Genomic DNA, 55,335 nt, shown 5'->3' with positions numbered 1-55,335 from the left:
TGAGTGTATTCGGGATGAGATTCGATGATACGGAGGGCTTTAAGCTGAAGTGCATCCAGTTGCAGCGGGGTCAGGCGATGTTTCCAAACGTGTGCGAAAAATCGGCGGACATCGTGGGTGTTGACATCGTACATGATAAGAATGGGAAATCTGTTGAACCGTCTGAGGGGATATTTTAGAGATTGAGCGAAACTTGAATTTTGGCAAATAATGGATTTATAGCGAGGCAGAACCTGATGACAAGTTCTGCCTCGCTATATTTCTATTACTGCTAAGAAACCCTTATTGATCCACAAATGCGCGCTCAATCAGGTAGTCGCCGCGTACGCCGGTTTTCGGGGAGACGGTCAGGCCGAAATCGTCCAAAACTTTGCAGGTGTCTTTCAACATAGCAGGGCTGCCGCAGAGCATGGCGCGGTCGTCTTGCGGGTTGATTTTGGGCAGGCCGATATCTTCAAACAATTTGCCGCTTACCATCAGGTCGGTCAGGCGGCCGTGGTGTTCGTAGTCTTCACGGGAAACGATGGGGTAGTAAATCAGTTTTTCTTTAACCAAGTCGCCGAGGTATTCGTGTTCGGGCAATTCTTTGGTGAAGCGGTCGTAGTACGCCAAATCTTTTTTGTAACGCACGCCGTGTACGAGGATGATTTTTTCAAATTGCTCGTAAATTTCGGGGTCTTTGGTGATGCTCAAGAAAGGGGCGATGCCGGTACCGGTGCTCAACAGGTAAAGGTGTTTGCCAGGATTCAGGTCGCCGGCAACCAAAGTTCCGGTCGGTTTTTTGCTGATCAACACGTCGTCGCCGACTTTGAGGTGTTGCAGGCGGCTGGTCAGAGGACCGTCTTGGACTTTAATGCTGAAAAATTCGAGGTGTTCTTCCCAGTTGGCGGAGGCGACGCTGTATGCGCGCATCAGCGGTTTGCCGTCCACCATCAATCCGACCATGACGAATTGACCGTTTTCGAAGCGCAACGATTCGTCGCGGGTGCAGGTAAAGGTGAAATACGCATCCGTCCAGTGGTGTACGGACAATACTTTTTGGGTATTGAATGCTGCCATTTGAGTTTCCTGTCGGTAAATCCGTCTGATCGCGCGGGTCGGGCGGATGATGGTTTAAAAGGGTTTTCAGACGACCTGTCTCGCCTGTGAATAGATAATGCCGAATTAGAGCAAACGCGCAATTTTAAACGAAAATATTTATCATCACAATGCTTGCTATCTAGTAGAGGTCGTCTGAAAACTTTTCAGACGACCTCTCGGACAACGGCTTACTGGTCTAAGGTTTCGCGGATAATTTCTTTGACGGCGGCTGCATTGTTCGGCACGACTCGGACGCGCTGCGGCAATTTTTCCAAACCTTCCAACGCGGCGGGGCGCGGAATGGCGACATCGCCGACGGCTTCGTGTATGGTCGCATCGAATTTCGCTGCCAACGCGGTTTCCAAACACACAACCGTCTCCCCCTCTTCGCGCACTTCGCGGGCGACTTTTACGCCGTCGGCAGTGTGCGGGTCGATGAGTTCTTTATCTTGCTCGTAAACCTGTTTGATGGTGGCGAGGCGGTCGGCGTGGGTAGATTTGCCGGAAGTAAAGCCGTATTTGCCGCCGACTTTATCCAAGGCAAACTGCAAATCAAAGCCCTTGCCCGCCGCGACTTCCGCCCACAGCGTATTGATTTCCTGAGGATCGCGATCCATCAGGTCGAACACGAAACGCTCGAAGTTGGACGCTTTGGAAATGTCCATAGACGGGCTGGAGGTAACATAAGTATGCTCGCTATTGCGCGGGCGGTATGCGCCGGTTTTGAAAAACTCGTCCAACACATCGTTTTCATTGGTCGCGACAATCAGGCGGCGGATAGGCAGGCTCATCTGTTTGGCGATGTGTCCCGCGCAAACGTTGCCGAAGTTGCCGCTCGGCACGCAGAAGCTGACCTGCTCGTCATTGCTTTGCGTCGCCTTGAAATAGCCCGCAAAGTAATAAACCACTTGCGCAACGATGCGTCCCCAGTTGATCGAATTGACCGTACCGATATGGTATTTTCCCTTGAACGCGGCATCATTCTGCACCGCCTTTACAATGTCCTGACAGTCGTCAAACATCCCCTTCACGGCAATATTGTGAATATTCTCGTCTTGCAGGCTGTACATCTGCGCACGTTGGAACGCGCTCATTTTGCCGTCGGGCGACAGCATAAATACATTCACGCCCTTTTTACCGCGCAAGGCATATTCCGCAGCCGAACCCGTATCGCCGCTGGTCGCGCCCAAGATATTGAGTTCCCTGCCCTTTTTGTTCAACACATATTCAAACGCGTTGCCCAAAAACTGCATCGCCATATCCTTGAACGCCAGCGTCGGGCCGTTGGACAAAGCTTGGATTTTGATGCCGTCGGACAAAGTACGCACAGGCGTGATTTCCTTAGTGCCGAACGCCGCTTCCGTATAAGTACGGTTCAGAATATCGCGCAAATCTTCCGCCGGAATATCCGTAACAAACAGACTCATCACCTCAAACGCCAGCTCCGGATAGCTCAAACCACGCCACTTGTCCAAAGTCTCGCGGCTGACCTGCGGATAACGCTCCGGCAGCATCAAACCGCCGTCGGGCGCCAGCCCCATCAACAAAACCTCGCTAAACGGTTTATGCGCCGTCTCGCCGCGCGTACTGATATATTTCATGATTTCTTCTCTATAAAAACAAAAATATTGCCAATCAAAACAGGAAACCCGCCTGCAAACCATCCTGCAAGCCGCCCTATCCCGACCTTAATCCACTATAAACTTTCAGACGACCCCTATACACAGAGGTCGTCTGAAAAACATTATCTATACAAACGCTTGAAACAAGCATTGACGGTTTTCACCGTTACCGACGCAATCGCCCGATCGCGCGAAGAAGGATTCAAAACATCCATCAACTCTTGCGCGGACACCTGATTCGGCGCCTCCTCGCTCGCGCAGCCGCAGATTTTGTCTTCCCACTCGCGCTGCTTGTCCGCGCTCATCGTCAGCGCGATCAAACGCCACTCATTGCGCTTGTTCAACTCCGAACGGCACTGATGATCGACCGCCATTTTCACCACGCTGCCGCCGATACCCGTCCCGCCGCCCAAACCGCCGAACGCCGAGTCAGAATCATAAGCGCAACCGCCCAACAACGCCGCCACAGAAGCAACGGCAACCATCTTTTTCATATTCATAGCCATCCCTTGCCGCAAGGTCGTCTGAAACGCCCCGCAAAGTCTTTAAACAAACGTGCATTATACCGTAAGCGGTGTGAGATGGGGGATTGGGAAGGGTGGGGTATAATCTAAGAAAATTTGCAAAAGCAGGAGTTTAGCAATGACAAAAAAACGTAAGATACATATTAAATTAAAATCTCATAGTACCAACGAACCCCTCCCCTTATTAGAAAATAACATAATGACGAAACTAACTAGTTCTTTAGAAATTATGGTTAAATTATTTACCATATCTACAACAATAGGAATTATAGTTGGTTCACTTACTGTATTTTCCTACTTATCATTTATCCAACAATTAAACGTTTATGCCAATCTTCCAGTTACTGACACGGTTACAATATTTGCCGTTTACATTATTTTCTTCTTAGTTTGCAGCATACCTTTTGTAATACCGTACTTATTAATTCCTAGTATTCATGACATACAATATTACAAACCAAGGAAACCTATTCAACAACCACCCTTTTGGTTATTCATACCGGCCATTATTACTTTCATAGTTTACGCATCTATTGTGGCAGCAAATGAGGGGGTCTATTTTCCATGTGATTTAATCATTGCTATTTTTTTAGCAATAATTTTAATTTTATTCCTTTATGGTATAAAATTTTTTAAACGAAAATATTTCAAAAAAAACAATAACACATATAGCCTATCTATAAAAAAATATACTAAGTTTATTATATATTCAAATTGGATTATAAGTATAATATTATGCCTCATAGTATTCTTATTGTTCATAATACTACTTGGGTTAATAGCTGAAAATTTGATTACCAATAAAAGCTGGAGATATGTTTTTTTATTTTTTATTATTTCCCTAATAACCATAAACACTTGGGGAGTTTCTAATTATATCCACTCTCCCCCTAAATCAAAAGAAAAAAATATGATACTCTTTAGTTCCATCCTCTTCAGCTTTACCATATTATTTTTTGCTTCAGTACTATCCGATAATTTTAAAATTAATCTACTATATCCAGTCCGCTTTATAGAAATCCCTAAAAACTCTTCATGGTATTTATTGCACAATGACTTTCAACAAAACAATGGCATTAACAAAAATGACTTGGTTAAATTAAAACAAAAATTTAAATGTCCTATCCCTTCAGAAAATGCAAAAGTAGAAAAAGACATTACCTGTTCTTCAATCCCCGAACAACGCAACAACGCCCTATACGGCTACATGGCTTGGAACTTAGGCGACACTAAGGTCTTCTGCCCGCCAACTGTTGAAAACAACAAAGGAAAAAAGGAAGCCGCAAAATTAGCAACAGAATGTATCGTTATCAGTGGGAAATTCCTGCAAATTTTGAATGAAAACTATATTGATATTATGCCCAAAGAGCGTTAATCCTCCTTTCAGACGACCTGCTATAATCCACGTCGTCTGAAAACCCTCTTTCACGGAAACCGCCATGTCCGACCTCTTCACCCGCCAACCCGATGCGCCGCTTGCCGAACGCCTGCGCCCGCATACGCTTGATGATGTTATCGGGCAGCAGCATTTAATCGGCGAAGGCAAGCCGCTGCGCGTGGCGGTGGAAGGCGGGAAGCCGCATTCTATGCTGCTGTGGGGGCCGCCGGGCGTGGGCAAGACGACGTTGGCGCGGATTTTGGCTCAGAGTTTCAATGCCCAGTTTCTGCCTGTTTCCGCCGTGTTCTCCGGCGTGAAGGACATACGCGAGGCAATCGACAAGGCCGAAATCGCTTTGCAGCAGGGACGCGCGACGATTTTGTTTGTCGATGAAGTCCACCGCTTCAACAAGGCGCAGCAGGACGCGTTTTTGCCCCATGTCGAAAGCGGTTTGCTGACCTTTATCGGCGCGACGACGGAAAATCCGTCGTTTGAAGTCAATCCCGCGCTGTTGAGCCGCGCGCAGGTGTATGTTTTGCAATCCTTGTCTTCAGACGACCTCAAGAAACTGATTGCCAAAGCGTTGGCTTTGCCCGAATACCAGGATTTCACGATTGAAGCCGATGCGCAGGAATTGCTCGTCAATACCGCCGACGGCGATGCGCGCAGATTGTTGAATTTATTGGAACAACTGTTACGCGCCGCCGATACACGCCGTCTGAAAAACTTAACCGCCGAATTTCTCGCTGACAGTCTCGGGGCGCAAATCCGCCGTTTCGACAAAGGTGGCGAGAGTTTCTACAACCAAATCTCCGCCCTGCACAAATCCGTGCGCGGCTCGCATCCGAATGCCGCGCTGTATTGGTTCTGCCGTATGCTCGACGGCGGCACCGACCCGCGCTACCTCGCCCGCCGCATCGTGCGCATGGCGTGGGAGGACATCGGGCTTGCCGACCCGCGCGCCTTCCAAATCGCCAACGATGCCGCCGCCACCTTCGAACGCTTAGGCTCGCCCGAAGGCGAACTCGCGCTGGCGCAAGCCGTGCTGTACCTTGCCGCCGCCGCGAAATCCAACGCGGGCTACAAGGCATACAACCAAATGCGCCGCTTCGTCAAAGAAAACGCCAGCGACGAAGTGCCCGTCCACCTGCGCAACGCCCCGACCAAATTGATGAAAGAATTGGGCTACGGACGCGAATACCGCTACGCCCACGACGAACCGAACGCCTACGCCGCCGGTGAAAGCTATATGCCCGACGGCTTGGACGAACCCGATTTCTACCAACCCGTCCCGCGCGGGCTGGAAATCAAAATCGGCGAAAAGCTGGAATGGTTGAAATCGCTGGATGAAGAGGCGTTGAATAAGCAAAAATAAATGGTGTATCACATTTCAGACGACCTGTTTCACAACGACGGTCAAATGCTTGTATTATCAAGATAATTTGGCTAAAATTTGATTTTCCTTTTTCTTGCCGAATAATCGAACACAGAAAAAATCGCGGCTGCTGAACCCGATTTCCGAAACGAAGTTAGAAAGCAGATAATGGACAATTTAAACCACAGTCGCAGCCGTGCATGGCGGCGGCATCAAGCAAAACGACCCAGCCATCGCGTACACGGAAAAAACCCTTCCGTGGGCAAGCCCGAGAAAAAGTGGGATTTGATGTATTTCCGTAGGAATAAAGTCAAACGCGCGCAAAAACTGGCCTTTGTTTACCCCTTCAGGCAGCATGAATTTGAAGCCGAATGGTTTGATTAACTTAAAAATACATTTCGACTCAATCGAGATGATTTTCACAAGGCGGATATTTCTCCGCCTTTTCAATTTCTATGAACGCACTTTTTATTTGCAGCCGCAACCAATGGCGCAGCCCCACTGCTGAAGCGGTATTCCGACGCTATCCGAACGTACAGACCCGCTCCGCAGGTACAAGCCCTAATGCACGGCACACCGTTTCCATCAACGACATCGCATGGGCGGATAAGGTTTTTGTGATGGAACAAAAGCATAAAAACCGCCTGTCGGCGCAGTTTTCCCGCGCTTTGCAACATAAGGAAATCATTGTTTTGGATATTCCTGACGATTACCGCTATATGGACGAAGAATTGATTGAGATATTGAAAGAAAGTATCGAGCCGTATTTGTCTGACAGCTAGTCTATAAGAGCTTGAATAAGCAAAGGTAAAGGGTATGGATAAGGTTTCAGACGACCCCAAACGTCGTCTGAAAATCCAATCAACTAAAAGAATACCGGATTCCCATCAAAGGAATCCGGTTTGTTTTATTCCAACCTTAGAAATCCATTCTCACGCCTACGCGGACGGAGCGTCCCGGCAGCGGGGCGATGTATTTCAGCATGGAGTTTTGCGGACGTGCGGTGCGGTTGGCAAGGTTGCGCGCATCAACAAACCATTCGGATGTTACCTTCCCGTGTTTGAGCGTATTAAGATACCGAAACCATTCAAAGACAAACTCTGCGGTTATCGAATTGCAGCAGCCATGTTTTTCAGACGACCCCTCCCTGCCGTATAATGCCGTTTTCTGTTTCCGCTTCCCAAACGACCATCATGACCGAATCCATCCGCCTCCCCGCCGCCTCGCTCAAACCCGCCACCGTCGCCCTGCCCGGTTCCAAAAGCATCAGCAACCGCACCCTGCTGCTTGCCGCCTCGTCCGACAACACTTGCGAAATCCATTCCCTGCTCAAATCCGACGATACCGACCGTATGTTGGAAGCGCTCGATAAACTCGGCGTTGAAATCGAATATCTTGCCGAAGGTCGTCTGAAAGTTCACGGCACAGGCGGACAATTTCCAAACCGCACTGCCGATTTGTTTTTAGGCAACGCGGGAACGGCGTTCCGTCCGCTGACTGCCGCACTTGCCGTTTTGGGCGGCGATTATCATCTGCACGGCGTTGCGCGTATGCACGAACGCCCTATCGGCGATTTGGTCGATGCGCTGCGGATTTCCGGCGCCGATGTCGAATATCTCGGCAACGAACACTATCCACCGCTTTATATCGGCGAGCGTCAAGACCGCGGCGAGCGCGTGATTCCGATTAAGGGCAATGTGTCCAGCCAGTTTCTGACCGCCCTCTTGATGGCGTTACCGCTGACCGGGCAGGCATTTGAAATCCGTATGGTCGGTGAGTTGATTTCCAAGCCCTATATCGACATCACCTTGAAACTGATGGCGCAATTCGGCGTACAGGCTGCCAATGAAGACTACCGCGTCTTCAAAATCCCCGCCGATGCCCGCTACCACGCGCCCGACCATTTATATGTCGAAGGCGATGCCTCCAGCGCGTCCTACTTCCTCGCAGCCGGTTTGATTGCCGCCACGCCCGTCCGCGTTACCGGTATCGGCGCAAACAGCATACAGGGCGATGTCGCCTTTGCCCGCGAGCTGGAAAAAATCGGTGCAGACGTGGTTTGGGGCGAAAACTTCGTCGAAGTCTCGCGTCCGAAAGAACGTTCCGTCCAAGCCTTTGATTTGGATGCGAACCATATCCCCGATGCCGCCATGACCCTCGCCATCGTCGCACTTGCCACCGGACAAACCTGCACGCTTCGCAACATCGGTTCATGGCGCGTCAAAGAAACCGACCGCATCGCCGCAATGGCAAACGAGTTGCGCAAACTCGGCGCGGAAGTCGTCGAAGAAGCCGAAGCGATTCACATTACCACGCCTGAAACACTGACGCCCGACGCAGTCATCGACACTTACGACGACCACCGCATGGCGATGTGTTTCTCACTGGTTTCCCTGTTGGGCGTACCCGTCGTTATCAACGACCCGAAATGCACCCATAAAACCTTCCCGACTTATTTTGAAGTGTTCTCATCGCTGACCGACGCGGTTTAAAGCGGGAGGACGTTTACCCAAACAAAAAGGTCGTCTGAAAGTTTTCAGACGACCTTTTCTACATCACATTCAAATTAAAACCGGATTACAGTTTCCACTCGCTCAGTTTGGCAGCGTAGGCTTCCAAGTCTGCAATCGGACGGGTTGCCACGCCGCTTTCCATCGCAGCTTTGGCGGCAGCCGAAGCAACGCGCGGCAGCAGGCGGGAGTCGAACGGGGTCGGAATCAGGTATTCCGCACCGAATTCGAATTTCTTGCCGTAAGCGGCAACCACTTCTTCAGTTACCTCTTCCTTCGCCAAATCCGCCAAGGCATAGACGCAGGCGCGTTTCATTTCTTCATTGATGGTCGTCGCGCCGACGTCCAACGCGCCGCGGAAGATGAACGGGAAGCACAATACGTTGTTTACTTGGTTCGGGAAGTCGGAACGGCCGGTACCGATAACCACGTCCGGACGGGTTTCTTTTGCCAGCGGCGGCAGGATTTCCGGATTCGGGTTTGCCATGGCGAACACGATAGGCTTGGCGTTCATGGTGTTCAGCATTTCAGGCGTCAGCAGGTTCGCGCCGGAGAGGCCCAAGAAGATGTCTTTGCCTTTGACGGCATCGGCAAGCACGCGTTGACCGTTGTCTTCAATGGCGTAGAACTGTTTGGACTCGTCCATACGGTCTTTGTCTTCGCGGGTTTTGTAAATCACGCCTTTGGAGTCGCAAACGGTTACGTTTTCGCGTTTCAGACCCAAATCGAGCAGTTGGTTCAAGCAGGCAATCGCAGCCGCACCCGCGCCGGAGCAAACCAAGGTTGCTTCTTCGATTTTACGGCCGGTAAAACGCAGGGCATTCAATACGGCGGCGGCGGTGATGATGGCGGTACCGTGTTGGTCGTCGTGGAATACGGGGATTTTGCAGCGTTTGCGCAATTCGCGTTCGACGTAGAAGCACTCAGGCGCTTTGATGTCTTCAAGGTTGATACCGCCGAAAGTCGGCTCCAACGCAGCGATGATGTCCACCAGTTTTTGCGGGTCTTTTTCATCGATTTCGATGTCGAATACGTCCACGCCGGCGAATTTTTTGAACAATACGCCTTTGCCTTCCATCACAGGTTTGCCCGCCAACGCGCCGATGTTGCCCAAGCCCAAAACGGCGGTACCGTTGGAAATTACGGCAACCAAGTTGCCTTTGGCGGTATATTTGTACGCATTTTGCGGATCGGCATGGATTTCCATACAAGGAGCCGCGACGCCCGGCGAGTACGCCAAAGCCAAGTCTTTGGACGTGGCCAGCGATTTGGTGGGGGTAACGGAGACTTTACCCGGCACGGGGAATTCGTGAAATTTCAGTGCGGCTTCTTTTAATGAGTTTTCCATTTTTCGATCCTGTTGCGAGAGAGATGTTGAGACGAGGTCGTCTGAAACGTTGGTTTCGGGACGTTTGGCATTACAAAGCGGCTTATTTATTAACAAATAAACCTATTTTGTAATAGCGTGTAATTTTACCATGTTCCCAATGCGGCGCATACCGCTATTTTCATCTGAAACAAACAACCTCAAAGCAAAAACGTATCCTTTCAGACGACCTTCATTCGGTTTTAAACATCCATACCGAAACTGCGCGCCAACGCATGTTCGATATCCGCCCTCACCTCTTCCAAACTCCGGTTGCCGTCGATAAGCGCGTAGCGTTCGGGATGCGCGGCGGCGCGTTCGAGATAAACAGCACGCACGCGGGTGAAAAAATCCGCCTGCTCCTGCTCGAAACGGTCTTTCTCGCGCGTCTGCCCGATACGCGCCATCGACACTTCCAACGGCACGTCCAGCAGCAACGTCAAATCAGGACCAAACCCGCCCTGCACCCAATTTTCCAGCATTTCAATATCCTGAAGGGGCACGCCGCGCCCTCCGCCCTGATACGCAAAAGTCGCATCGGTAAAACGGTCGGAAACGACATGAATGCCGTCTGCCAGCGCAGGCAGGATAACGTCTTCAAGATGCTGCTGCCGCGCGGCAAACATCATCAACGTCTCCGCGCGCAATCCCGCCTTGGTTTCAGGGTTCAACAAAATTTCGCGCAAAGCCTCGCCGACAGGCGTACCGCCCGGCTCGCGGGTGAACAATACAGGAAGGTCGTGGGATTCGAACCATTGGCGGATAACGGCAAGATTGGTCGATTTGCCCGCGCCGTCTATGCCGTCCATAGTGATAAATTTGGGTTTCATAAAGTCAATTATATTGAGAGAACGGATGTTCAAAAGGTCGTCTGAAAAGACGGATTATAAATGCTTGATACGGTTCGAAGTAGATTTTCAGACGACCTTGGATTCGGATTTCAGACGACCTCTATGTTAACTGCTAGTAATATTGTTAAAGAACAAATAGTTCAGACGACCTCAAAGAAAGTATTGAGATCGTCTGAACTATAAAATTACTTTTTCGCAGCCCGAATTTTTTTCAAGCCATTCTCCAAAATAGTAACTTTCTCAGGAGGAGTTCCCCTATCCAAAGCATTCCACCAATTATTTACTGGTTTAACAAATAATTGGAATCCTTCATCAGTTACATTGGATTTTCGAATGATCAAATCTTCTTTGATAGAGCCATCCTCATTAAAGGGTTCAATATCAATAAGTAAACTATTCTTTTTAAGAAATGTCATAAGTGCAATAGACATTCTGATAGTATCTTCACGATAATCTTCATCAGCATTTGCTTCCCAAAATGTCCGAAAATTAAATAGTGTTATATCCATGATAATCTCCTAAGGTAATCGAATAATTTCGGATATTCTGTCAACATGAACCAAGCTTTTGCTGTCTCTGACATATACTCCACCGACACCTCTAATTCTTTCTTCTTTTGCTGCTGACTACTTTTTGAAATAGTCTTGCTAGTAACCTCTTAGGTGTATGTCTAAATCTTGGTATGGCCCGGCGGGCTTTTTGATTTCGGTGCGAACGAGCTGGTTTTCTAGACCATATTGGTTTTCGCCGTCGGGCAGCTGCGGTAGATCAGGTTGTCTAATGCGTCGTAGGTGTTACGACGGCTGAACACATTACAATAAAGGTTGTCTGAAAGTTGTGTTTCAGACAACCTCCATGTTGACCAGTAGTAAGGTGTTGTTAAAAAGCAAATATTTCATATACCCTCAAAGAAAGTATTGAGGTCATCTTAACAGAATAAACCGCGTGCGTACCGCCCCCCTACACCAAACATATAGTGGATTAACTCTAAATCAGGACAAGGCGACGAAGCCGCAGACAGTACAGATAGTACGGAACCGATTCACTTGGTACTTCAGCACCTTAGAGAATCGTTCTCTTTGAGCTAAGGCGAGGCAAAACGCCGTACTGGTTTAAAGTTAATCCACTATAATTTAAACACACCTGGCTACGACAAAAACCACCCAACCATTCTAATGAAAACCAAACAACCGCCCTGCTCCTTCCGTCCAAAAGAAAAGATCGTCCGCATTAACCGCGTACGTCAACTCAACCCTGCTTATTGCGGTAATATTGCCCATCTGATCCGCCTGTACCTAAGGATTTGCCACAATCCCTATCTGCGTCTGCCGCGTGTACGCGCCAACCGAACGCCATGGCATTTTATCGAACTGGACGGTCATTTTTATTTGGATCTGGGACTGGGTTTGCCTACAGGCCGCAGCGAATGTGACTTTACCCCTCAAACCTACCAACTCCCCCCTTGTCTGCAGCAGGGCGATGACGAGGCTGAAGAGCATTTCTGCGACATTCTTAAGGCAATGTTAATGATGTTTTACCTGCCCGTTTTTGCGCTCAATCAGTCTCAGTCCTGCGTATGCAACAAAACCGTGTTGCTTCCTGAGACCGCAAAACCTCCACAAAATGATGAACAACGCACCAATCTGATTCAAAATTTATTTTTTAACAGTCATATAATGGATGCCCGCCGCAGGTTGATACAAGACGGGGGGATTCTGTATTTTATATTGGACGAAGCCAATCCCACCAAACGCCGCCCGTTGCGCGAATTGATAGATGAAATAAACATTCGACCTCAAACAAGCGAACCGGAACGGCAAAACATGAAAACCGTTATGACGTTTTATCGCGAAATGTCCGATTTCCTGCAATCCGGCCTACCGAAACAAATAAACGAAACAACCTAGAACATTAAGGTCGTCCGAAACCATGTATTACGAACTCCACCTTACTGCCACGCCGCAACCTTCCTCTGTCCTTCCCCGTTTTCAGACGACATGTGCCGACTTGGAAGGCAAAGCCGTGCTAATCGAACTGCCCGAGGGCGAGCATCCTCAGCAACCGATGTTTTCTGCCGTAATACAGTCGGACGATTATCAAACCGTGTTTGAGCAATACGTACAAAGCTTGCGCGATGCGGGGCTGACGTTAGACAATCTTGTCTTGCCGCAATAAAGTTCAGGTCGTCTGAAAATGATTTTTCAGACGACCTCTCAGAAAGGAGCATTATTATGGGAATCCTCATTTTTAAAACCGACAAAACGAAATGGCAGAAAATGCTCATAGCTCTGTTAGGTTTATTTTTCTTAACTACGGCAATAGCCGGAGGAGATATGAATTTTCGTTCAGGTAAAAATGATAGTGATGTTTCAAGATTGGCCCATGCCAAAGCATTGGAAAGTAAATTAATTGGAGAGGAAGGGTCGAAATCCAAGCAAAGCAATAGCTTTGAAAGACTGAATAAAGAAGGAAATAGGGATAAATTTAAAAAGTTATATCATGAATCAGAAAATATTCATGGAAAGATATATGCTTTAATTTGGTTTTTCGATAATGATAAAAATCTTTACAGAAGATATAAGAATGAATTAAACAAAAATGAAGAAGTAATAATTTATCACGCAGATATTATAGTACCTTCCCCTCTGTCTGATGTTTTCCCAATGATTGAATCAGGCTATTTAAAGAAACATATTTTGTATTGAATGATCGGCAAATCATATTTGGGTAAAAATATCTACCCTGCGGATACAAACGGTTCATATACAAAAAGGCAAAAAGGTCGTCTGAATCTAATTTTCAGACGACCTTTTTGCTATTTTGCCCCTATTGAGGCTGCACGTTGAAAGGCATATCGATCTTTTGCCATTGCGCGCTTTCGTAGTCGAGTGCGGCGGCGATTAGAGGGTGTTGTTCGAGCCAGTTTTGGCTGATGCGCAGAATGAAGCCTTTGCCGGTTTCGTCGGCGCGCAGTTGGGTTTGCGGCGGCAGATCCAAAGGCAGGCGGGCGCGGCAGAAAAGTGCGGCGAGGCGCAGGGAGAGGACGGCGTACCAAAGCATTTCGCTGCTGCCGACGATGTCCGCCATTTTTTTCATGTCGCCGCGATGTCCGATGACCAGTTGCGCGAGTATGGTTTGCTCTTTGCGCGAAAAACCGGGCATATCGGCGTTTTCGAGGATGTAGGCGGAGTGTTTGTGGTAGCCGGTGTGGGCGATGTCGAGTCCGATTTCGTGCAGCCTGCCTGCCCAGCCGAGGTATTGTTTCCATTGGGCAAGGTCTTGGACGGTTACGTTTTTGGCGTGGCACAGGCTGTCCATAAAGGCTTGCGCGGTTTCGGCGACGCGTTTGGCTTGATTAAGGCTGACGTGGTAGCGGTTTTGGAACTCGGCGGTCGTCTGATCGCGCATGTCTTCGTTCAAACCGCGTCCAATCAGGTCGTAGAACACGCCGTCGCGCAGGGCGGCTTCGGTAACGGTCATTTTGGTGAGTTCGAGTTCTTCAAACGCTGCCATCATGACGGCCAGTCCGCCGGCGAACACTTCCACGCGTTCCGGCTTGAGGCTTTCGAATTTGGCTTTTTTGACGGAACCGGCTTCAATAATACGGTCGGCGAGGTAGCGCATGCCTTTGTAGGTGATGTCGGCTTCTTGGGGTAGCTCGGCGGCGATGAGGTCGCGGATGGATTTGGCGGAGCCGGAGGTGCCGATGGCGAAATCCCAACCTGTACGCTTCATGAGTTTGCTGATGCGCTGGATTTCGTTGCGTGCGGCGGAGATGGCGGCTTGGAAGTCTTTGGCGGTGATTTTGTTTTGGAAGAAACGCAGGCTGTAAGTGACGCAGCCTAAGGGCAGGCTTTCGGTAGCGAGCGGCTGGAGGTCGGAGCCGATGACAAATTCGGTCGAACCGCCGCCAATGTCGATAACGAGCATTTTGTCGCCGTTGGGCGGAAGGGTGTGGACGACGCCGGTGTAAATGAGGCGGGCTTCTTCACGGCCTGCGATGATTTCGATGGGGAAGCCCAGTGCGGCTTCGGCTTTGGGTAGGAATTGGGCGATATTTTTTGCTACGCGGAAGGTGTTGGTCGCCACAACGCGCACTTGTTCGGGCTTGAACCCGCGCAGCCGTTCGCCGAATTTTGCCAAACAGTCCAAGGCACGCTCTTGGGATGCTTCGTCGAGGTTTTTATGTTCGTCCAAACCGGCGGCAAAACGCACCATTTGTTTGAAGGAATCGATGACTTTCAGTTGTCCGTTGTTATTTTCGCAAACTTGGAGGCGGAAGCTGTTGGAACCTAAATCGACGGATGCCAGGACGTTGGTGGGCGTAGTGGTCATGAAGGGATACCGGTGGATAAACGAAGCTCTAATGTTACTCTGTCCCGCCGTTGATTGACAATATCGCAGATCAACTTTAAACCGCCGCAATATTGCACCGTATTGATGTATCACGCATTGTCTGTTTCAAGTCAATCTGCTCATCAATGATGTACGCCACCTTTGATTCCGCACGGAGATATTCTTATAATACCCGTTTTGCAAACGCCAAAAGGTCGTCTGAAAACAAAGATAGGGTTTTCAGACGACCTTTAAACCGACTAAAACGAATGACAGTACACATGAAAACGGAAAACCTTATCTACACGCCCGAATCCCCGTCCCGCCGCCGCTTTTTACTGGCTGGCGGCGCATTGCTGCTCAGCCCTGCCGCCGCACTTGCCGGCGCGCAACGCGAAGAAACGCTTGCCGACGATGTCGCTTCGGTCATGCGCAGCTCCATCAACAATGTCAACCCGCCGCGCCTCGTGTTTGCCGATCCAAACGAAGGCGAACGCTGGCTGGCGGCGATGTCTTCCCGCCTTGCCCGCTACGTTCCCGATGCCGCCGAACGCCGCCGCCTGCTGGTCAACATCCAATACGAAAGCAGCCGCGCGGGGCTGAATACCCAAGTGATTTTAGGATTGATCGAAGTCGAGAGCGCGTTCCGCCAATATGCCATCAGCGGCGTGGGCGCGCGCGGGCTGATGCAGGTCATGCCGTTTTGGAAAAACTATATCGGCAAACCTTCGCACAACCTGTTCGACATCCGCACCAACCTGCGCTACGGCTGTACCATCCTGCGCCACTACAACAATATCGAAAAAGGCAACATCGTCCGCGCTTTGGCGCGCTTCAACGGCAGCCTGGGCAGCAACAAATACCCCAACGCTGTCTTGGGCGCGTGGCGCAACCGCTGGCAATGGGGCTGACCGCGGGGTATAAACGACTGCGGCCTGTGCAAATGCAAACCCTTTTGAATCCTGTATAATCCGCACATCTGATAATTTTAAAATTTCAGGCGACCTCAAAATCCTACCGGGTCGTCTGAAAAACCTTTTATGGCAAAAGACACCCGCATCCAAATGTTCCCGCACGAATGGCGTGCCAGCACCACCCTCTCCGGCGTTTACGCACTGCGTATGTTGGGGATGTTCTTGGTTCTCCCCGTTTTGTCCTTATATGCCGCCTCATTGCCCGGCGCGGAAAACAACAAAACCTTGGTCGGTCTAGCAATGGGTATCTACGGACTGACGCAGGCTTTGCTGCAACTGCCTTTGGGCATCGCCTCCGATAAATTCGGACGTAAAAAAACCATTTATGTCGGACTGATTGTCTTTGCCGCCGGTAGTTTTCTCGCCGCTGCCGCCAACTCATTGCCCATGCTGGTTGCCGCGCGCGCCATTCAAGGGGCGGGCGCAGTTAGCGCCGCAGTGACCGCGCTGCTTGCCGACTTGACCCGAGACGGTGTGCGTACCCGCGCAATGGCGATGATAGGCTTAAGCATAGGTTTGACCTTTTCCGTCAGCCTGGTGGTTGCCCCGATGATTGCCGATATTATCGGCGTTCCCGGATTGTTTATGCTGACCGGCATCCTGACCGTCATCAGCATAGGCGTTGTCGCTTGGATGACTCCTGATCCCGAAGTATCAAAGCTGCACGAAGACACACAGGCGCAGCCCTCTCGCATGGGCGAAGTCCTCCGAGACCGCCAGCTTCTCAACTTGGATTTCGGCATTTTCGCGCTGCACGCCGCACAAATGGCGTTGTTTACCGCCCTGCCTTTTGCCATGACGCAGCTCGGTTTGGAAAAAATCCAGCATTGGAAAGTCTATCTGCCCTCGACCATCGCAGGGCTGGTGATTATGATCCCCCTCATCATCATCGGCGAAACCCGCAACAAGCTCAAGCAAGTCTTCATCCTCGGCATCGCCTGCATCGCAGCGGCGCAAATCGGCTTATTGTTCGGCATGCACTCGATTTGGCTGATTACCGCCTATCTGGTTGTTTACTTTATCGGCTTCAACGTATTGGAAGCCAGCCTGCCGTCCATGGTGTCTAAGATTGCACCGGCCGATTTGAAAGGCACGGCGATGGGCGTTTACAATACCATGCAGTCCGTCGGGCTGTTTGTGGGCGGCGCAAGCGGCGGATGGCTGTTTCAACAATACGGCTTTGCAGGCGTTTTCACCTTTTGCAGCGTATTGATGCTGTTGTGGCTGGTCATCGCCATACTCGCCCCCGCGCCCAAACCCGTCAAAAACCTCAGCTATCCCGTCAGCCCCGCATGGCAGGAAAAACACGATTCGCTCTACCAAGCATTGTCCCAAGTCGAAGGCGTCGAAAGCATTACCTTCAGCGCAGACAAACAAACCATTTACATCAAGGCGTTGCAAAAAGGATTTGACCAAGAGGCCGCCGAAAACATCATCACAGGAGTTTAAAAAATGTCATTGAACAAAGTCATCCTTATCGGCCGTCTCGGTCGCGACCCCGAAGTCCGCTATATGCCCAACGGCGAAGCCGTCTGCAATTTCAGCGTTGCCACCAGCGAAACATGGAACGACCGCAACGGCCAGCGCGTAGAACGCACCGAATGGCACAACATTACCATGTACCGCCGCCTCGCCGAAATTGCCGGACAATACCTGAAAAAAGGCAGCCAAGTATATCTGGAAGGCCGCATCCAAAGCCGTAAATACCAAGGCAAAGACGGCATCGAACGCACCGCATACGACATTATCGCCAATGAAATGAAAATGCTCGGCGGCCGCAACGACAACAGCGGCGGCGCACCTTACGACGACGGCGGTTACAGCCAAGGCGGCTACCAACAACAAGCGCCGCAGCAACAATACCAAGCCGCCCCGCAAAACCAAGAACCCCCTGCCGCCCCCCGCCGCCAAGCCCCCGCCGCACCGGCAGCCCCTGTCGAAGACATCGACGACGATATTCCGTTCTGAATTACATAAACAACCCAACAATATTGCTTGATACAAACCGCCGAGGGTTGAGGATAGATTGGTTATCCGTATTGGATGAAAGCAATCCGTCAGACTTTGAAAGCCATTTACAAAAATGCTTTGAAATTTGGCCGCGCTTTTATTGTCGATACCCTCCAAGCACAAAGGTCGTCTGAAACTTTAATTTCGGACGACCTTTTCTTTGTGTTTAAACCGCTAAACAGTCTTATCAAAAAGCAATCAAGATACCGAATAAAACCGATTTACTCCTGCCAGATAATCTCGTGTTTAGAACCATAAGTAATCTTTTTAATATTGCGTTCAAGAGCAATTTCTTTATCTAGCTTTCCTGAATATTCTGAACCTGCCAATTTTTGAAATAAAGTAATATTCAGCTCATCATTGTGGGAAGTTGTCTTTATATCTGAAATGCCCATTGCGCTATTGCCTACTAAACCTGTCAAATGAACCTGCCTATAATCCTTAGCTTCATGGACAGTAATTTTGAAATTCCCAATATCATCCAACTTGATTTCATCATTAGCGAAAAAACAGCCGGACAATATCAAGCCGGTAATACCCAGCATAGCTACCTTAATTTTCATCGTCATTTTATCCTTCGATAGAAGCATCTTCTAATGTGCCGTCAAAATTGCCATCCATAACAATACGGTATCTTTCAACAAATCTCCATCATTGAAGCCGACAATACGCTATTTAAAATTCTTTAGAATCATAAATAAAGTCTTGAAGATGACTTTCAGACGACCTGACCGACGGTTTTACCCCTATTTATCCTGTTTATTGACAAGGCTCCAATGAGAAAAGTTCTTTGATAAGCGCTTTAGACGTATAAACCTACGAAGTATGATGTAATACTGTTTCTTACCCATTTAGAGTAAGTGTATAGATTATGGGTAACTCTTTTGCTGTATTGTCCTTGTTATTTAGAAAAAATAATAATGATACGATAAGTTTTATTATGTAATTTCAGGTTGTTTATCCATCATCCAATTTATCGTAGGAGCGATTATGCCTCAAATGAAATTTAAATTATGGCTGCCGGTGTTGCTGGCTGCCGTTTTAGCAGCCTGTTCACAATCACATCAAACAGTTGAAGCGCCTGCTGCCACCAATTCAGCCGTACCGAGCCAAAGTGCGCAAGTGGCAGAGAAATTAGGAACGGGTTGGGGCGATGAGGTGGAATCTCCTGTTCATTCTGTGGATTTGCGCCGTGTCAGTCAGGAACCTTTGGCGCAAAGCGTATTAAACTACTCTTCCAAAGATTATCGCGGTCGCAGCGTCAATTCGATTGCTTTAGCTTCAGGCAAAGTGGAATTGTCTGTACGCAGTGACGATGGCAGCCTGCTGCCGATATTCCGTGACAAAGGCAACTACTATCTGCGCGGTACAGACGGACAGGCATACCGTTTGGTCTATCAAAACAACAGCAACAAAACCTTGGAAATCGTAGCCAGCGTTGATGGTTTGGATGTGATTTCAGGCAAATCGGCCAGCAAATACGCCGACGGTTATGTCTTGTACCCTCATGATTCTTTAGAAATCGAAGGTTTCCGCAAAAACAGCAGCGCGGTGGCGTCGTTTGTCTTCAGCATCCCCCGCGACTCTTATGCCGCCAACTCGGATAATGGCTCCATCCGCAATACGGGTGTAATCGGCACTGCAATTTTCGAACTGTACGACCCAAACCGCAGCAGAAATGAACCTCAAGCCTTTCCCGCCGATGACGGATACGCCAAACCGCCTACCCGATAAGGCATAAATAATAAAAGCGGTCTGTAAACCAAATAAGGTTTCAGACCGCTTTTATTTTGCAGTAGCAATGAAAATATAGTGGATTAAATTTAAATTAGGACAAGGCGACGAAGCCGTAGACAGTACAGATAGTACGTTCAGCACCTTAGAGAATCGTTCTCTTTGAGCTAAGGCGAGGCAACGCGCCGTACTGGTTTAAAGTTAATCCACTATAAAATAACTTGATAAAGATAAACAGTAATAATCTGTTCTAAATCGTCCTGAGACAAAAGGTCGTCTGAAAACCGGTTTTACAGATTTTCAGACGACCTTTATGCTCTTGAAGCTCAGTTCAACCTATTTCTTCAAAATATATTTGCGTACGGCGGCGTTGTGTTCTTCCAGATTATGGCTGAACTGGCTCAAGCCGGTGCCGTCCATTTTGGAGACGAAATAGAGGTATTTTTCATTCGACGGATGCGCGGCGGCATCAAGGGCGGCTTTGCTCGGCAGGGCGATGGGGGTCGGGGTTAAGCCGCTGCGGGTGTAGGTGTTATACGGCGTATCGCGCTGGAGGTCGGCTTTGCGGATTTTGCCTTTGTACGCGCTTCCCATGCCGTAAATCACGGTCGGGTCGGTTTGCAGGCGCATGCCGATGTTGAGGCGGTTGACGAATACTGAAGCAACATGGGCGCGGTCGTCTTCGTGGGCGGTTTCTTTTTCAATCAGGCTCGCCATAATGAGCATTTCATACGGATTTTTGTAGGGCAATCCGCTTTGGCGATCTTCCCAAGCATCTTTCAGACGACGTTGCATGGTTTGATAAGCGGTTTGGTAGATTTGCAAATCACTGCTGCCTGCGTCGATTTCATAGCTGTCGGGGAAAAACTGACCTTCGGGATTGCTGCTGAGCGCGTCGGGGGCAATTGCCTGCATGAGTTCCGCATCGCTCCAGCCGCGTGTTTTGTGTTCGATGTCGGGGGTGTTATCGATGATTTTACGCATCGTGGCAAAACGCGAACCTTCGACGATTTGAACCGTAACGGCATCAGGTCTGCCGCTGCGGATTTTCTGCAAAATGCCCCATGCGGAAATGTTGGAAGGAAGGCGGTATGAGCCGGCGTTGAGTTTGTTGTGTGCGCCTATCAGGTAGGCGGCTACGACCAGTACATGGCGGTTGTAAACGACTCCGTCTTCGGCAAGCGTACGGCTGACGGAAGAGATGCCTTGGTTTTTGGCGATTTTGATGCGGTATGCTTTGCCGTTGTCTTTGGGAACGAACAGCAAGGCGGCGAACACGGCGGCAACGGCAACAAAAAATACCGCAAACCATTTCAACATTTTTTTCAGCATGGTAGGATTTTTGATTTGTGAACGTCGTGCGACAGTATAACCGAAATGCGCGCCTTCTTCCCTGCGCGCCCGCCCGACGTATGTTTTTTCCGCCTCAGTGGTCATCTGAAATAAAGGGTCGTCTGAATATGAATCTTCCGTCCGAATGCCAAGACATTGGCTGGCAACAAGGCTGGTGGCAGCCTGCCCGCCGCGCGTTTTCGCCGAACTTCGAGCCGCGGGCAGAATCAGAAGCCGTGTCGCTGGTGGTTTTACACAATATTTCGCTGCCGCCTTTCGAATATGGGACGGGCGCGGTGGAAAAGCTGTTTACCAACCGCATCGGCCCCGACGAACATCCGTTTTTCAGCGTCATCCACACCTTGCGCGTTTCCAGCCATTTTCTGATCACCCGCGAGGGCAAGGCGGTGCAGTTCGTTTCTTGCGACGATATGGCGTACCACGCGGGCGTGTCGTCGTTTCGCGGACGCGAAAAGTGCAACGCGTTTTCGGTCGGTATCGAATTGGAAGGCTGCGATTTCGAGCCGTTTGCCGAGGCGCAATATCAAACGCTGGAAACCCTGCTGCAAGCGTTGATCGGGCATTACCCTATCACCGCCGTTACCGGTCATCAGGACATCGCCCCCGACCGCAAAACCGATCCCGGCCACTTTTTCGACTGGCAAAGATTGCAGGCGGCGGGTTTTCCGGTTGTCCGTTAATCGCTCAAAAATGCCATATAGCATTTTTCAGACGACCCAGCCCGATTTTGGGCTATCATTCACGGCATTTGCTGTCAGAAAAGTTTATTTTCGTTATAATTGAACGTTCATACGGGACAATCCGTGTCCGACTCCGACGAACTTACTCGCGGCAATACGATTCCGCATACGCCCAAAGGCAAACCGCCCCCGGGCAACGAAGACGGAATGCCGCTCTTACAAAAAGTGATTACCCATGATTTTCATCGTCTTAGGCTTGGCAGTCATCCTTGCCGTCATCGCCTACAATATGTACCAAGAAAACCAATACCGCAAACAGGTGCGCGAGCAGTTCGGCCACTCCGACAAAGACGCGCTCCTGAACAGTAAAACCAGCCATGTGCGCGACGGTAAAGAATCCGGCGGCAAAGGCCTGTTCGTCAAAAAAGCAAACAAAGCCCAAGAAGCTGCGCTGCGCAACCTGCAAGAACAAGACGAAATCTTCGCCGCAAAAGCCAAACTTGCCAAACCTTCCGCCATCAAAACCGATGTCGAGTTGGCGATTGAAGACGACTTTACCGACGAGCCGGTACAGCATACCGTCATCGGGCTGAACAACGAAATTACCACCCAAGCCGCCAGCGACGAGCCGGTCAACCTGCCGTCCGCCGCCAACCAGCCTTTGGTCAGCTTGGACGAATTGTCCCAAGTCGAATTGCCGTGGTTTGACCCGCGCTTCGACTACCTCGCCTACATCGCTCTCTCCGAAGCGCAAGAGCTGCACGCCCTGCCCCGCCTGTCCAACCGCCACCGTTTCCAAATCATCGGCTGCACCATGGACGACCGCTTCCAAGTTGCCGAACCGATTCCGAGCGTGTATTACCAAGGTTTCGTTGTCGGCCTGCAAGCAGTCAGCCGCAACGGTTTGGCAACCCAAGAAGAATTGCAACAGTTCAACCAACAGGTTGACACCTTCGCCCAACTGATGGGCGGCAAAGTCCTCCACACCGATTTGGCAGCGTTTACCGAAGTCGCGCAGGCATTGGACACCTTCTGCGCCCGCGTCGATCAAACCATCGCCATCCACTTGGTTTCACACAGCAACATCAGCGGCGTCGAACTGCGCGCTTCTGTGGAAAACCTCGGCTTCGTATTGGGCGAAGACGGCGCATTCCACTACACCGGACAAACCGGCAGCCCGATGTTTGCCATCCACAGCCTCACAGGCGACGCGTTTACCAACGCCCTGTTGGACAACCAGTCCTACAAAGGCTTCAGCATGTTGCTCGACATCCCGCACGCGCCTGCCGGCGAAAAAACTTTCGACCTATTCATGGACTTGGCAGTACGCCTCTCCGGTCAGTTGGGCTTGGATCTGGTCAACGACAAAATGGAAGAAGTTTCTACCCAATGGCTCAAAGACATTCGCAATTACGTCTTGGCGCGTCAGGAAGAAATGCTCAAAGTCGGCATCAAACCCGGCAGCAAACAAGCCCTGCGTCTGTTCTCCTAAAATCGAATCAAATCAAAGCGGATATGTCGTTACGGCATATCCGCTTTTTTTCGGGTAAAATTCAGCCGTTTTCAATCTATCATTTTTCAGACGACCTTTGCCCGTATCCTCCTGTATCAGACAAAGGTCGTCTGAAAACCCTCCTCCATGAATCAAACCGCACAACACATCCGCCACCTTACCGACCTCCTCAACCGCTACGCCTACGAATACTACACCCTCGACGCGCCCAGCGTACCCGATGCCGAATACGACAAATTGTTCCGCGAACTCGAAGCGTTGGAACGAAACCATCCCGAGCTCAAGCTGCCCGACAGCCCGACCCAGCGCGTCGGCGGCGAGCCTTTGGCGGGATTTGCCGAAGTGCGCCACGAAGTGCCGATGCTGTCTCTGACCAACGCCTTCTCCCCGCAAGATGAAAACGGCGTGTTCGACCATGCCGAAATGTACGCCTTCGACCAACGCGTGCGCGACGGCTTGGACGGCGGCAATCCCGAATACGTTATCGAACCCAAATTCGACGGCCTCGCCATCAGCCTGCTCTACCGCGACGGCGTATTGGTGCAGGCGGCGACGCGCGGCGACGGCACGACCGGCGAAGACGTTACCCAAAACGTCAAAACCGTATCTAATATCCCCCTGCGGCTGCACGGCGAAAATACGCCCGAACTCATCGAAGTGCGCGGCGAAGTGCTGATGCTCAAAGCCGATTTCGCCGCCCTCAATAAAAGACAAACCGAAAACGGGCAAAAACCCTTTGCCAACCCACGCAACGCCGCCGCCGGCAGCCTGCGCCAACTTGATTCGCGTATTACCGCGCAACGCAAACTGCACTTTTTCCCCTACTCAATCGCCCGCCAGCAAGGCGGTTTCGTCGCAGAAGAACACATCCAAGAACTCGCCTATTTCCAAGAACTCGGCTTCAGCCTGCCCGACGGCAATTTCGACCGTTTTCCGAATATCGACGAAGTATTGGCGTTTTACGAACAAATGCAGCAAAAACGCCCCGAACTGCCCTACGAAATCGACGGCATGGTCGTCAAAGTCAACAGCTTGGCGCAACAGCGCGAACTCGGCTTCATCTCCCGCGCGCCGCGCTGGGCGATTGCCCACAAATTCCCCGCCGAAGAAGCCCTGACCGTCGTCGAAGCCATAGACGTGCAAATCGGGCGCACCGGCGCGGTTACCCCCGTCGCCCGCCTGCAACCCGTATTCGTCGGCGGCGTCACCGTCACCAACGCCACCCTGCACAATCAGGACGAAGTATCGCGCAAAGACGTGCGCGTCGGCGATACCGTCGTCGTGCGCCGCGCCGGAGATGTGATTCCCGAAGTCGTGCGCGTGATTTTCGAACGCCGCCCGATGCAGGAAACCGCCGTTGCCGTTTCAGACGACCTCAAACATCAACAAGACGACCTGTTTGCCGAAACACCGTCCGCAAACCAAACCCAATCCGTTCCACTCCACAAGCCCTACCGCCTGCCGATCCATTGCCCCATCTGCCGCAGCGAAATCGAACGCGAAGAAGGCGAAGCTGTCGCCCGATGCAGCGGCGGCATGCTTTGTCAGGCACAACGCGCGCAAGGATTAATCCACTTCGCCTCGCGCAAAGCCATGGACATCGACGGCCTCGGTCAAAAACAAATCGAGCAGCTTGTCGCCCAAAACCTCGTCCGCCACTTCGCCGACCTCTACCGCCTCGACATCCCGACCTTGCAAAAAATGAAGGAAACGGCAGATAAAGGATCGTCTGAAAACGAAAACGGCGACACAGAAACGGTTTCAGGCGATCTATCTGAATCCAACACCCCAAACGGTAAAAAACAACCGACCAAGTGGGCGGAAAACATCCTCGCAGGCATAGAAGCCAGCAAAACGCCCGAACTCGCCCGCTTCCTGTTCGCGCTCGGCATCCGCCACGTCGGCGAACGCACCGCCAAAACGCTGGCGCAGGCATTCGGCTCACTGGAACACGTCCGCCGCGCACCCGAACCCATCCTCGCCTGCCTGCCCGACATCGGCACCGTCGTCGCCCGCTCCATCGCCCACTTCTTCGCCCAAGACGCGCAGCAGGCGATGATAGACGAGCTGCTCGCCGCAGGCGTTGCCCCGCAAACCCAAGCCGTTACCATCCCGCCCGCCCTCCACGCCGAGCCGCAACGCTGGATTGCCCGCCTGCCCGGTTTCAAAATCAGCGAAAACAAAGCCCAAGCCTTATGGGAACTCGCCGGCAAAAGTATAGACGGCCTGCAAACCGACAAAGCCCTCCCCGCCGACTGGCAAACATGGCGCAGCGAACCACAAAACGCCGCCCTGCTCGAAAACCTGAAAACCTTCTTCGCCCAAACGTCGTCTGAAAACCAAGAAGCAACGGTTTCAGACGACCTAAACGAAGCCGTAGCAGGCAAAACCTTTGTGTTAACCGGCACCCTGCCCACCCTCAAACGCGACCAGGCCCAGGCCCTGATCGAAGCCGCCGGCGGCAAAGTTTCCGGCAGCGTGTCCAAAAAAACCGACTACGTCGTCGCCGGAGAAGCCGCAGGCAGCAAGCTGGAAAAAGCCAATGCCTTGGGTGTGGCGGTTTTGAGCGAGGAAGAGCTTTTGGCGATGCTGGATTAAGCATTTATTAAGGATATTCAAGGATATGACCGAGCCAATTTCCCGACTGTCCAAATCGTTGATTCTGTTCTCAATCAATTTGGCAACTTATCGGGGAATGAACACTCTAAATCTGTTGAACGCCTTTTAAATGCATTGCCTTTTTGCCGTCGACAATGTGGCAACCAAGTCAAACCTAGACAACCGAGGTCGTCTGAATACTCGATTCGACAATCAAATAGAAGGAAACTGAATGAAACCGATCAAAAAAGCCGTCTTCCCTGTAGCCGGTATGGGCACGCGCTTTCTGCCTGCTACTAAAGCCAGCCCGAAAGAAATGCTGCCCATCGTCGACAAACCGTTGATTCAATATGCGGTAGAAGAAGCAGTAGAAGCAGGCTGTACCGAAATGGTGTTCATCACCGGCCGCAACAAACGCAGCATCGAAGACCATTTCGACAAAGCCTACGAGCTAGAAACCGAGCTGGAAATGCGTCAAAAAGACAAACTGCTGGAACACGTCAAAGACATCCTGCCTTCCAACATTACCTGTCTTTACATCCGCCAGGCCGAGGCTTTAGGCTTGGGACACGCCGTATTGTGCGCCCGCGCCGCAGTGGGCGACGAACCCTTCGCCGTCATTCTTGCCGACGACTTGATTGACGCGCCCAAAGGCGCGCTGAAGCAAATGGTCGATATCTACAATCAAAGCGGCAACAGCGTTTTGGGCGTGGAAACCGTCGATCCGTCGCAAACCGGCTCGTACGGCATTGTTGAAGTGGAAAAACTGAAAAGCTTTCAAAGAATTACCAATATCGTTGAAAAACCGAAACCCGAAGAAGCGCCGTCCAACCTTGCCGTTGTCGGCCGCTACATCCTGACCCCGCGCATTTTCAGCCTTCTGGAAAACCTGCCGCGCGGTGCGGGCAACGAAATCCAACTGACCGACGGCATTGCCCGCCTGTTGGATCACGAGTTCGTCCTCGCCCATGCCTTCGACGGCAAACGCTACGACTGCGGCAGCAAACTGGGTTATCTCGAAGCCACTGTCGCCTATGGCTTGAAACATCCGGAAACCGGCGCGCAGTTCCGCGAACTGCTGAAACAATACATCCCCCAATAAAGCAAATGACAAAAGGTCGTCTGAAAATTTCAGACGACCTTTTTGTTTGTACGGATACACGGTTTTCTGTATATAGTGGATTAACTTTAAACCAGGACGGCGTTACCTCGCCTTAGCTCAAAGAGAACGATTCTCTAAGGTGCTGAAGCACCAAGTGAATCGGTTCCGTACTATCTGTACTGTCTGCACGGCTTCCGCCTTGTCCTGATTTAAATTTAATCCACTATAAAAACCGAAGTGTAATGCTTAAAGCTTAAAGCGGCCCCCGCAAATCTTCCTGCGTATTGCAGCTGAAAAAAACATGTTCCGAACCAAAATGCACCGATCTCGCCCGTTGCTGATGCAGCCAGCCGCTCAAGGTTTTCATCCCTGAATACAAATACGGGACGGTGCTTTGCAGGATTTGCGGACGGATATACATTACGTTGTAATGCGGCGTGACCGGTGTTTCCACATAAAACGCATTGCACAAAGGCGTGCGCTTGGAAACCGTTTCAAATTTCGCCACCAAATCAGACGGCAGCGCAGGCATATTGCACGGCACCACCAGCAGCCAATCCGCCGCCGCAATCTGCAAATCATTGGCAGCCGTACACAAAGCCGCCAGCGGTCCCAAATGCTGCCATTGGCGCGAATCGGCAAAAATATGCGCACTACGGCGAGCATATTCTTCCAAATTCCGGTTGGCGCTGATAGCAATGTGTTCAACTTGTGGACGCAACGCTTCAATAACATGATCAATCAAAGGTTTGTCACGCCACAATACTAATCCTTTATCCGTCCCTCCCATTCGCTCTCCCTGCCCGCCGGCCAATATCAATGCGAAGGTTTTCATTTTGGTAGTCCTTTGTGAAGTCGCTGGTTTTGTGTGCCCATACTGTTAATCGGCTGATTCTTATGTTTTTAATTCGTAGATGTTATGTTCCTACCGATTCCCTGCGAAATCGGCACATCATCCCAGGTCGTCTGAAAAGACGGTTGCCCGCGATAAAATTCATATAAAGTGAATTTTATCATAACACGATTTTACATTAAAGCGCATATCGCCTCATTCGCACCAAATTCCCCTTCGGACAGGTTGTTTCCCCGCCTAAAGGATGATATGTTTATAACATTTGGCAACAAAACGCCCTTCCTTTATTCCATGAGCTTACGAACCCTATTTTCAGGCGGCCTGAGCCTGTCCTCACGATTAAAACTGCTGACTGTCTTATGGGTTGGTTCGGCTTTATTGTCCGTCATCCTGACCCTGATTTTATCGCTGAGGCTGGAAAACGCAGCCACCGTCATTGATGATGCCGCAAGCTTGAGAATGCAGGTTTACCGTTTGGCTTATATGGCAAGCGAACGCACCCCGCAAGCGCAAATCGACAACCAATTGCGCGAATTTGAAGGAACACTCCTGCGCATCACCCAAAGCGATGCCATCTATCCCCTGATGCCTTCGGAAACACCGCCGGCCTATGGCCTGATCCAATCCATGCTCTTAATCGACTGGAAGTCAAACATCCAACCCGCGCTGAAACGTTACCGCAGACCGACGCAGATCGAACTCTACCGCTTTGCCGGCAATATCGAATTGTTCTTACAGGCATTGGAAAACGCCAACGAAAAAAACACCTTATGGCTGCGCCGTTTCCAAATGGCGATGATGCTGATGATTTTTGTCGCCGCAGGTTTAATGATTGTATGGCACTACGCTTGGATTATCCGTCCGCTTGAAACCCTGCGCGACGGCGTGGAAACCATCAGCCAAGGCCGATTCGGCGTACAAATCGATACCGAACAGATTCAAGAGTTTGCCCAAGTCAGCAAAGGCTTCAATCAAATGAGCAGTCGTCTGAAAGTCCTCTATACCGATTTGGAAGGACAAGTCGCCAGACAAACCCAGGACCTCGCCCGTCAAAACCGTGACCTGACCCTGCTCTACCAAACCACGCGCGACCTGCACCAAACCCTAACCCCGCGCGAAGCGGCAGAAGAATTCCTCGCACGGACCCTGCCTGCCGTTTCCGCAAGCGCAGGCAGCATCCGCCTTTTAGACAACGACCGTAAAAACACAAACCTTATTGCCTCCATCGGACTGTCTGAAGCCGAAGACAGAGATTCGGATACCGAACAAACCCAACCTGAAGAAGAAACACCCCTATTCAAACATACCGTCGTTTTCCCCATCACCTATCAAGAAGAAGAACTCGGCATCCTGACCCTATATTTTTCAGACGACCCCACACTTAACGACAACGACAACGAACTCCTGCGTACATTATGCGGTCAATTAGGTGTATCCATCGCCAGCAGCCGTCTCGAACAAGAGCGGCGCCTGCTTGCCGTACTCCAAGAGCGCAACCTGATCGCCCAAGGTTTGCACGACAGCATCGCCCAAGCATTGACCTTCCTCAATCTTCAAGTTCAAATGCTGGAAAGCGCGTTCCATGCCGACCAGAAAGAACAAGCCGAAGAAAACATCCGCTTCATCAAAGACGGCGTACAAGAATGTTACGAAGACGTGCGCGAACTCCTGCTGAATTTCCGAACCAAAATCAGCAACAAAGACTTCCCGGAAGCCGTAACCACCCTGCTGTCCAGGTTTAAACGCCAAACCAAAATCAATGTCGAAACAGTATGGCAGGACGACGGCCGCACACTGAATGATGACGAACAGCTGCAAATCATCTTCATCCTGCAAGAAAGCCTGTCCAACATCCGCAAACACGCCAAAGCCCAACACGTCAAAATCAGCATGCTCAACCAACAAAACTTTACCCTGAGCATCGAAGACGACGGTATCGGCTTTAACCTGCAACACCTGCACAAACTCTCCGGCGAACATGTCGGTCTCGGCATCATGCAAGAACGCGCCCGCCGCATCAATGCCACCCTAGACATCCAATCCCAGCCCGAACAAGGCACAACCGTTACCTTAACCTTACCGCAACACAAGAGAACGACCCATGACTATTAAAATCATCCTCATTGACGACCACACACTCTTCCGCAGCGGCATCAAAGCCCTGCTCTCCCGTCAAAGCGACTTCGAAGTCATCGGAGAAGCTGCCGACGGTTTGTCCGGCGTCAAAATGGCGGAACAGCTCAAACCCGACGTCGTCTTACTCGACCTTGACATGCCCGTTATGAACGGTCGCGAAGCACTGGCACAAATTTTGGGCGTCAACCCAAACCAAACCGTCATCATGCTGACCGTTTCCGAAGACAGCGACGACCTGACCGAATGCATGCGCATCGGCGCGCGCGGCTTTTTGCTGAAAAACATCAACGCCGACTTCCTGCTCGACAGCATCCGCAAAGCCGTGGACGGTGACAACGTCTTCTCTCCCGAAATGACCACCCGCCTCGTCCAATCCCTGATTTCCCCGTCCGCACCGCGCACCGACCAGGCACTCTCCACCCTCACCCCGCGCGAACTCGAAATCCTCGGCTACCTCGCCGCCGGACACAGCAACAAAGTCATCGCCCGCCATTTGGACTTGGCAGAATCCACCGTCAAAGTCCACGTCCAGAACCTGCTGCGCAAACTCAACCTCAGCAGCCGCGTCCAAGCCGCTGTTTACGCCGTCCAACACAAAGTCCCGCAGCCTGAAATCAATTAAACGGCTCAGGATGCTGATGCGAAAGCGGTAAAAACAAAAAAGGTCGTCTGAAAACGGGCAGAACGAATTTCGCTCCAACGTTTTTCAGACGACCTTTTCCATCAAACAGGTGTAGAAATGAAGATACTGATTTATTCGGTTTTACTTCCCATCAGCTTGCTTGTCCTACCCCATCTCATCAGCTTAATGCTCCCCAAAACACGCCGACTCAGCAAAACAACCATATTCGATGCACCGATAAACCGTGTCTACCAAACCATTACCGACAATCAACATTGGCAATACCGCTCTTCTTTGGACAATTTACAAATTATCAGCCAAGAAAAGACGAAAAAATAACCGCTCGAAAGCGGTTAGATTTTATAGTGTGACGGAGAGACTAGAACTGAATATATAATATATTGTTTTTATTTAATTAAATTTTTAATAGATTCCAAAATACCGTAAAAAATACCGTAAATTTGTCAAAGTCAAAATTTTTCAGGGGCGTTTTGTAGCATCTTTGCCAAGCTGTGAAATATGGTCGGATTGTAACACCAGCAATCACGCGCCGTCTTGTGGGCGGTGTTTGCTCTATTCTTCCAGCCGTCCGATATTGCCTTTCGGGTGGCTTTTGTTTGTATCGGCTCTGTCGGTCATGCGCCCACGCAAAAAAAAAGCGTATATAGATAAAAAAGTGGTGGTTACCGTGGTTACCGTGGTTACCGTGGTTACCGTGCTGTCAAAGCCTTATAAATCGGGGCTTTCATGGTAACCACTTACACATCTTCACATGGTTACCGCTGGTTACTGCTGTTTGATTTGAAGCATAAGCGCATGAAAATAAAAGAGTAACCACTGGTAACCACTCGGTAACCTGTTAAATTAATGTAGGTGGTTACCGTTTTTTCTTTGTTTTTATATTGATATTCATATAGTTATAAATGTTAAGTTTTGTGGTAACCACGGTAACCACTATATTTGTCTCGCGCATAGGGTTTTATCTGTCCGCGTGTATTGGTCTGGAAATTATTTATCCCCGTCAGTCATGGCGGAAATAGGGCGTAATTGCGCCGTAAGCGCGTTTTGCTGTTTGAGTATGGATTGGTATCGGGCAGGGATTGAATAGCTCTAATTCTCGAAAATTAGGGGCTTGCTGTTGATTTTATGGCGTATCGAATGATTTGCCTGAAGTAATGGGCGCAAAAAAGCCCGCCTGTATCGGTCATAGCGGGCTGTCTCTCGGTCATTGGTCAATATCGGGCGGGGCTTCTCCCATTAAAACATAGAATCGTGCTGACGCGCCGTTGTATTTGCGCTGGTGTTGCCATCTGCCGTTGTTTGGTTTTTTCAGCCATTGTTCGGCGTGTAACACTTCGCAAACTTTCAGCTTGTCGAAGTTTTGGCAGATTTCCTCTTCAAATACAACAGGGACTAACCAATATTCAGTGATATGCCCTTCCTGTTTCCGATAGCCTGCGTGATTTTGGTTTACGGTTTGGCTGCTCCAGTCTGAAAAGCGCATGGACAGGGCGTAAACGTCCATAAATGCGGCTGCCTGCTCGATGATTCTGCGGTCTTCGTGTTTCCCCGCCCCGTTGGTTTCCAGCCATTCATCAAAGCATTGTTTCACGCCTGCCATGCCTACGCCTGCGGCTAAACCGGTAACGGGGGCGGCAAGCTCCAAAGCGGCGGCGGCAAGGGCAAAGCGTTTCGCCACTCTTCGCGCCTGTCCTGACAATTCGGGGACGGTCTCCATAAATGCGGTCATGCGCTCGTTTGCCTGCCGTTTGGCTTGTTCTAGGTCGTCTGAAAGCCGTCGGATGAAAGCCCTGCCTGCTGCCCCGTGATATTGTTCGGCGGATTGGGCGATATGTTCGCTCAATAATGCGCCGCTCTCGAAGCCGTGCAAGGTGTCGTAAATACCGTATCGGGCGGCGGCTCTGATACTGGGCAGACGGGCGGCTTGCCCGGCGTTCCAATCGCCTTTGTGGTGTTTCAGGATGGAATCGGGGGTCTTTTCGCCTGTCGAGAACATCATCACTTTCCAGCGGCTCAAGGCGCGGTTGCCGCCCTGTTTTGCGCCCTGTACTTTGTTGATTCCGTTCATGACGCTATAAACGGTGTCGCCGATGACGTGGGGGCTTGCCTGCCCGATTTCGTCCAATACCAGCAAGCCGTCATTGCGGGCGGCGGCGGTATTGGAAAAGCCTATTTTCGTGCCGCTCCAAGACAACAGGCTGCCCGATGGTCTGCCCCATACGCTTAAGGCTGCTTTTGCGGCGGTGGTCTTGCCGTCGGATGAATCGCCCGTCAGATGGAAGCCGCCTGATTCTTCGCTCAACAGGGACAGCAAGGGGGCGGCAAAGGACGCGCCCAATGCCAAGCAAAGGCGGCTGTTTCCCGCTGCGTATCGGGCGATATTTTGCTGCCAGTCGGTAAGCTCTCCGTTTGGTCGGTATGCCGCCGCTTGGCTGGTGTCGCCGTTGTAGATGACGGCGGGGGTTTTGCCGTCTGCCGTGATGGTTTCGCCGCTGGGCATGATGTAGGTGTCGCCGTGCCAGCCCGCGCGGTCGGTAATGGTAAAGGCGGTACGGCTGCCCTGTGTCTGCAAATAATCTGCCAGTCTTTCCCTTTTTGCCCGCCCGCTCATGACGGTTAAGCCGTAACCCTGCAAACGCTGCCAGCCCTGAACCGTGCCGATTTCCGCTTGCGGGATGGCGGCGGTCTTGGTTTGGCGTGTGATTTTGTCTTGCCATTTGATAATCCGGTAATACGCGCCGTCGTTGTCTTGCCCCGTGCCGATGATGTCGATAGGGTCGGAAAGCAATAGCGGCTCTGCTTCAACGGCTTCACCGTCTTTGCCTGTCCTGACGTTTATCCACCATACGCCCCGATGGTCGGTATCGAAGCGGGGGCGCGGGCGGTATGGTTCGATGTCGTCGATGTTGTAGTCTTCAATGGTTTTAGCGTCTATAATTACGTTTGTTTTCATGGTGTAACGTCTCCGTTTTGTTGGATAGGGTCGTCTGATTGGGCTTCAGACGACCTTTTTTCTTTCAGTTCGTCCAATGCGTCATAGCCCAGTGTGTCGCTCTGCCATATGCGCGCCTTGATTCCCTGCTTGATGGCTCGGACTGCCAAATCATGCGCGGCTTTGAAACCTACGGGGCGCGGGGTGTCGTTATCGGCAATAATCACAATCTCTTTTAGGTCGTCTGAAAGACGGTATTTCGCCATGCTGTTTGCGCTCAAGACGGCGCATAAGCCCCAGTCATGGGTATGGAACAGTTCGCGGGCGGCAAGGGCGGTTTCTATGCCCTCTGCGATGACAAGCCGTCCGTTTTCAGGGATGGGGAACAAGTGAACCGCCATGCCTGAAATGCTGCCCTGTTTGCGGCTCTGCATTTTCTTGGCGGGCAAGGCTTCGCCCGTTTCAGGATGTTTGATTGCCAGTTTTCGATAATGCGGGGCGTGTAGCCCGTCTTCTCCGTATGGCTTGTCATGGGTCGTCTGAAAATAGGTCATGTGCAAGCCTTGAAGCTCGCCGCCTGTATCGCGGATGGCGCAAACCATACAGGGGAAACGACCGATAAAAAGCGGCTTGTCCTCCCCCGTCGTCCAATAATCCGCCTCTCTCAAAAAACGGATGTTTTCAGGTAATTGCGCCATGTCCAAACCGCGTGATTTCAAATACTGCACGGCGGGGGAATCGGCGGTTATCGGCTCTGCCCCGTTCCACAATGCGGCAAGTTTGCCGATGTGGTCTTTTTCGTGGCATGGCTGCGTCTGTGGGCGCGTGGGCGGTATCAGCAAGGGGTTTGCCCCGCTCATGTTCAAAACGCCCGCTACGGCGCGTAATGCTTCGTCAAAACCGCAATTCAGATAATGCATTACCAAGCCGAAACCGTCGCCCGCGCCATTGTTGTAATGGCTGCAAATGAATGTGCCGTTGCCGTCCTTGTCGTCGTATCTGAAGCGGTCTTTACCCCCACACGCGGGGCAGGGTTGATGCTTGTTTTTCAGGTATCGCGGGTCTATGCCGATGGCGGCGTGAATTTCCTGCCAGCGGTATTGCGCGGCGGCTTTGATGTCTTGATAGGTCGGTTTCATTGTTCTGTCCCCTCTGTTACAGGTTCTAAAACCACCCCCGCCATCGGGTCGGTCTCCCATATGGTCGGCGTTGTCTGTATTGCCTGCTCCGTTTCTGCATGGGCGGGCTGGTTACAGGCTCGGATTGCCAAAGCCATCAACAACACCCAAAACACCAGCAAAGCGCGGTTGAAATAGCGGCGGAAACGGTCGTTTTTGTCAGTCGGTTTCATGATTTCATGTCCTCCATGCCCCAGCGCACCAAAAATATCAAATATCGAAAAATCAAATACTTATGAAAACAATAGGGCGAAGTTTGCCCTATGCCGTCCAAAACGGGCGGCATAAAGGCGGGTGTTTTTCAGGGATTTAGCGGATTTGTTCGGCTGTCGTTACGCTGAAAGCAGCCCATGCTTTTAGGTCGTCTGAAAGCGAAGCAATAAACGACTGACAGGCGGCAACGGCGGCGGCGTGTGATGGATAGATGCCCAAACTGCGGGCGGTGCATGAATGAACGTCAATATCGGCTAAATACGCGGTCGGTTCGTGGACGACGGCGCAAAAGCCTTGTTCTGATGGGGATTGAACGTCTTGGATTTGGGGGAAAATTGAGGATTGCATGATTGTTACTTTCTTTAGAGAATTGAGAAATGCCCGAATAAGGGGGCGGTGCTCTCTCTGGTGTAACTTACCAGCCTGCGCCTTACGGTTGGCAGACACCGCCATAACTCGTGATAGGTCGTCTGAAATGTTAACGTTTAATAACATCGCAAACGCCTGTAAAAGAATTTTGGCGATAAAAAATCAGCGTTTACCCTGCTGATTCGGGGTTACATTGTAGAGAGAACCTAGATTCTGATTCTCAAGGTTCGATTTGTCAAATGATTTTTACGGGGTTGGGCGGGTTAACATTAGATTCCGTCCAGTGCTGTAATAAGTAATACGGCATAGTAAACCTTGTCAGGGTCTTTACCCGTAACGGCGATTAAGTCTGCAAGCGTTACCGCCTCCCATTTGCCCCCATGTGTCTTAAGGGCTAAATCTAAAATTGCCTTTTTCTCTTCTTCTGTGAGTGAATCGACAATGGATTCAATACGGCTTTGCGGCTTTTCCTGTATTTCCGCCTCTGCCTTGATTTCCGCCTTATCCACCAATAAGCCAAGCATTTTCGCCTTGCCCATCGTGGCTGATACCGCCGCGCTGCTCTGTGGGGTAGGGGCTGCCAGTGCCGCCGCCCGCGCCTGCTCCAATTCGTGCAACAGGTCGCCCACCGTTACCGCGTGCCGTTGCCGCGCTTCTTCCTTTAAGCCGTCCACCATCGCGGTAATATCGGGGTTTTGAAGCAGCTTATAGGCTTCATTCGTTACCGTTTCGGGCTTCATGTTGTCGGTGTTGTAAATTTGCCGATATGCTTCGCTCGCGTTGCCCGTTTCCACATACAGACGGGCAAACTGTTCTTGTTTCGGGGTCATGTCCTTAATCCTTTTAGAACGCCGCCCAATAGCCATTTTTCAGCCTTTGGGCGGCTGTTTGAGTGTTGCTATTTCAAATTGTCCAAAGCCGCTTCTTTTTCTTTCTCCATGTCTTCCAAGATGTCGAAAATAGCGTTTTCTTCCCCGCCTGTGCCGTCCATCATGTTGAAGAAGCCAGGCAAACGTAAATCAATGATTCGATTTGGCAGGGATTGCCCATAGGACGGGCAATCAGCCCGCAAACCGTTTTCTTGTAGCTTCGTTTTCATCTCAACGGCGGCTTTACCGATTCCCACCAATTTCGCGGCGGCATTGGCATAGGCGCGCGCGGCTTCCAAATATTCGGGCAAGTGGGTTTCTTCTATGTCGATGATAAACATCTCATAACGGGAAACGGACAATAAATTGCGAAGCTCTGAAATGCGGTTCAGATGTTGGAGGCGTTCATTAAAAAGGCTTTCCAACAGTTCTTTTTGCGCTTCCAGCATATCGGCGGCGCGGTCTGCTTCTTCGCGTTTGGCGGCAATCTCTGAATCAAGCCCTTTGGCTTCTTCGCTGTTTGTGGGTTTGCCCATTTTCAACAAATTGGCAAATATGCCTTTGCGTCTGTTTCGCAGCCCTGCAAATTCATTGATTACCGCCTGTGCTTCTGTAACACCAGCTTCTGCCGCTTCAATTTGGGCGGTCAGTTCGCTGCATTTGTCCTCTTCTTCTTTCAGTAACTTTTGACGGGTCGCAAAAGTTGTCTTTGTATATTCGATATTCATAGTTAAAGCTCCTGATTTAATTGATCAATACGAACCGACCGCGTTTCACGGTTTCGCCAAATTGGTTTGTTACTTCTTCCATCACGGTAACGATGTCATGCCCCGCCCTGCGAAGCTCCATGATGCGCGTGTTGTAGCCCAATATCCCCATTTGGGTAAGCTCCCATGATGTAACGCTGCCCTGTTTCAATCGGGATAAAACACGCTCTCGTTGACTTGGCGTTTTTGCCTTGCCGTTGGTAGAATAGCTGCTCATGCTTAATAATCCTTTCCGCCGTCTGAATGTCCGTTCAGGCGGCATTTGTTTGCGCCTGATAAATCAATTTGCCTGCTCTTCGCGTTTGGCTGCCAGTTTGCCGATATAGTCGTCAATCTCGCTTGCAAGCCAGCCGGTCGCATTGGCGGAAATTTTGAACGGTTTGGGAAAATCAGGGCGGTAATGGCGGCTCTTAGGGTTTGCCCAATTCCAAATAGTCGCCCGTGAAACACCTAATGCGCGGGCGGTATCGTCTGCTCTCAATACTGTGTTATTCATATCCTCTTGCCTTTCTTGAATGGGATTAGATGTTAGATGACAGGCAAAAATATAGCCGCCCATGTGGGCGGCTGTTAAGGAAGCAGCATGTTACTTCCCTAAAATCAGTTTGTTGATTTCATATTTTTCTGAAACTGTTTTATCCAGTATTTAACTGTTTTTTCCGATGGAATGTCAGGGGCTGGTATTTCATCGTTATTAATTTTTTCGAAAATTAAACGGATTAATTTGGCTTTCCCCCCTTTTTCATTCAGCATTTCCTTTCTTTCTTCCAATAACTGATTTACGGCAGCTATCGTTCCCGCTTTTTCATAGGGGCTTTGCCTAGCTTTGCCTGCTTTTCGGGCATTTTCTGTTATTGCCTCTATGCTGATTTGGTCTTTTCTCAACTCCAAAGACATAAACTCTATGGATGTTGTAATTAAGTTTGCTATTGTCCTAAATTGATTAAAGTTTTCTTGCGATGGCTTGTCTTTGAAGTTTGAAACATACTCATAAATAGCCTTAGCCGTGATGAAATACTGCATTTCTAGGCGTATCTCCAGACTTTGCCCAAAGTGCAATTCTTCTATCACGGGATAAAAATACTCTGAATAATCGATAGGGTCTCCGTTCTTTTCCTGATACTTCTCTAACGCGTCATTAACCTGCTCCTCAACTAAAGAAACCTTGTAAGTTTCCTTATGACCCCATAGCGTCATGCCATGCTCAAATTTTTCAAGGTTTTTAAATGCTCTAGTCAACACCCTTTGGGCTTGCCAACTAAGAACTCCTAGCGCGTCCTCAAATTCAGGGCTATTAGTAATATTGAATATGGCTGCATATTTTGGGCTATATGCTGCAATATTTCTTGGATATGCGACATGTGGAAGCATTTGACACCTCTAAACTAATAAAAACACCACAAAAAATCGAAGTAGATATTTTCAGACGACCCCTAATCAGTCTTGCCATCTTGAATCATTTGCAATGCTTGGTTATACCGTTCCCGTAAAAAGTCGCTATACCATTGCATAAACTCTTTGCGCTCATTCAGATAATCGGCGCGGTTATAGGCGGCGCGGATTTTGTTGTTTTCAATGTGGGCAAGCTGTCGCTCTATCGCGTCAGGGTTGAAGCCTTGTTCATTCAAAACGCTGCTGGCAAGGGAACGGAAACCGTGCGGGGTTACTCTGCCTTTGTAGCCCATGCGCTCAATGATACGACCTATTGTTGCGTCGCTGATAAAACCGTCCGTCTTGGTACGGCTCGGAAACAGAAACGGGGTATTGCCCGTGATTTCTTTCAGTTCTGCCAAAAGTTCAAGCGTCCAATCAGCCAGCGGCACAGCATGGGGCGGTTTAGGCGCGGTCTTTTCGTGCTTCATGCGCTGGGCGGGAACTGTCCATATTGCCGCGTCAAAGTCTATTTCATTCCATTGCCCGCCCCTTAGTTCCGTGCTTCGTAAAAAGGTCAGCATATTCAAAATCAGGGCTATTCTGTTTTGTGGCTCAATTTCTGCCAGTATCAGGCGGCGGAAAAACTCGGTCAGTTCTTCGCGGGGCAGGGCGGGGCGATGGTCGGTCTGCTTGGCGGGGATGTACTTCCGCAATGAATAAGCGGGGTTTGTTTCCACAATTTCAAGCATGACAGCATAGTCAAATATTGCCCCTGTCCATTCCCTGATTTTTTCAGCAGTATTGTTCACACCCCGTGCCATCACGCCGTCAAGAACCACTTTAATATCGCTTACCCTGATTTCCTGTATCGACATTGCGCCAATAACGGGGAAAACGTCGGTTTCAAAATATCTCAACACGCGCGCGGCGTGGTTTTCTTTCCAGCGGATTAGGTTGTCAGAATGCCAGCGGCGGGCGATGGCTTCAAAGGTATTTAGGGCGGCGGCTTGCCGTTCGCGTTTTTCCTGTTGCTTGGCTTCGCTGGGGTCTTGCCCCGATACAAGCAAGCGGCGGGCATTTTCGGCGGCTTGGCGGGCTTCTGCTAGTGATACAGTCGGATATTTTCCGATAGTCAGTGTTTTCTCTTTGCCGTCTATACGGTATTTCAAACGGAAAACTTTCCCGCCTGCTGGGGTAACTTCAAGATACAATCCGCCGCCGTCGAACAGCTTGGTCTTTTTCCCTGTTTCGGCGGGCTTGGCATTTTTGATTTGTCGGTCATTCAGCGGCATGGTGGGGGTATGTTTTAGGGGGTATTTTCAGATACCCCGAATCATACCCCCTGATTTTGGTTGATTCAATTAGATTAAATTAGACGGCGTTATGCAGCCAAAAAGAAAACAACGGGATATAAAGAAGCCTGAAACCCTTGCATTTACAAGGATTGGTTAATGGCATTAGACGGGATTAAACGAAAAAAAACGCTTAGAATTTCTAAGCGTTTTTGTATGTTGGTGCGGACGGAGAGACTCGAACTCTCACACCTCTCGGCGCCAGAACCTAAATCTGGTGCGTCTGCCAATTTCGCCACGTCCGCGTGATGAAACTGGGGATTATACACAAAGTATCCTACTCTGCAAACAACCTTTGGCTTGAAATTGCTTTATTCCGACCGATATAATGGCAGGTCGGTTATCTGCCGGAACACACTAATATCAAAGAGGAACATCATGCCTGTTTTACTGATTCAGGATTTTTTACAAACACAGGGTTTGAAGCTGTCTTCAGACGACCTCCGTGTTGCTTATCTGACCGCGAAGACGGTGATGGATATAGGCAATGCTTCGATTGACCGCTCGGTTTTGTGGCGTGAAGAAGACGGCTGGAAGCTGGCGGACCATATTGAAAAAACGCCAAAAAATGAAGTTTTGCTCAAACAGGTTTTCATGGCTCTGGATTCGGTATTCAGTCGCGCAAAAGCCGTCAAAAGTGCGGCGGTTTACATCCACCTTCCGGGCGAACCGCATGCAAGGCTGGTTCGTATCGCGGCGCAAGGCGAGCCTTTGGAGAACCTGTTGGCGGTTCATGAAGAAAACGGTACGGTTTACCTTGCCTGCCGTACGGCGCAAAGCGGTTGGATGAATATTGCCAACGATATTGCCTATTGGCTTTCGCTTGATGAAATCCAAGGCAGCAGGAACGAGAGGAGCGGAAGCCAGTTGTCCATTCCTGTGGCTACTCAAAACGGTACGGTTTTAGGCGTGGTCCACGTTGAATTTGCTGGTAAAGATCAAGCCGATGAAGCAGCCCAAACGGATTGGTCGGCGCTGGCGTTGGCACTTGCCGAGCCGCTGAAAGCATTGGTAGGCATCGAAGACAAGGAAGAAGAACATGAATAATAGCTTGAAATTCGTCGCCTCCTGCCGTCTGCCGACCGAATGGGGCGACTTCACTATGCACGGTTTTGAAGAACCGAACGGACAAGAACACATCGCTTTGACGATGGGCGATTTTTCAGACGATCTCCCCGTTCTGACCCGCATCCACTCCGAATGTTTGACCGGCGATGCCCTGTTTTCCAAAAAATGCGACTGCGGTCCGCAGCTTGAAGCGGCGATGAAAGCGGTTCAGCAAGAAGGGCGCGGTGTCATCGTTTATTTGCGTCAAGAAGGGCGCGGTATCGGTTTAATCAACAAAATCCGTGCCTACCGGCTTCAAGACGAAGGGATGGATACGGTCGAAGCCAACCTCGCACTCGGACTCCCCGTTGATGCACGCGACTTTACGCTTGCCAAGCAAATCTACGACCATCTGAATATCCGTGCCGTCAAGCTGCTGACTAATAATCCTGAAAAGATTCAGACTTTGAAAGGTGCAGGTATCAATGTTGTCGAACGTATTCCGCTCCATGTCGGCGAGAATGCGGAAAACGAACGATATCTGCACACCAAAGCCGATAAATTGGGGCATATGATTTTTGATTGAGATAATACTAAACTTATTTATTATTTATATTCAAATAAATATATTTATCTTGAAACAAACGGCTTGCCCTGATAGAGGTTTTTTGGTTTAATCCCGAGTTCTCGGGTGATTAGCTCAGTTGGTAGAGCGTCTGCCTTACAAGCAGAATGTCGGCGGTTCGACTCCGTCATCACCCACCAGTTTTCCTTTCATTGTTGCAAAACAATGATGCGCGGTGGTAGCTCAGTTGGTTAGAGTACCGGCCTGTCACGCCGGGGGTCGCGGGTTCGAGCCCCGTCCGCCGCGCCAAATTTAAAAAGCACCGATTTATCGGTGCTTTTATTTTTGGTCGATGCATTTTATATTTTGGATACTCAATTTAAAAAGGTCGTCTGAAAACAGGTTAAGCGTTTGAATAAAATGCGCTACGTTTGTTTTCAGACGACCTTAATCTCAAAAAGCTTTATTTATGACCATATTCAGCAATATATTGGGCAATTGCAGCTTCAGGGTTAGCAGCGTTAATAAGTTGAGGTACTTCTACATAACCGCGTTTAACCAGATTTTTTTCACGCAAAGCATTACCTTGCATTCCGAATACTATATAAACGCCTAAACTAAGAAGGCCGACTATGCCACCCAACATCTCATTCTGACCAGCTAATACATTTAACACAACAAAGGTGACAAATATTCCAATCCCCAAACCCCACATTTTTTTCACACAAGCCCAAATAGCCCCAAAGAAAAATGCGGGCCAAGACCAGCCTTGTTTGACTGCCTCGTACTGGTTCATAGGATTTTTAAAAATCTTGTAAAGCTTCATAAAACACCTTTCTTTATATGCCTTAAAAAGTTAACGTCATGATTCTATCAAAATATATTAAAAAGTTGAATCATTATAAGATTAACGGTCGTCTGAAGACTCAATCCGGTTTTCAGACGACCTTTCATTTATTTACACAATCCCTACCTTATCATTCAGCCCAGTTTTTCTTCTTACTGGTCTTACCTATGCCCGGATTGAAACTGTTGGTCGGGTCAAGTTTGCGGTAGAACTGTTTGAGCGCGGGTTTCGCTTCGTATAAATGACCGACGTTGTGCTCGGCGGGATATTGCGCGCCGCGTTGGTCTAAGAGATGGAGCATTTCGTGTTCCAATGCCATGCAGTCGTTGCCTTTTTTGATGATGTAATCCTGATGGAAAACGTGGCACATGAAATGTCCGTAGTAGAGCTTGTGGATGATTTTATTGTCGATTTCCGACGGCAGTTTTTCAAACCAATCACGGTCGTCGCGACGCAGGGCGATGTCCAGCGCGACCAAATCTTCCACTTCGTCGTCATGCACGGCGCGGTAGCGGATGGCGGCGGAGGCGACGGCAAAACGGTGCAGCATGGCGGCTTGGGTTTCTTCGGCGTTGCATTCGAAAAACGTGCCGCCGTGGTGTGCAAAATACTCTTTCAAAAACGCGCGCGCTTCATCGACGCCTTTTCCGCCCATTTTCAGAATCAGGTGGTGTTCGTATTTGTCGCGGTAATCGCGCATGGATTTGGGCAGGTGGTCGGGCAGGTATTTGCTGACGAACTGCATGACTTTGTCGGAAAAATGTTTGGGCAGAAAGCTGACTTTTTTGCCGAATCGGTCAACTTTGGCTTTGAAATCAAATAATTTCGGCAGTTGGTGCGTACCGAATTTTTTGATGACGTAGAACGTGTCTTTGCCGTACACGTCGGCAATATCGAAAGCATCGCGATGGATATACTCACCGGAAACGGGCAGGCTTTCAAATTCGCCCAAGGCGGCGCGGCGGATGTCGGTCAGTTCATTAATATCGTTGGTGCCGATGTAGAACACGGCGGTTTGTTTCTCTTGCGGGAAGGTGTCCAAACGGACGGCAAAAACCATCAGTTTGCCCGCGCAGCCGGACGCCTCGTAATGGCGCGCCGGGTCGGCGTTAAAACGCGCGGCGGTCGGCTCGTCCACTTGGCGCACATGGTCGCAATAGGCGTGGTCGTGTCCTTTGCCTGCATCTTGCGTGATGTCTTTTCTTTGATAGTGATGGCCTTGAAGATTAGTCAGGATTTCTTCGGGCGTGTCGCCCAAATCTATGCCCAAATGGTTGACCAGTTCCAGTTTGCCCTCTTCGTTGATTTGGGCAAACAGCGCCATTTCCGTGTAGGCCGGGCCGCGCTGCACCAATGCGCCGCCGGAATTGTTGCACACGCCGCCCAAGACGGATGCGCCGATGCAGGATGAACCGATGACCGAATGCGGTTCGCGCCCCAAAGGTTTCAGCAGCAATTCGAGCTGGTTCAGGGTAGAGCCGGGCAGGCAGACGACTTGTTCGTTGTTGTTGATGGTTTGGATGATGTTCATCCGCATGGTGTTCACAATCACGATGTCGCGGTCGTAATCGTTGCCGTCAGGGGTTGAGCCGCCTGTCAAACCGGTATTCGCCGCCTGCGTAATCACAATCACGTCCGCTTCGACGCAGGCCTGCAAAATTTTCCACATTTCCAAAATGGTTCCGGGGCGTACCACCGCCAACGCCCTACCCTCACCGAAACGGTAGCCTTGGCGGTATTGTTCGGTTTTCGCGGGGTCGGTGATGATGTATTTTTCGCCGACGGTTTGGGTCAGGCTGCTGATTAATTGCGAGGCGTTCATGATGCGCTCCTTAGGGCTGGTTTTATTGGATTAAAATAGTGATTGTAGTAACGCGACACGGCAAAGTAAAGGTCGTCTGAATACGGTCCGGCAAGGAATACTGTAAACCATCCACACCATCCGTCCACACGCCCTACCCCTGAATTGCCCATTTTCCCCGCTATACACAATTTCTTTGCCGAACGGTGTGAACAGCCTGTGAATAAGTTCTATTACCTTTTGATAATCAAACAAAAAAATAAAATGCTTAAAAAATAGGCAGTTTGTCGGTTTAGTCACATACCGTGTTTGCCTTTGTGTGTGCAGTCTGTGGAAAAGTCAGCTAACTTATTCTATTCTCAACCAAAATATTCAATGATTAAAAATTAGGCAATACGGCGTATAATCCGATTGATCAAACACACCCACTCAAAAATCCCGATTTTCAAAAAAAGGACAAGGAATGCACACCCTTTCGGAACAAATCCGCTTAAATGAGGCGCGCAAAAAGTTGGCAAAAAGCAGGCGTTGGGCGACGGGCTTGCTGCTTGCGGCGTGCGGGCTGTTTGCAGCCTCCGCCGTTTATGTGCGCCAATATCCTTGGTTGGGATTTGTCAAAGCATTTGCCGAAGCGGCGATGGTGGGTGCGCTGGCGGACTGGTTTGCCGTAACCGCGCTTTTCAGACGACCCCTCGGCCTGCCGATTCCCCATACCGCGATTTTGCCGCGTAATCAGGCACGCATCGGCGATGAATTGGGACGGTTTATCGAACACAATTTTTTGCAGGGCAAACCCATCGCCATGCGCATTTACCAAGCGCAGCCCAGCAATAAATTATTGAAATGGCTGGACGGCGAAGACGTAAAATCGCATTGGCTGCCCTGGCTTTCCAAGCAGATTCCGACGCTGCTTGCCATCGCCAAACCGGAACAGACGGCGCGTTTTACGGCGATGCTGTTGGAAGAACGTTACAGCGGCGAACAAATCGGCAACACGCTTGCCGACGGTTTGCGGCTGTTGAAAGCACAAGGGATGCACGAAAAAGCGTTTGAAAGCCTGCTCCGTCAGATTCGGCGTTGGCTGAAAACGCCGGAAACCCGCGAAATGTTGGAGCAGAACCTGCGCGAATGGGCGGCGAAAATCGAAGGCGGCAATCCCGGAACTTGGGACAGGCTTAAAGCGGCGGTGAAATCGACCTTGGTGGAGAAAGTCGATGACTGGGCGGCAGAAAAAGCGTTGGCATGGATAGACGGCTATTTGGCAACAGCGGACAAGCAGGACAATGCGCTGCGCCGACAATTCTTGGTGCAATACGACGAACTGACCGAACGCCTGACCACCTCGCGCCTGTGGCACCGCCGCCTGGACAAATTCAAAACTGAGCTTGCGCAATCGCCCGCCCTGCAACGTCAAATCATGACCTTATGGCGCGGCATTCTGGACTGGGCGCGGGAAGATGTGGAAAAACAAGACTCTTTGTGCCAAGCGCAACTGGAAAAGCTGCTGAACCATATGCGTTCGCAAGCCCAGGCATACCCGCAATTTATGCGGCGGGCGGATGTGCGGATTTCGCTTTTGGTTCGGGATTTTGTGATGCGTTATAAAGATAAGGCCGCTTTGTTCGTCGCGGACAAAGTCAAAGGCTGGGACAGCCGCCTGATGGTGGAAAAACTGGAATTGAGCGTGGGCAAGGATTTGCAATATATCCGTATCAACGGCACGCTCGTCGGCGGACTGGTCGGACTGGTGATTTATACGGTATCGTTGTGGCTGGCGGGATAGTATGCAAAGAGGTCGTCTGAAAAGCCCAACGGCGCAAAAAGCAATCGGCATTTTATCCCTACTTTGTCCGTTTATATCGATTGAAGCCGCTGTTTTCAGACGACCCCTTGCCTTTTCCGACTGTAAAATATCAATAACGCCATTTGCCTAATTTGATAAAATTACGGACCGATTTTTTGTGCCTGCCTGCTAAGGATGGTCTATAAAACAGGTCGTCTGAAAGTTTCCCGGCCGCTTTTGACGGCTTGAATGTGAATTTCGCAGGCGGATCTGGACGGCAGCTTCAAGCCCGTTACGCCGTTCAGACGACCCCTATTTAAGATTGATATGTATAAGTTCCTTCCTATTGTCCACGTTTTGTCCAGACTGGGGCTGCTGTTTTCAATGGTGCTCGCAGTACCGACGCTGATGTCGTATTTTTTTCTGGACAACGCGTTTCCTGCGTTTGCCTACACGGCTTTGGCAACGACGCTGACTTCTTGCGCAGTTTGGTTGATGACCTTCCATTTCCGCCGCGAGCTGCGCCCGCGCGACGGGTTTACGTTGGTTTTGATGTTGTGGCTGGCGTTTGCGCTGGTGGCGGCGATGCCGATTTATATTCACATCCCGGGCATCAGTTTTACCGATGCGTTTTTTGAGGCGATGTCCGGACTGACGACGACGGGCGCGACGGTCATGACGAGCTTGGACACGCTGGCTCCGTCGGTGAATTTTTGGCGGCATATGCTCAACTGGCTGGGCGGCATGGGTATCATCGTGCTGGCGGTCGCGATTCTGCCGATGCTGGGCGTGGGCGGAACGCAGCTCTTCAAGGCTGAAATTCCGGGGATGGACAAGGAAAGCAAAATGGCGCCGCGCATTTCGCAGGTGGCAAAGAAACTTTGGTTCTTCTACACGATGACGACGGCGGCGGCTTTTCTGACGCTGCATTTTGCGGGGATGAGCTGGTTTGACGCGCTTTGTCACGCGATGTCGGCGGTGTCGCTGGGCGGTTTTTCGACACACGATGCCAGCATCGCTTATTTTGATTCGCTGACCGTCGAATGGGCGATCATGTTTTTCACGCTTTGGGGCGGTGTGAATTTCGCTACGCATTTCACGGCGCTGACACGGCGTTCGCTCAAATCTTATTGGCAGGACGAGGAATGCCGCGTACTGCTGGTGCTGCTGGCGGGCAGTATTTTGATGTCGGCGGTGTATCTGTGGCAGAAGGATTTTTATGCAACCTTTGGGGATTCGCTGCGTTTTGTCAGCTTCAACTTTGTCTCCATCGGGCTGGCAAGCGGTTTTTCCAACACGGATTTCGCGCAATGGCCGCTGATCGTGTCGCTGTGGATGTTTTTCCTGTCCAACCTGTTGGCAAGCTCCGGCTCTATGGGCGGCGGCATTAAAAACGTGCGGGCGTTGGTCTTGTTCAAATTCAGCCTGCGCGAGATGATGATTCTGCTACACCCGAAAGCGGTGCGCACGGTCAAGGTCAACGGACGCATGATTCCCGACCGCATGGCGCTGACGGTGATGGCGTTTATTTCGATTTATTTCATGACGACGATTGTGTTCAGCTTTTTGCTGATGGCAAGCGGGATGGAATTTATCTCCGCCTTCACCGCCGTCATCGCGTGTATTACCAATGCAGGTCCGGGCTTGGGCGAGGTCGGACCGGCGGGCAGCTATGCGGTATTGAGCGATGTGCAGAAATGGCTGTGTTCTGCCGTGATGCTGCTGGGCCGCTTGGAAATTTTTACGGTGTTGATTTTGCTGACGCCGGCTTATTGGAAAAAATAAAGACGGGTCGTCTGAAAACGGATTTCGGGTTTTCAGACGACCTTTTTGTTATCAGGTTTGCCATGCGTGCAAAGCGGCAAGCCTTGAAAAGGAGCGGCTCTGCGTTAAACTGCAAGAGCAAAACAAGCAACGCAAAGGAAATACGATGGATATCCTTACCCGCCTTCAAAACTTGCCGCCGAGCAAGTTTCATTACAGACTTTTGGTGCTGGTCGGTATCGGCTGGCTGTTTGACGCGATGGATACTGGGCTGGTGTCGTTCATCCTGCCAGAGCTGGGCAAAGACTGGTCGCTTGCGCCTGCGCAATTGGGCTGGATTGTCAGCATCTCCTTTGTCGGCATGGCATTGGGCGCGGTCATCAGCGGCTGGTTTGCCGACCGCTTCGGCAGGAAAACCGTTTTTGCCGGGACGATGGCAGTGTACAGCGTAGCAACGGGTTTGTGCGCGTTTGCACCCAACCTGTCCGCGCTTTTATTTTTCCGCTTCTTTGTCGGCGTAGGGCTGGGCGGGCAGCTTCCCGTTGCGGTGTCCTTGGTCAGCGAATACGCGCCGCCGAAAGTACGCGGACGCTTTATCGTGTTGCTGGAAAGTTTTTGGGGGCTGGGCTGGCTTGCCGCAGCACTCGCTTCCTATTTCTTTATTCCCAAATTCGGCTGGCACAGCGCATTTTTAATCGGCGCGCTGCCGATTGTGTATATCCCACTGGTGTTGAAATTCATACCCGAATCCGTACCCTACCTGCTCTCGCAAGGCAAAACGGACGAAGCGCACCGGCTGGTCAGCCGCTTGGAAGAAGAAGCGGGAATGACGCCCGCCGCAACGGCCATCGCACCGCCGCAAAAGGAAAAACAGCGCATCCGCTTCAAACAACTATGGCAACAGCCTTTCGCACGGCGCACGCTAATGCTGTGGCTGGTCTGGTTCGGCATCGTCTTTTCCTATTACGGCATTTTTACTTGGCTGCCGAAACTCCTGGTCGAACAAGGCAATACGGTGGTCAAAACCTTTGAATATGTGCTGGTGATGATAGTCGCGCAACTGCCCGGCTACATCGCGGCGGCGGCATTGGTGGAAAAAATCGGGCGCAAAGCGACTTTGGCGGGTTTTCTCGCCGCCTGCGCCGTCTGCGCGTGGTTTTTCGGACAAAGCAGCAGCGCCACCGAAGTGATGGCATGGGGCAGCCTAATGTCGTTCTTCAACCTCGGCGCATGGGGCGTTTTATACACCTACACGCCCGAACTCTACCCCCTCCGCTTCCGTGCCTTCGCCTCCGGCTGGGCGGGCGCAATCGGGCGCATCGGCGGCATCCTCGCGCCTATGGTGGTCGCCCAAATGGTCGGCGGCAGCGGCGGATTCGGCAATATATTCATGATGTTCGCCGGAGTGATGATGCTGATTGTATTGGTAATTTTGGCATTGGGCGAAGAAACGAAAGGCAGGACGCTGGAAGACATCAACGGATAAGCGCCGTTCTTCAAATCATCCCGCCAAATAAAAGGTCGTCTGAAAGTGTCACTTCACCAAAGTCAAACAACACTTTCAGACGACCTATTTCATTGAAATCCGGCTACGCGCCCTACTCCGCCCAAATTACCGTTTCCGACGCATCGCGGCGCGGTTTCGGAGAAATATCGCGCACACGGTAGCCGAAGGTTGCGGCGACGGACAAGCCGTAATGTTCAGGGTCGAGCAATCCGGCTTCGGCAAGGATTTTTTCCACTGCGGCATACTCCATGCCTTCAATGGCGCAAGAATCGATACCGAGCATCGCCGCGCCGGTGAGCATATTGCCCAGCGCGATGTAGGTTTGCTTGCTTGCCCAGTCAAACAGGGCACGTTCGTCGTCGGCGATGGGCATATCGTGGGTTTGGAAACGGCGGTAGCGTTCAAATGCGCCCGCCCGTTCTTCGGCAGTCAGACCGCGTCTGTCCATCAGTTCTTCAAAAGCGGGGCTGTCGTAGCGGGCGTGTTTTCGAGCCAACAGGAAAACGACGTGACTGGCATCCGAAATGGAAGCCTGCATCCCCCAGGCGAAGGGTTTGATTTTTTCACGCAATGCCGCGTTTTGCACGATCACAAACTGCCACGGCTCGCAGCCGACGGAGCTGGGCGAAAGGCGTCCGAAGTCAAGGATGGTGGCAAAATCTTCGGCACTGATTTTGCGCGCAGGGTCGTAGTAGCGGACGGAAACGCGGCGTTTGAAAATTTCGAGGGCTTGTTCGCGGGTCAGTATCATGATGATTCCTTTGATTGAGTATGGGAAGGGCTTCCTTTCGGACAATCAGAATGGTCAAACGTTCGCAAAGATTGCAACACCAGCGGCAGCGAAACCGTTTGACGGTTGTGTGCAGAAAGGTAGGCGGCGTTAATCAGCTCCAGCGATTTCAAGCCTTCTCGCCCATCGACAATAGGCTCGGCTTTGCCGCGCAATACATCGACAACATTTTGATAATACAGCGGATGCCCGAAACCGTACACCGACGTGGTTTCATAATTGGCGGTTTTGACCTGCTCGTCGTAATCGCGCTCGTCGGCAAAATTCCACTCCTGAATTTCGTTCACCGCCATGCCGCCGATGCGTACCGTGCCGGTTTCGCCCAAAATGGTAATCGAGCCTTCAAGGTTTTTCGGATAGGTGCACATGGTTACCGCCATCGAACCGAGCGTACCGTCGCGCCAACGGAGGTTCATCACGCCCGTGTCTTCGGCTTCAATTTTGCGGTGGGTCGCAATCATCGCCTGCACTTCCGCCACTGGGCCGATAAGCCATTCCATCAAATCGACGTAGTGGCTAGCCTGATTCATGAACGCGCCGCCATCCATCTTCCAAGTGCCGCGCCAACCGCCTCCTTGGTCGTAATACGACTGCGGGCGCGTCCAAAAAACATTCAAATGCACCATATAGATTTTGCCGAAGCGTTGTTCTGCGACCGCGCGTTTGAGTAGTTGCAGCGTGGCGTTGAGGCGGTTTTGTTTCACGACAAACAAGCGTTTGCCCGCTTTGTCGGCAGCTTGGACCATGCGCTCGCCGTCCGTAAAGCAGGTTGCCATCGGTTTTTCGGTGACGACGTGAAAACCCGCTTCCAACGCCTCAACCGCCTGATCGGGATGCAAACCGGACGGCGTGGTGATGACGATTACGTCGGCATCGGTTTCTGCCAGCATGTCGGTATAGCGGACATAGCCTTTCGCGCCGGTGCGCTTGGCCGCCGCTTCAAGCGTGGCAGGATCGATGTCGCACACGGCAACGAGTTCGCAATCTTCTTGCAATACCTCAAACGAGCCAAAATGGTTGTTGGAAATACGGCCGCAGCCGACTAAGGCGAATTTGATTTTGCGGTTTTGAATGGCTTCAGACATTTTCAGACGACGTATATAGTTATAAAAAACGGAAAAAGATTATAGATAAATCAGCCCTCAACCGATACCTAAAATCATGAAAAATTTGACGGGGCGGCAGGATATGGGTGTGCTTTCCGCCGTCGGTCCTTTCCTTTCAAACTCAGGCTGATATGAAGTTAATTTACAACAAATGCGTATCGTGGTTTATAATCCTATTCTTACGAAACAGGGGTGCTGCCTGATGTTCTGGCGGCTGAGAAATACCCTTTACACCCGATCGGGATAATACCTGCGTGGGGAGTTTTCACGGATTCTGTCTTTCAGACGACCTTTTTGATATTGAGGTCGTCTGAAAAAGCAAAACGCTCCTGTTTCTTCTTTTCAAACGAGAAAACAGGAGCATTTTTTATGACTACGCCAAAGAAAACCGCCAAAGCTTCCGGCAACGAAGCGCGCGAGCTTGCCGACTTGAGCGAAGACATCGGCATCCGCTTCAAATATCCGAACTCGGAGCGCGTGTATCTGCAAGGCAGCCGCGGCGACATCCGCGTGCCTTTGCGTGAAATCCGTCAAGACGACACCTACACGGCGCAAGGCACGGAAGCCAACCCGCCGATTCCCGTCTATGACACCAGCGGCGTGTACGGCGATCCGGCGGCGCACATCGACCTGAAACAAGGCCTGCCGCACGTCCGCACCGCATGGCTGGACGAACGCGGCGATACCGAAATCCTGCCCAAGCTCTCCAGCGAATACGGTATCGAACGCGCACACGACCCGCAAACCGCCCATCTGCGTTTCAATCAAATCACCCGCCCGCGCCGCGCGAAAAGCGGCAGCAACGTAACCCAGCTCCACTATGCGCGCCAAGGCATCATCACGCCCGAAATGGAGTTTGCCGCCATACGCGAACGTATGAAGCTGGACGAACTTTTCAGACGGCCCGAATACGCCAAGCTCTTGAAACAGCATGCAGGGCAAAATTTCGGCGCGAATATCCCGACCCACCCCGACCAAATCACGCCCGAATTCGTGCGCCAAGAAATTGCCGCCGGACGCGCGATTATCCCCGCCAACATCAACCACCCCGAACTCGAACCGATGATTATCGGCCGCAACTTCCGCGTCAAAATCAACGGCAACTTGGGCAACTCCGCCGTAACCTCCAGCCTGACCGAAGAAGTCGAAAAAATGGTGTGGTCGCTGCGTTGGGGCGCGGACACGATTATGGATTTATCCACCGGCGCGCATATCCACGAGACGCGCGAATGGATTATCCGCAACGCGCCCGTCCCCATCGGCACCGTGCCCATCTATCAGGCTTTGGAAAAAACCGGCGGCATTGCCGAAGATTTGACTTGGGATTTGTTCCGCGACACCTTAATCGAGCAGGCGGAACAAGGCGTGGACTATTTCACCATACACGCGGGCGTGTTGCTGCGTTATGTGCCGATGACCGCCAACCGCCTCACCGGCATCGTATCGCGCGGCGGCTCCATCATGGCAAAATGGTGTCTCGCCCACCATCAGGAAAACTTCCTCTACACGCATTTCGACGAAATCTGCGAAATCATGAAAGCCTACGACGTGTCGTTCAGCCTCGGCGACGGCCTGCGCCCCGGCTGCATTGCCGATGCCAACGACGAAGCGCAGTTCGCCGAATTGCACACCTTGGGCGAATTGACCGGCAAAGCGTGGAAACACGACGTACAAGTCATGATCGAAGGCCCCGGCCATGTGCCGTTGCAACGCGTCAAAGAAAACATGACCGAAGAGTTGCAACACTGCTTTGAAGCGCCTTTCTACACACTCGGCCCGCTTGTTACCGACATCGCCCCCGGCTACGACCACATCACCTCGGGCATAGGCGCGACCAATATCGGCTGGTACGGCACAGCCATGCTCTGCTACGTTACCCCGAAAGAGCATTTGGGCCTGCCCGACAAAGAAGACGTGCGCACCGGCATCATCACCTACAAACTCGCCGCCCACGCCGCCGACCTCGCCAAAGGCTGGCCGGGCGCACAGTTGCGCGACAACGCCCTGAGCAAGGCGCGTTTCGAGTTCCGCTGGCGCGACCAATTCCGCTTAAGCCTCGACCCCGAACGCGCCGAGAGCTTCCACGACGAAACCCTACCTGCCGAAGGCGCAAAAATCGCCCACTTCTGCTCAATGTGCGGCCCCAAATTCTGCTCGATGAAAATCACGCAGGAAGTGCGCGACTACGCCGATAAGCAAAAAGCCCAACGGCAGGGCATGGAGGAAAAAGCGGTCGAGTTTGTAAAGAAAGGGGCTGAGATTTACAGTTGATAAAAAGGTCGTCTGAAAAGTTTTCAGACGACCTTTTTCTATTTCCTGAACTCTTCCCTGACGATGTCCAGCCAAGCCCTGAGCGCGGGGGTGGGACGCTGGTGTTTTTTCCATGCCATCGTCAGTTGCCAGCGGATTTCGGGTTCGGTCAGCGGGACGGCGGCGAAGGTGTCGGGGTTGATTTTGCGGGCGTAATATTCGGGCAGAAGGGCGATACCCATATGGTGCGCCACCATGTCGGCGAGCAGGTCCCATTGTCCGGTGCGGCAGACGACGTTGGGAGTGAAGCCTTGGCTGCGACAGGCGGTTTGGATGGTTTCGTTGAGGGAAAATCCTGAGCCGAAGAGGATAAACGGTTCGTGTTGCAGGCTTTTGAGGCTGAGGGCGGCATGGCGGGCTTGGGCGCGCGGCATGAGGACGACGAGCGGGTAGTCGCAGAGGGTAATGCTGTCGAAGTCTTCGTGGACGGGGGCGAGCAGTTGTCCGGCGTCGAGTTCGTTGTTGCGTAGGGATTGTTCGATGGCGAGCGAACCTTGTTCGAGGAAGGTCAGTTCGATGCCGGGCCATTGGCGGCGGAAGCGGAACAGGGCGTTGCTGAGCAGGTCGCTGCCAAGCAGTGCCAAACCCAGCCGCAGCGTGCCGCTTTTGATGTGGCGGTAGCCGTCGATGCGGGCGAGCAGCAAGTCGCGTTCGTGCAGGAGGTTCAGCGCGTGGCGGTACACTTCTTCGCCGATGGGTGTGGTGGCGACTTGGCGTTTTTTGCGGCCGTTTTCTTTAACCAACAATGACACGCCCAGTTCTTCTTCCAATGCCTGTATGGTTTTGCTGACGGTAGGCTGGGTCAGGTTGAGCGCGGATGCGGCGGCGGAAAAACTTTGCAGGCGCACGAGTTCGGCGAAACAGTGCAGGCTTTTGAAGTCCATTATTCCTCTTGGGCATGATTTTAGTTCGGATAATTCATATTATGCGCAAACCGCGTCCTTATAATCAAGCCTTCGTTTTGGATTACGGATGGATAAACCTTATGGATACGCTGACGCGATTTTTTCAGACGACCTTGCAGCTTGCCGTAGTCGGCTTGGTGTGGCTGGTGTCGGATTTGATGGTGCGCTTTGCCCATCTGCCTGTTTCTTCGGGCGTATTGGGGCTGTTTTTGATGCTTGCGCTGCTGGGTTTGGGCGTGATTAAAACCGGCATGGTCGAGCGCGGCGCGAAATGGGTGTTGGGCGAGCTGGTGTTTTTCTTTATTCCGATTATGGTTTCCGTATTGCAATACCGCGATTTGCTTCTTTCCGAAGGTTGGCGGCTGGTGCTGACGATTGCGGTCGGTACCGCGCTGGTGATGATCAGCACGGCATTGACGCTGAATTTCTGCTACCGCTGGAAACGCCGCCTGTATAAAAAACTGCACGCCTGATAGGGAACAAAAATGGATTACGCCGCGCTCGCCTGCTTCGCTTGGACCTGCTTCGCCTATTTTGTAGCGAAAAAAATCTACCGTAAAAAACCACTGATGATTTTCTCGCCCGTCGTGACCGTCTCGGTCAGCACCATCGTCCTGATGCTGCTTTTGGGCATTTCCTACGACACTTACCACAAATACACGCAAGGCATCGTTTTCCTGCTCACGCCGGTAACGGTCGCCTTCGCCATTCCGATTTATGAAAACCGCGAAGTCATCCGCCGCCAGCTTCCCATCCTGTCGATAGCGATTTTGGTCGGTATGTTCGTCGGCGTGGCCAGCGCGTTTCTGATGGGCAATATGTTCCACTTCGACAGCGAAGTCACCAACAGCCTGATGGCGCGCTCGATTTCCACGCCGTTTGCCGTCGTATTGGCAAGTGAAATCCACGGCTCGGCGTCGCTGGTATCGCTATTCACCATCATCACCGGCTTCGTCGGCATGATATTCGGCGATTTGTTTTTGGCGTTCACCCGCATCCGCTTCCACACCGCCAACGGTGTCGCACTGGGCAACGCCGCCCACGGCTTCGGCACTTCCCGCGCCGGACAACGCCACGAAACCGAAGGCGTGATGGCGAGCCTGACCATGATTTTGGCGGGGCTGTTTATGGTCATCATCGGGCCGAGCATGGTGCATTTGGTGGTTTGGCTGATGGGCTGAACGGCAGTTTTATAGTGGATTAACTTTAAACCAGTACG

Annotated in this window: 54 protein-coding genes, 3 tRNA genes, 1 pseudogene and 1 riboswitch (1 of these 59 cut by a window edge); of the genes and pseudogenes, 31 read left to right on the top strand and 27 right to left on the bottom strand. The window is 51.1% G+C overall.

The genetic code is table 11. The features are described 5' to 3' along the window. From HMPREF3050_RS06025 to HMPREF3050_RS06010, 4 genes are all read right to left on the bottom strand, one after another. Nucleotides 1-134: the 5' portion of a DUF1841 family protein gene (locus HMPREF3050_RS06025; RefSeq protein WP_003764244.1), read on the bottom strand. 358 nt of this gene lie to the left of the window's left edge; the window shows 134 of its 492 coding nt (coding positions 1-134); it begins with the start codon at nt 132-134; its stop codon lies off the left edge, out of view. Between the two features lie 148 nt (nt 135-282). Continuing rightward, nucleotides 283-1,059 (bottom strand): ferredoxin--NADP reductase, encoded by a 777-nt coding sequence (locus HMPREF3050_RS06020; RefSeq protein WP_003756710.1) that lies wholly within the window; start codon nt 1,057-1,059, stop codon nt 283-285. A gap of 209 nt (nt 1,060-1,268) precedes the next feature. Further along, nucleotides 1,269-2,681, bottom strand: coding sequence for a threonine synthase (gene thrC, locus HMPREF3050_RS06015; RefSeq protein WP_070774038.1), 1,413 nt, complete (start codon nt 2,679-2,681; stop codon nt 1,269-1,271). Between the two features lie 143 nt (nt 2,682-2,824). Continuing rightward, nucleotides 2,825-3,196: a hypothetical protein gene (locus HMPREF3050_RS06010; RefSeq protein ID WP_070540630.1), complete on the bottom strand. Its 372-nt coding sequence runs from the start codon at nt 3,194-3,196 to the stop codon at nt 2,825-2,827. A 148-nt stretch (nt 3,197-3,344) separates the two neighbouring features. On the opposite strand from HMPREF3050_RS06010, the gene HMPREF3050_RS14820 reads away from it, so the two are divergent. The 6 genes from HMPREF3050_RS14820 to aroA all read left to right on the top strand — a co-directional run bounded on the left by HMPREF3050_RS14820 (nt 3,345) and on the right by aroA (nt 8,471). Beyond that, complete coding sequence (locus HMPREF3050_RS14820) at nt 3,345-4,601, top strand: hypothetical protein (protein WP_070774036.1); 1,257 nt, start codon at nt 3,345-3,347, stop codon at nt 4,599-4,601. A 64-nt stretch (nt 4,602-4,665) separates the two neighbouring features. Then, on the top strand, nt 4,666-5,979 hold the full coding sequence (locus HMPREF3050_RS06000; RefSeq protein WP_070774034.1) for a replication-associated recombination protein A: 1,314 nt from the start codon (nt 4,666-4,668) through the stop codon (nt 5,977-5,979). Between the two features lie 168 nt (nt 5,980-6,147). Beyond that, nucleotides 6,148-6,363 carry a hypothetical protein gene (locus HMPREF3050_RS05995; RefSeq protein WP_070774032.1) on the top strand — a complete coding sequence of 72 codons (216 nt, stop codon included), beginning with the start codon at nt 6,148-6,150 and terminating at the stop codon, nt 6,361-6,363. Between the two features lie 71 nt (nt 6,364-6,434). Continuing rightward, nucleotides 6,435-6,761, top strand: coding sequence for a low molecular weight protein tyrosine phosphatase family protein (locus HMPREF3050_RS05990; RefSeq protein WP_070774030.1), 327 nt, complete (start codon nt 6,435-6,437; stop codon nt 6,759-6,761). A gap of 34 nt (nt 6,762-6,795) precedes the next feature. After that, entirely contained in the window at nt 6,796-7,137 is a 342-nt protein-coding gene (locus HMPREF3050_RS14615) for a hypothetical protein (RefSeq protein ID WP_070774028.1), read from the top strand. A gap of 35 nt (nt 7,138-7,172) precedes the next feature. Then, on the top strand, nt 7,173-8,471 hold the full coding sequence (gene aroA, locus HMPREF3050_RS05980) for a 3-phosphoshikimate 1-carboxyvinyltransferase (protein WP_070774068.1): 1,299 nt from the start codon (nt 7,173-7,175) through the stop codon (nt 8,469-8,471). A gap of 85 nt (nt 8,472-8,556) precedes the next feature. Here aroA and HMPREF3050_RS05975 read toward each other — a convergent pair whose 3' ends face one another. The 3 genes from HMPREF3050_RS05975 to HMPREF3050_RS05965 form a co-directional block, all read right to left on the bottom strand. Further along, nucleotides 8,557-9,837 (bottom strand): malic enzyme-like NAD(P)-binding protein, encoded by a 1,281-nt coding sequence (locus tag HMPREF3050_RS05975; RefSeq protein WP_094113341.1) that lies wholly within the window; start codon nt 9,835-9,837, stop codon nt 8,557-8,559. A 221-nt stretch (nt 9,838-10,058) separates the two neighbouring features. After that, a complete protein-coding gene (tmk, locus tag HMPREF3050_RS05970) occupies nt 10,059-10,685 on the bottom strand; it encodes a dTMP kinase (RefSeq protein ID WP_070774066.1) in 627 nt (208 codons plus the stop codon). Between the two features lie 206 nt (nt 10,686-10,891). Beyond that, nucleotides 10,892-11,215 (bottom strand): DNA polymerase III, encoded by a 324-nt coding sequence (locus HMPREF3050_RS05965; protein WP_070774026.1) that lies wholly within the window; start codon nt 11,213-11,215, stop codon nt 10,892-10,894. A 463-nt stretch (nt 11,216-11,678) separates the two neighbouring features. Here HMPREF3050_RS05965 and HMPREF3050_RS14815 point away from each other — a divergent pair. The 4 genes and pseudogenes from HMPREF3050_RS14815 to HMPREF3050_RS05950 form a co-directional block, all read left to right on the top strand. Next, nucleotides 11,679-11,741 (top strand): annotated as a pseudogene (locus HMPREF3050_RS14815) (transposase); the annotation flags it as partial. A gap of 140 nt (nt 11,742-11,881) precedes the next feature. Beyond that, the gene (locus HMPREF3050_RS05960) at nt 11,882-12,613 is read left to right on the top strand and encodes a hypothetical protein (RefSeq protein ID WP_070774024.1); all 732 of its coding nucleotides are present in this window, start codon (nt 11,882-11,884) and stop codon (nt 12,611-12,613) included. A gap of 22 nt (nt 12,614-12,635) precedes the next feature. After that, the gene (locus HMPREF3050_RS05955) at nt 12,636-12,881 is read left to right on the top strand and encodes a hypothetical protein (protein ID WP_070774022.1); all 246 of its coding nucleotides are present in this window, start codon (nt 12,636-12,638) and stop codon (nt 12,879-12,881) included. 56 nt (nt 12,882-12,937) lie between these two features. Further along, nucleotides 12,938-13,411: a hypothetical protein gene (locus HMPREF3050_RS05950; protein WP_070774020.1), complete on the top strand. Its 474-nt coding sequence runs from the start codon at nt 12,938-12,940 to the stop codon at nt 13,409-13,411. A 121-nt stretch (nt 13,412-13,532) separates the two neighbouring features. Here the strand turns inward: HMPREF3050_RS05950 and ppx are convergent, their stop codons facing one another. Continuing rightward, nucleotides 13,533-15,041, bottom strand: a complete 1,509-nt coding sequence (gene ppx, locus HMPREF3050_RS05945; protein WP_060974450.1) for an exopolyphosphatase — start codon at nt 15,039-15,041, stop codon at nt 13,533-13,535. A 281-nt stretch (nt 15,042-15,322) separates the two neighbouring features. Between ppx and HMPREF3050_RS05940 the strand changes: the two genes are divergently transcribed. The 3 genes from HMPREF3050_RS05940 (at nt 15,323) to HMPREF3050_RS05930 (ending at nt 17,983) form a co-directional block, all read left to right on the top strand. Continuing rightward, on the top strand, nt 15,323-15,952 hold the full coding sequence (locus HMPREF3050_RS05940; RefSeq protein WP_070774018.1) for a lytic transglycosylase domain-containing protein: 630 nt from the start codon (nt 15,323-15,325) through the stop codon (nt 15,950-15,952). A gap of 129 nt (nt 15,953-16,081) precedes the next feature. Continuing rightward, nucleotides 16,082-17,464: an MFS transporter gene (locus tag HMPREF3050_RS05935; protein ID WP_070774016.1), complete on the top strand. Its 1,383-nt coding sequence runs from the start codon at nt 16,082-16,084 to the stop codon at nt 17,462-17,464. A 3-nt stretch (nt 17,465-17,467) separates the two neighbouring features. Further along, nucleotides 17,468-17,983 (top strand): single-stranded DNA-binding protein, encoded by a 516-nt coding sequence (locus HMPREF3050_RS05930; RefSeq protein ID WP_003742079.1) that lies wholly within the window; start codon nt 17,468-17,470, stop codon nt 17,981-17,983. Nucleotides 17,984-18,246: 263 nt separating this feature from the next. On the opposite strand, the gene HMPREF3050_RS05925 is transcribed toward HMPREF3050_RS05930, so the two are convergent. After that, nucleotides 18,247-18,594 carry a hypothetical protein gene (locus HMPREF3050_RS05925; protein WP_246830238.1) on the bottom strand — a complete coding sequence of 116 codons (348 nt, stop codon included), beginning with the start codon at nt 18,592-18,594 and terminating at the stop codon, nt 18,247-18,249. Between the two features lie 421 nt (nt 18,595-19,015). On the opposite strand from HMPREF3050_RS05925, the gene HMPREF3050_RS05920 reads away from it, so the two are divergent. After that, the gene (locus HMPREF3050_RS05920; protein ID WP_070774014.1) at nt 19,016-19,759 is read left to right on the top strand and encodes a YajG family lipoprotein; all 744 of its coding nucleotides are present in this window, start codon (nt 19,016-19,018) and stop codon (nt 19,757-19,759) included. A gap of 336 nt (nt 19,760-20,095) precedes the next feature. Here HMPREF3050_RS05920 and mltG read toward each other — a convergent pair whose 3' ends face one another. Further along, complete coding sequence (gene mltG / locus HMPREF3050_RS05915; RefSeq protein WP_070774062.1) at nt 20,096-21,091, bottom strand: endolytic transglycosylase MltG; 996 nt, start codon at nt 21,089-21,091, stop codon at nt 20,096-20,098. Nucleotides 21,092-21,219: 128 nt separating this feature from the next. Between mltG and ampD the strand changes: the two genes are divergently transcribed. The 4 genes from ampD to galU all read left to right on the top strand — a co-directional run bounded on the left by ampD (nt 21,220) and on the right by galU (nt 27,005). After that, nucleotides 21,220-21,792 (top strand): 1,6-anhydro-N-acetylmuramyl-L-alanine amidase AmpD, encoded by a 573-nt coding sequence (ampD, locus tag HMPREF3050_RS05910; RefSeq protein ID WP_070774012.1) that lies wholly within the window; start codon nt 21,220-21,222, stop codon nt 21,790-21,792. Between the two features lie 235 nt (nt 21,793-22,027). Further along, entirely contained in the window at nt 22,028-23,284 is a 1,257-nt protein-coding gene (locus tag HMPREF3050_RS05905) for a cell division protein ZipA C-terminal FtsZ-binding domain-containing protein (RefSeq protein WP_003763891.1), read from the top strand. A gap of 147 nt (nt 23,285-23,431) precedes the next feature. After that, on the top strand, nt 23,432-25,903 hold the full coding sequence (ligA, locus tag HMPREF3050_RS05900) for an NAD-dependent DNA ligase LigA (protein ID WP_070774010.1): 2,472 nt from the start codon (nt 23,432-23,434) through the stop codon (nt 25,901-25,903). Between the two features lie 232 nt (nt 25,904-26,135). Next, nucleotides 26,136-27,005 (top strand): UTP--glucose-1-phosphate uridylyltransferase GalU, encoded by an 870-nt coding sequence (gene galU / locus HMPREF3050_RS05895; RefSeq protein ID WP_003763898.1) that lies wholly within the window; start codon nt 26,136-26,138, stop codon nt 27,003-27,005. Nucleotides 27,006-27,258: 253 nt separating this feature from the next. Here galU and HMPREF3050_RS05890 read toward each other — a convergent pair whose 3' ends face one another. Continuing rightward, nucleotides 27,259-27,840: a molybdenum cofactor guanylyltransferase gene (locus HMPREF3050_RS05890; RefSeq protein ID WP_070602571.1), complete on the bottom strand. Its 582-nt coding sequence runs from the start codon at nt 27,838-27,840 to the stop codon at nt 27,259-27,261. Nucleotides 27,841-28,149: 309 nt separating this feature from the next. Between HMPREF3050_RS05890 and HMPREF3050_RS05885 the strand changes: the two genes are divergently transcribed. The 3 genes from HMPREF3050_RS05885 (at nt 28,150) to HMPREF3050_RS05875 (ending at nt 30,955) form a co-directional block, all read left to right on the top strand. After that, a complete protein-coding gene (locus tag HMPREF3050_RS05885; protein WP_070774060.1) occupies nt 28,150-29,970 on the top strand; it encodes a histidine kinase in 1,821 nt (606 codons plus the stop codon). Further along, nucleotides 29,960-30,616 (top strand): response regulator, encoded by a 657-nt coding sequence (locus HMPREF3050_RS05880; RefSeq protein ID WP_003760231.1) that lies wholly within the window; start codon nt 29,960-29,962, stop codon nt 30,614-30,616. The genes HMPREF3050_RS05885 and HMPREF3050_RS05880 overlap by 11 nt, the downstream gene beginning before the upstream one ends. 117 nt (nt 30,617-30,733) lie before the next feature. Next, the gene (locus HMPREF3050_RS05875; RefSeq protein ID WP_210399914.1) at nt 30,734-30,955 is read left to right on the top strand and encodes a hypothetical protein; all 222 of its coding nucleotides are present in this window, start codon (nt 30,734-30,736) and stop codon (nt 30,953-30,955) included. 886 nt (nt 30,956-31,841) lie between these two features. Here HMPREF3050_RS05875 and HMPREF3050_RS05870 read toward each other — a convergent pair. The 11 genes from HMPREF3050_RS05870 to HMPREF3050_RS05820 form a co-directional block, all read right to left on the bottom strand. Beyond that, on the bottom strand, nt 31,842-33,590 hold the full coding sequence (locus HMPREF3050_RS05870; RefSeq protein WP_094113339.1) for a DUF927 domain-containing protein: 1,749 nt from the start codon (nt 33,588-33,590) through the stop codon (nt 31,842-31,844). Continuing rightward, entirely contained in the window at nt 33,587-34,708 is a 1,122-nt protein-coding gene (locus HMPREF3050_RS05865; RefSeq protein WP_070774008.1) for a DUF7146 domain-containing protein, read from the bottom strand. The genes HMPREF3050_RS05870 and HMPREF3050_RS05865 overlap by 4 nt, the downstream gene beginning before the upstream one ends. Beyond that, nucleotides 34,705-34,920, bottom strand: coding sequence for a PTS sugar transporter subunit IID (locus tag HMPREF3050_RS05860; RefSeq protein WP_070774006.1), 216 nt, complete (start codon nt 34,918-34,920; stop codon nt 34,705-34,707). Before HMPREF3050_RS05860 ends, HMPREF3050_RS05865 begins: the two co-directional genes overlap by 4 nt. 136 nt (nt 34,921-35,056) lie before the next feature. After that, nucleotides 35,057-35,308 (bottom strand): hypothetical protein, encoded by a 252-nt coding sequence (locus tag HMPREF3050_RS05855; RefSeq protein ID WP_070774004.1) that lies wholly within the window; start codon nt 35,306-35,308, stop codon nt 35,057-35,059. 290 nt (nt 35,309-35,598) lie between these two features. Beyond that, complete coding sequence (locus HMPREF3050_RS05850; protein WP_070774002.1) at nt 35,599-36,159, bottom strand: terminase small subunit; 561 nt, start codon at nt 36,157-36,159, stop codon at nt 35,599-35,601. Nucleotides 36,160-36,227: 68 nt separating this feature from the next. Continuing rightward, nucleotides 36,228-36,926 carry a hypothetical protein gene (locus tag HMPREF3050_RS05845; protein ID WP_070774001.1) on the bottom strand — a complete coding sequence of 233 codons (699 nt, stop codon included), beginning with the start codon at nt 36,924-36,926 and terminating at the stop codon, nt 36,228-36,230. 16 nt (nt 36,927-36,942) lie between these two features. Next, on the bottom strand, nt 36,943-37,182 hold the full coding sequence (locus tag HMPREF3050_RS05840; protein WP_070774000.1) for a helix-turn-helix domain-containing protein: 240 nt from the start codon (nt 37,180-37,182) through the stop codon (nt 36,943-36,945). A 63-nt stretch (nt 37,183-37,245) separates the two neighbouring features. Next, nucleotides 37,246-37,461, bottom strand: a complete 216-nt coding sequence (locus HMPREF3050_RS05835) for a helix-turn-helix transcriptional regulator (protein ID WP_070773999.1) — start codon at nt 37,459-37,461, stop codon at nt 37,246-37,248. Nucleotides 37,462-37,565: 104 nt separating this feature from the next. Beyond that, nucleotides 37,566-38,336: a hypothetical protein gene (locus HMPREF3050_RS05830; RefSeq protein ID WP_070773998.1), complete on the bottom strand. Its 771-nt coding sequence runs from the start codon at nt 38,334-38,336 to the stop codon at nt 37,566-37,568. 62 nt (nt 38,337-38,398) lie between these two features. Further along, a complete protein-coding gene (locus tag HMPREF3050_RS05825; RefSeq protein ID WP_070773997.1) occupies nt 38,399-39,631 on the bottom strand; it encodes a tyrosine-type recombinase/integrase in 1,233 nt (410 codons plus the stop codon). A 220-nt stretch (nt 39,632-39,851) separates the two neighbouring features. Then, a tRNA-Leu gene (locus HMPREF3050_RS05820) sits at nt 39,852-39,936 on the bottom strand. 133 nt (nt 39,937-40,069) lie between these two features. Here HMPREF3050_RS05820 and HMPREF3050_RS05815 point away from each other — a divergent pair. The 4 genes from HMPREF3050_RS05815 (at nt 40,070) to HMPREF3050_RS05800 (ending at nt 41,612) form a co-directional block, all read left to right on the top strand. Then, entirely contained in the window at nt 40,070-40,738 is a 669-nt protein-coding gene (locus HMPREF3050_RS05815) for a hypothetical protein (RefSeq protein ID WP_070773996.1), read from the top strand. Further along, nucleotides 40,731-41,324, top strand: a complete 594-nt coding sequence (gene ribA / locus HMPREF3050_RS05810; protein ID WP_070773995.1) for a GTP cyclohydrolase II — start codon at nt 40,731-40,733, stop codon at nt 41,322-41,324. Before HMPREF3050_RS05815 ends, ribA begins: the two co-directional genes overlap by 8 nt. 103 nt (nt 41,325-41,427) lie before the next feature. Then, a tRNA-Val gene (locus HMPREF3050_RS05805) sits at nt 41,428-41,503 on the top strand. Nucleotides 41,504-41,535: 32 nt separating this feature from the next. Next, nucleotides 41,536-41,612 (top strand) — tRNA-Asp (locus tag HMPREF3050_RS05800). 154 nt (nt 41,613-41,766) lie between these two features. Here HMPREF3050_RS05800 and HMPREF3050_RS05795 read toward each other — a convergent pair. Both HMPREF3050_RS05795 and dld read right to left on the bottom strand, forming a co-directional pair. After that, nucleotides 41,767-42,129, bottom strand: a complete 363-nt coding sequence (locus tag HMPREF3050_RS05795) for a DUF2628 domain-containing protein (protein ID WP_070773994.1) — start codon at nt 42,127-42,129, stop codon at nt 41,767-41,769. A gap of 151 nt (nt 42,130-42,280) precedes the next feature. Further along, entirely contained in the window at nt 42,281-43,972 is a 1,692-nt protein-coding gene (gene dld, locus HMPREF3050_RS05790; RefSeq protein ID WP_039408540.1) for a D-lactate dehydrogenase, read from the bottom strand. Between the two features lie 442 nt (nt 43,973-44,414). Between dld and HMPREF3050_RS05785 the strand changes: the two genes are divergently transcribed. From HMPREF3050_RS05785 to HMPREF3050_RS05775, 3 genes are all read left to right on the top strand, one after another. Beyond that, nucleotides 44,415-45,734 carry a DUF445 domain-containing protein gene (locus HMPREF3050_RS05785; protein ID WP_070773993.1) on the top strand — a complete coding sequence of 440 codons (1,320 nt, stop codon included), beginning with the start codon at nt 44,415-44,417 and terminating at the stop codon, nt 45,732-45,734. A 327-nt stretch (nt 45,735-46,061) separates the two neighbouring features. Then, nucleotides 46,062-47,519, top strand: a complete 1,458-nt coding sequence (locus tag HMPREF3050_RS05780; RefSeq protein WP_003760257.1) for a TrkH family potassium uptake protein — start codon at nt 46,062-46,064, stop codon at nt 47,517-47,519. A 145-nt stretch (nt 47,520-47,664) separates the two neighbouring features. Next, nucleotides 47,665-48,984 (top strand): MFS transporter, encoded by a 1,320-nt coding sequence (locus HMPREF3050_RS05775; RefSeq protein WP_070773992.1) that lies wholly within the window; start codon nt 47,665-47,667, stop codon nt 48,982-48,984. A gap of 112 nt (nt 48,985-49,096) precedes the next feature. Here HMPREF3050_RS05775 and HMPREF3050_RS05770 read toward each other — a convergent pair whose 3' ends face one another. Beyond that, entirely contained in the window at nt 49,097-49,756 is a 660-nt protein-coding gene (locus HMPREF3050_RS05770) for an NAD(P)H-dependent oxidoreductase (RefSeq protein ID WP_070773990.1), read from the bottom strand. After that, complete coding sequence (locus tag HMPREF3050_RS05765; RefSeq protein ID WP_070773988.1) at nt 49,753-50,880, bottom strand: Gfo/Idh/MocA family protein; 1,128 nt, start codon at nt 50,878-50,880, stop codon at nt 49,753-49,755. The genes HMPREF3050_RS05770 and HMPREF3050_RS05765 overlap by 4 nt, the downstream gene beginning before the upstream one ends. A 199-nt stretch (nt 50,881-51,079) precedes the next feature. Further along, nucleotides 51,080-51,179, top strand: a riboswitch (TPP riboswitch). Nucleotides 51,180-51,270: 91 nt separating this feature from the next. Here HMPREF3050_RS05765 and thiC point away from each other — a divergent pair. After that, nucleotides 51,271-53,172: a phosphomethylpyrimidine synthase ThiC gene (gene thiC, locus HMPREF3050_RS05760; RefSeq protein ID WP_070773986.1), complete on the top strand. Its 1,902-nt coding sequence runs from the start codon at nt 51,271-51,273 to the stop codon at nt 53,170-53,172. 38 nt (nt 53,173-53,210) lie between these two features. Here the strand turns inward: thiC and HMPREF3050_RS05755 are convergent, their stop codons facing one another. Continuing rightward, a complete protein-coding gene (locus HMPREF3050_RS05755; protein ID WP_070773984.1) occupies nt 53,211-54,095 on the bottom strand; it encodes a LysR family transcriptional regulator in 885 nt (294 codons plus the stop codon). Between the two features lie 14 nt (nt 54,096-54,109). Between HMPREF3050_RS05755 and HMPREF3050_RS05750 the strand changes: the two genes are divergently transcribed. Both HMPREF3050_RS05750 and HMPREF3050_RS05745 read left to right on the top strand, forming a co-directional pair. Beyond that, complete coding sequence (locus HMPREF3050_RS05750) at nt 54,110-54,589, top strand: CidA/LrgA family protein (protein ID WP_070773982.1); 480 nt, start codon at nt 54,110-54,112, stop codon at nt 54,587-54,589. A gap of 12 nt (nt 54,590-54,601) precedes the next feature. After that, nucleotides 54,602-55,297 (top strand): LrgB family protein, encoded by a 696-nt coding sequence (locus HMPREF3050_RS05745; RefSeq protein WP_003760310.1) that lies wholly within the window; start codon nt 54,602-54,604, stop codon nt 55,295-55,297. Nucleotides 55,298-55,335 lie beyond the last annotated feature (38 nt).

It is taken from the genome of Neisseria sp. HMSC065D04, from assembly GCF_001815675.1.
In the GTDB taxonomy this organism is placed as follows: Bacteria; Pseudomonadota; Gammaproteobacteria; order Burkholderiales; family Neisseriaceae; genus Neisseria.
The sequence above is the reverse complement of the archived record's forward strand: the minus strand, read 5'-3'. Positions and strand labels throughout refer to the sequence as shown.

What these genes read in the sequence shown, in the direction of transcription:
- HMPREF3050_RS06020 (WP_003756710.1), bottom strand. Translation starts at nt 1,059, where the DNA reads ATGGCAGCATTCAATACCCAAAAAGTATTGTCCGTACACCACTGGACG.
- thrC (WP_070774038.1), bottom strand. Translation starts at nt 2,681, where the DNA reads ATGAAATATATCAGTACGCGCGGCGAGACGGCGCATAAACCGTTTAGC.
- HMPREF3050_RS06010 (WP_070540630.1), bottom strand. Translation starts at nt 3,196, where the DNA reads ATGAAAAAGATGGTTGCCGTTGCTTCTGTGGCGGCGTTGTTGGGCGGT.
- HMPREF3050_RS14820 (WP_070774036.1), top strand. Translation starts at nt 3,345, where the DNA reads ATGACAAAAAAACGTAAGATACATATTAAATTAAAATCTCATAGTACC.
- HMPREF3050_RS06000 (WP_070774034.1), top strand. Translation starts at nt 4,666, where the DNA reads ATGTCCGACCTCTTCACCCGCCAACCCGATGCGCCGCTTGCCGAACGC.
- HMPREF3050_RS05995 (WP_070774032.1), top strand. Translation starts at nt 6,148, where the DNA reads ATGGACAATTTAAACCACAGTCGCAGCCGTGCATGGCGGCGGCATCAA.
- HMPREF3050_RS05990 (WP_070774030.1), top strand. Translation starts at nt 6,435, where the DNA reads ATGAACGCACTTTTTATTTGCAGCCGCAACCAATGGCGCAGCCCCACT.
- HMPREF3050_RS14615 (WP_070774028.1), top strand. Translation starts at nt 6,796, where the DNA reads ATGGATAAGGTTTCAGACGACCCCAAACGTCGTCTGAAAATCCAATCA.
- aroA (WP_070774068.1), top strand. Translation starts at nt 7,173, where the DNA reads ATGACCGAATCCATCCGCCTCCCCGCCGCCTCGCTCAAACCCGCCACC.
- HMPREF3050_RS05975 (WP_094113341.1), bottom strand. Translation starts at nt 9,837, where the DNA reads ATGGAAAACTCATTAAAAGAAGCCGCACTGAAATTTCACGAATTCCCC.
- tmk (WP_070774066.1), bottom strand. Translation starts at nt 10,685, where the DNA reads ATGAAACCCAAATTTATCACTATGGACGGCATAGACGGCGCGGGCAAA.
- HMPREF3050_RS05965 (WP_070774026.1), bottom strand. Translation starts at nt 11,215, where the DNA reads ATGGATATAACACTATTTAATTTTCGGACATTTTGGGAAGCAAATGCT.
- HMPREF3050_RS05960 (WP_070774024.1), top strand. Translation starts at nt 11,882, where the DNA reads ATGAAAACCAAACAACCGCCCTGCTCCTTCCGTCCAAAAGAAAAGATC.
- HMPREF3050_RS05955 (WP_070774022.1), top strand. Translation starts at nt 12,636, where the DNA reads ATGTATTACGAACTCCACCTTACTGCCACGCCGCAACCTTCCTCTGTC.
- HMPREF3050_RS05950 (WP_070774020.1), top strand. Translation starts at nt 12,938, where the DNA reads ATGGGAATCCTCATTTTTAAAACCGACAAAACGAAATGGCAGAAAATG.
- ppx (WP_060974450.1), bottom strand. Translation starts at nt 15,041, where the DNA reads ATGACCACTACGCCCACCAACGTCCTGGCATCCGTCGATTTAGGTTCC.
- HMPREF3050_RS05940 (WP_070774018.1), top strand. Translation starts at nt 15,323, where the DNA reads ATGAAAACGGAAAACCTTATCTACACGCCCGAATCCCCGTCCCGCCGC.
- HMPREF3050_RS05935 (WP_070774016.1), top strand. Translation starts at nt 16,082, where the DNA reads ATGGCAAAAGACACCCGCATCCAAATGTTCCCGCACGAATGGCGTGCC.
- HMPREF3050_RS05930 (WP_003742079.1), top strand. Translation starts at nt 17,468, where the DNA reads ATGTCATTGAACAAAGTCATCCTTATCGGCCGTCTCGGTCGCGACCCC.
- HMPREF3050_RS05925 (WP_246830238.1), bottom strand. Translation starts at nt 18,594, where the DNA reads ATGACGATGAAAATTAAGGTAGCTATGCTGGGTATTACCGGCTTGATA.
- HMPREF3050_RS05920 (WP_070774014.1), top strand. Translation starts at nt 19,016, where the DNA reads ATGCCTCAAATGAAATTTAAATTATGGCTGCCGGTGTTGCTGGCTGCC.
- mltG (WP_070774062.1), bottom strand. Translation starts at nt 21,091, where the DNA reads ATGCTGAAAAAAATGTTGAAATGGTTTGCGGTATTTTTTGTTGCCGTT.
- ampD (WP_070774012.1), top strand. Translation starts at nt 21,220, where the DNA reads ATGAATCTTCCGTCCGAATGCCAAGACATTGGCTGGCAACAAGGCTGG.
- HMPREF3050_RS05905 (WP_003763891.1), top strand. Translation starts at nt 22,028, where the DNA reads ATGATTTTCATCGTCTTAGGCTTGGCAGTCATCCTTGCCGTCATCGCC.
- ligA (WP_070774010.1), top strand. Translation starts at nt 23,432, where the DNA reads ATGAATCAAACCGCACAACACATCCGCCACCTTACCGACCTCCTCAAC.
- galU (WP_003763898.1), top strand. Translation starts at nt 26,136, where the DNA reads ATGAAACCGATCAAAAAAGCCGTCTTCCCTGTAGCCGGTATGGGCACG.
- HMPREF3050_RS05890 (WP_070602571.1), bottom strand. Translation starts at nt 27,840, where the DNA reads ATGAAAACCTTCGCATTGATATTGGCCGGCGGGCAGGGAGAGCGAATG.
- HMPREF3050_RS05885 (WP_070774060.1), top strand. Translation starts at nt 28,150, where the DNA reads ATGAGCTTACGAACCCTATTTTCAGGCGGCCTGAGCCTGTCCTCACGA.
- HMPREF3050_RS05880 (WP_003760231.1), top strand. Translation starts at nt 29,960, where the DNA reads ATGACTATTAAAATCATCCTCATTGACGACCACACACTCTTCCGCAGC.
- HMPREF3050_RS05875 (WP_210399914.1), top strand. Translation starts at nt 30,734, where the DNA reads ATGAAGATACTGATTTATTCGGTTTTACTTCCCATCAGCTTGCTTGTC.
- HMPREF3050_RS05870 (WP_094113339.1), bottom strand. Translation starts at nt 33,590, where the DNA reads ATGAAAACAAACGTAATTATAGACGCTAAAACCATTGAAGACTACAAC.
- HMPREF3050_RS05865 (WP_070774008.1), bottom strand. Translation starts at nt 34,708, where the DNA reads ATGAAACCGACCTATCAAGACATCAAAGCCGCCGCGCAATACCGCTGG.
- HMPREF3050_RS05860 (WP_070774006.1), bottom strand. Translation starts at nt 34,920, where the DNA reads ATGAAACCGACTGACAAAAACGACCGTTTCCGCCGCTATTTCAACCGC.
- HMPREF3050_RS05855 (WP_070774004.1), bottom strand. Translation starts at nt 35,308, where the DNA reads ATGCAATCCTCAATTTTCCCCCAAATCCAAGACGTTCAATCCCCATCA.
- HMPREF3050_RS05850 (WP_070774002.1), bottom strand. Translation starts at nt 36,159, where the DNA reads ATGACCCCGAAACAAGAACAGTTTGCCCGTCTGTATGTGGAAACGGGC.
- HMPREF3050_RS05845 (WP_070774001.1), bottom strand. Translation starts at nt 36,926, where the DNA reads ATGAATATCGAATATACAAAGACAACTTTTGCGACCCGTCAAAAGTTA.
- HMPREF3050_RS05840 (WP_070774000.1), bottom strand. Translation starts at nt 37,182, where the DNA reads ATGAGCAGCTATTCTACCAACGGCAAGGCAAAAACGCCAAGTCAACGA.
- HMPREF3050_RS05835 (WP_070773999.1), bottom strand. Translation starts at nt 37,461, where the DNA reads ATGAATAACACAGTATTGAGAGCAGACGATACCGCCCGCGCATTAGGT.
- HMPREF3050_RS05830 (WP_070773998.1), bottom strand. Translation starts at nt 38,336, where the DNA reads ATGCTTCCACATGTCGCATATCCAAGAAATATTGCAGCATATAGCCCA.
- HMPREF3050_RS05825 (WP_070773997.1), bottom strand. Translation starts at nt 39,631, where the DNA reads ATGCCGCTGAATGACCGACAAATCAAAAATGCCAAGCCCGCCGAAACA.
- HMPREF3050_RS05815 (WP_070773996.1), top strand. Translation starts at nt 40,070, where the DNA reads ATGCCTGTTTTACTGATTCAGGATTTTTTACAAACACAGGGTTTGAAG.
- ribA (WP_070773995.1), top strand. Translation starts at nt 40,731, where the DNA reads ATGAATAATAGCTTGAAATTCGTCGCCTCCTGCCGTCTGCCGACCGAA.
- HMPREF3050_RS05795 (WP_070773994.1), bottom strand. Translation starts at nt 42,129, where the DNA reads ATGAAGCTTTACAAGATTTTTAAAAATCCTATGAACCAGTACGAGGCA.
- dld (WP_039408540.1), bottom strand. Translation starts at nt 43,972, where the DNA reads ATGAACGCCTCGCAATTAATCAGCAGCCTGACCCAAACCGTCGGCGAA.
- HMPREF3050_RS05785 (WP_070773993.1), top strand. Translation starts at nt 44,415, where the DNA reads ATGCACACCCTTTCGGAACAAATCCGCTTAAATGAGGCGCGCAAAAAG.
- HMPREF3050_RS05780 (WP_003760257.1), top strand. Translation starts at nt 46,062, where the DNA reads ATGTATAAGTTCCTTCCTATTGTCCACGTTTTGTCCAGACTGGGGCTG.
- HMPREF3050_RS05775 (WP_070773992.1), top strand. Translation starts at nt 47,665, where the DNA reads ATGGATATCCTTACCCGCCTTCAAAACTTGCCGCCGAGCAAGTTTCAT.
- HMPREF3050_RS05770 (WP_070773990.1), bottom strand. Translation starts at nt 49,756, where the DNA reads ATGATACTGACCCGCGAACAAGCCCTCGAAATTTTCAAACGCCGCGTT.
- HMPREF3050_RS05765 (WP_070773988.1), bottom strand. Translation starts at nt 50,880, where the DNA reads ATGTCTGAAGCCATTCAAAACCGCAAAATCAAATTCGCCTTAGTCGGC.
- thiC (WP_070773986.1), top strand. Translation starts at nt 51,271, where the DNA reads ATGACTACGCCAAAGAAAACCGCCAAAGCTTCCGGCAACGAAGCGCGC.
- HMPREF3050_RS05755 (WP_070773984.1), bottom strand. Translation starts at nt 54,095, where the DNA reads ATGGACTTCAAAAGCCTGCACTGTTTCGCCGAACTCGTGCGCCTGCAA.
- HMPREF3050_RS05750 (WP_070773982.1), top strand. Translation starts at nt 54,110, where the DNA reads ATGATTTTAGTTCGGATAATTCATATTATGCGCAAACCGCGTCCTTAT.
- HMPREF3050_RS05745 (WP_003760310.1), top strand. Translation starts at nt 54,602, where the DNA reads ATGGATTACGCCGCGCTCGCCTGCTTCGCTTGGACCTGCTTCGCCTAT.